This is a genomic window from Arthrobacter globiformis (assembly GCF_003261175.1).
Lineage (GTDB): Bacteria > Actinomycetota > Actinomycetes > Actinomycetales > Micrococcaceae > Arthrobacter > Arthrobacter globiformis_A.
In genome coordinates this window covers 112373-168965 of record NZ_QLNP01000062.1, presented here as the reverse complement: position 1 = coordinate 168965, position 56593 = coordinate 112373, and the positions used below count along the sequence as shown (strand labels likewise).

The window sequence follows — 56593 nt, the reverse complement described above, 5'->3', positions numbered from 1 at the left end:
ACGGCGGTCCACGCCGCCGTCGCCAGCATGCCGGAGTAGAGGGCAGCGTGCCAGGGCGTGAAGAACGTCTCGAGGCTGGGCAGGTTAATGTGCGCCCAGCCGTCAAGAAAGACGGCCAGCAGCAGCCACAGGCCGAGGAGTTCGGTGACCAGGTCGCGGCGGCTGTCAGTTCTGGTGTTGCGCGCAGTCTCGAGCATCGTTGCCCACCTCCACGGAATCTATCCTGGCATCGAGCCCGGAACCGGTGGAGCAGAACTTGCCGGACCGGGTGCGGCCACCATCGCCACCGTTATGCCGCTGGCGATGCTGCCGGCCTTCAACGTGATCACCTCGGGCGGGCCGCCCGGCACCTCGCTGTACCACTGGTCCGACGTGCCGCTGGTGCCGCCGAGGAACTTGACGGTGTAGCTGCCCGGCGGCAGCCCGGTCAGTTCGTAACTTCCCTCCACCCGGACACGGGTCTCGCGGACCAGGGCGTGGTGTGCGTCGTACGCCTGCACCCCAATGTGGCTGTACGGGGTGCCGGACGGGGTAAAGATGCCTCCGATGATGGATGCCGGACCCCGGCCGGGGTTAAGGCCGAGGGGTGGAACGTAGACGGGCTTGTCACGGCAGTAGTTGTCCTCGGTTTCGTCGAGTTCGGTCATGAGCGCTTCGAACTCGGCCGGGTCTACGCTGAGGTTCCACCGGGCTTTCACCCAGACCCATTCTGCGGCGTAGTTGCAGCGGTAGCCGTCGATGGTCGGCCACCAATGGGCCGGGTCCGACGATCCCCGCTCCGCGTTCGTGCTCTCCGTCAGCACCCTCAGCGAGTAGCTGTTGGTCAGGTCGTTGGCGAAGTCGCGGCGCTGTTTGGCTGTCCACGCCCAAGCCCCGGAGTACCAGGCTTCCTCCAGTGGGACCATGTGCGCGACGTCCACATCAGCGGGATCGACCAGGACGTTCGCGTCCCAGACGGACACCCACTGCGGGTAGAGCACGGTGCAGGGTGAGGCGAGCGTATGCTCGCTGGCGCCGTCGATGATTACCCTTTCGCGGGTGGTGCAGCCGTCGGGCCCGACTATGGGGTATTCAAAGGCGGACTTATGGAATTCGGGACCTCGTGGCGCTTGGAGGACCAGGGTGTTCAGCAGCGCCTTGCCTATGGTCTGGCTTTCGAAGGGGTACCTGTTGGGAGCCGCCACGCTTTGATTGCCGGCGCCAGCCGCGAACTGCTCGGCCGGATTGGCGGCCCCGTTCCCGCAGAGTGCCAGAAGACTGGCCGCTACCAAAGTTGTGCAGTGCTTCACAGCTCGCTTCATCGCAATGCCCTGCCCTTTGCACGTCATGGTTGTGGCCGGATCCTACTCCGCCACAGCCAGCTGCAATAGACCTAAATTATGAATCCATGGCACGGGTTCCATGGAGCTCGCCGGGCCGCCAACCCGAGCCGCCCGCGGACTTTCCGGAGGACCGTTGTCAGTGCACGGAAGTGGGCCTACGCTGTGCGCACGGCCCCATTCGGGGACTGTTCCAGGACCTGCCGGCGAGGGTGCCAGCATGCCCGCGGGTGCCTGTGTCCTGGATATCGCGGAAGAGGAAAGACCATGACCAAGTATTTGTTTGAGGCCAATTACGTGGGTGAAGGAATCAAGGGGCTCATGCGCGAAGGCGGGACGGCGAGGCGTGCCGCGCTGACCGACGCCCTCAAGTCTGTTGGCGGTTCACTCGAGAGTTTCTACTACGCCTTCGGGGACACTGACGTCCTGGGCGTCTTCGATGTCCCCGATCCGGCTGGCGCGGCAGCCCTGTCGCTGATGATTAATTCGTCCGGCAACGTGAACGTCAGGCTGAAGCCGCTCTTGACGCCGGAGGAGATCGACGAGGCGGCAAAAAAGACCCCGTCCTACCGGGCCCCCGGTCAGTAGGGGCAGGTCAGTAGGGCGGGCTGTAGGGAAGCAACCTGCCCGCCTTGGTTTTGATGAAATGCCCGACGGCGCGAGCCGGCGGCGGGGGCCAGCCTCGGTCCCTGTCAGCGGCTGAGGATCTGCTCGCGCAGGATGTCCGCGTGCCCGCAGTGCTGGGCGAGTTCGCGCAGCATGTGCAGGTACACCCAGCGCAGCGGGAGCGGGCCGCGGCGGTTGCCGCTGACCATGTCGTCGAGGTCCAACTGCGACGCCGCCTGCCGCGATGCCTCGCAGGCGTTGCGGTGGGCGGCCTGGATTGTGGCGATGGTGTCCTGGTCCGCAAGGATGAACGACTCATCCGGCGTGGCCGGGATGCCGATTTCCACGCGTGAACGGCACGTGATCGCTTCGTCGAACCAGACCTTTTCCACGAAGGTCGCGTGCTTGACCAGGCCCAGCAGCGTTGTCCGGGACGGCACCAGGGACTGGCGTGCCTGCTCTTCGGTCAGCCCGTCGAGGCAGGCATTGAGCATGGCGCGGTGCTCATCAAGGAACGCGTCATACTGTGCACGCGCGGGCTGATTGGTGACGTCCTCGGCGAAGGTGGCGGGAAGGAAAGGCATGCAGGCAGTATGCCAAGAGCACGGTGCAGGAGCAATGACGGAACCTGCGGTCCCGTCCGTGAAATACAGCCGGTTCCCAGCTACTTCCACTCGAACAGGCGGCCCTCGGACTTGCCGTCGGCCACCTGGTACTCGAACAGGACTGCGATCCCGTTGAGGCGGCTCAACTCGTCGGACGTGGTTTCGCAGAACAACGCACCCCGCCCGGTGAGTTGCCCCGAACCGAAACTGGTTACGCCGTGGCCGGTTAGGGTGGCAGTCTGCCGGCCTGCGGTGGCGACAAAACCGTCATCGTTGCCGGCGACTGTGCCGCTGGGACGAATCGTGCCGACGTAGGTGACAGTGACGTCAACCTGGGCGCCGCAGAGCGTGCCGACCTGATGGTCGGTCACTTCGGTGCGCGGACCGCGGCCAGTGTCTTCCAGAACCCGCGTGCTGATGGTTTAGCCGGTGAGTTCACCGATTTGTTCTCCCAGCATCATGATCTCCTTTGATCGGCGGCTGGACCCAAAGCGATCCTGGTCAGGATCGCGCGTCTGATGATGACGAAGGCCGCCCCAGAGCGGTTTTCCTGCTCGGGGGCGGCCAGGACGGCCGGCAACGGACCGCCGTTGCTACGGGGCGGTGACGGCCTCGAACGTATCCACCCGGCCATGCGCCCAGTAGGTGCCCGTGCCAGCAACATCTTCGGCGCTGGATTCCACCTTTGCGCGGACTGATGTGTTCGTGGCGCCCGGGTGTGAGCTCCAGGCAAGAGCGGCAGTTGCAGCCACGATGGGTGCGGACATGGAGGTGCCGTTGCCCACGTCGTAACCGAAGGAGCGGTTGTTCTGCGTCCCGATCACGAACTTGTGGTTCGGGAACGTCGAGTAGACGTTGACCCCGGGTGCCGCGATGTCCACCCAGCTGGCCCCGTAGGTTGAGAAGGATGCTTTGACGTCCCTGTTGTCGGTAGCGGCAACGGCGATGACGTTGGGGTATGCGCCCGGGTAGATCTTGGTCTGGTTGCCGCCGTTGCCTGCTGCGGCAACCAGCACCACACCCTTGCTCCAGGCGTTGTTGACGGCGGTTTCGAGGGTGCGTGACGCCCGCACTCCGATGCTCATGTTGATCACCTTGGCGCCATTGTTGACGGCCCAGTTGATCCCGTTCGCAAGGCCCGAGCTGGAGCCAACCCCGCTGTCGTTGAGCACCTTGCCGGCCAGGATGGTGCATCCCGGGCAGACGCCGGCCACACCCTCGTTGTTGTGAGTGGCGGCGACAATGCCGGCAACATGGGTCCCGTGGCCGTAATTGTCTTCATTGCTTGTTGCACCGCTGAAGTTGGCCCGGAGGACAACCTTCGGGTTGATGTCCGGGTTGTCGGTTGCGACTCCCGAATCGAGAACGGCCACTTTAATGCCGTTGCCCGTCGTGACATCCCACGCTTCGACGGCGTCCACGTCGGCGTCCGGCGTGCCCGCCGGTACTGTCAGCGTGCCGGCGGTGTTGGTAAACGACTGGCCGGTGTTCTGCAGGGCGTACTGGCGCGGGAAATACGTGTCCGCTGTAGTGGCAGTAACCGACTCGTCCGGCTCGGCGTACTCAACTGCGGGGTTGCGGTTCAGGGCGTCGATCAGCTGGGATTCCTTACCGGCCGGAACCCTGACGACGCGGGCTCCGGTGCTCACGACGCCGGATCCCTCGCCGAGGCCCTGCCGGCGCAGGAGGCTGGCCGCGGCGCCGTTGTCGCGGAACTTGACGATGATTTGTCCGGTACCCGGCGAAGGCTCGGGGGCCGCCGCGGTGCCTGTGGCTGCCAGGCTGGTGGTGCCGAACCCGAGAACTGCAGCGGTGACACTGGCCATGATGAGTTTTTTCATGGGGTTATATTGCGCCAGCCTGCACCGGCTGGATAGACCTGTCCCCTATAAGACGGGGGCCTCACGTGTCTGTGAGCGCTGCCCTTACGCCGCCACCCAGGCCCGGACCGCCGCCTCTTCCTCCGGTACGTTGGGCCTGGCACGCCAAAAGGCAGGGCGGCTGAGCCGCCCTGCCTGTGGTGCGTACGGGTTCATTCCTGCGCCCGGCTTTCGGGCTACCTGTTGCGATGGAGTGCAGGGCCGTTCCGTCCGCTTGCCGGATGTGTATCCGGCAGTCCTGCCGGCCGGTGGTCACCGGCCGGCAGAAACCTGGTGAGTTCCATCCGGGAGGGGATCACATGATGCCGGTGGGTACCAGCAGGGCCCAGGCCAGGGCCGGCGCCGCGAGGACCACGCCGCCGGCGTACATCATGAGCTGCTTGTAGACGCGCTGGCGGTCGTTGTCGCGGGCGTTGGCGACGACGAGGGCGCCGTCGGTGGAGAAGGGGGAGACGTCCACCACGGTGGCCGCGATGGCGAGTGCTGCGACGGTTCCGGAGGCGCTCAGTGAGCTGGTTGCCAGCAGCGGGCCGGCCATGGGGATGAATGCGGTCAGCAGTGCCGTGGAGGAGGCGAACGCGGAGCCGACGCCGATGACGTAGCAAAGGACGAGGGCGATCAGGAGCGGTGCTCCCAGGGCGAGGGCCATCTCGGCGAGGGTGTCGATGACGCCGACGTGCTGGAGCAGTGAGACGTAGGTGATCATGCCGGCCACGAGCAGGACGGTGGACCAGGAAACGCCGCCGATAACGGTCTTGTGTTCCTTGATGTTGACGAAGGCCAGCAGGAGCCCGGCGGAGAGGGCAACGAATCCGATGGGCATGTGGAAGCCCAGGGTGCACACGAGGATCGCAGCGATCAGTGCGAGCGTGAAGATCTGCTGGCCCTGGGGACGTCCGGCGCGGGGCGTGTCCAGGCCGGCGTACTCGTTGGCGTGCTTGTCGCGCAGCTTGCCGAGGAGGGCGAACACCACGATGGTCAGGGCCGAAAGGATGAAGTTGAGGGCGAAGCTTGCCGTGAACAGCGCGCCCTGCTCGATGGGGAATCCGTTTTTCACGGAGATGTCATGCACCAGCACGCCGGCGACGGACAGCGGGGAGAAGCCGCCGGCGTGGGCTCCGTTGATGACGAAGGCGCCCATGAGGACCGGGTGGATGCGTGATTCGTAGGCAAGTCCCAGTGCTGCCGGGGCCAGGAGTGCGACGGCGGCCGGGGAGAAGGTGCCCAGCGCCGTCAGTGCGGCGGCCATGAGGAAGAACACCCACGGCAGGAGCATTGTCTTGCCCCTGACCAGGCGGACGCAGGTCTGGACGATGATGTCGATGGACCCGTTTCGCTGGGCCATGCTGAAGAAGTAGGTGACGCCGATGATCGTCAGGACGATGCTGGCCGGGAAGTCCTCAAGGATCTGCTTGTCGCTCATTCCGAGCATGAAGTAGCCGACGCCGAAGGAGGCAACCAGCCCCATCACGCCGATGTTCAGCGGCCATTTGGTGGCGACGACGAACATCACGACGAGAATGACGAGCGGGATGATCTGGGTGGCTGTCATGGTCGGCTCCGATTCCGAGGCGGCCGCGGGGCTGAACAAGACACCCCCGAACAGGAGGGCGGCCAGACCCAGAATAGCGGTGGCGACTACCGTCATCAGCAGGATACGGCGGCGACGGTTGGGCCGCGGGGAGCGGTCGTCGAGGGTGTCGGTGTCCAGGAGTGCTGGTTGTTCTTGAGTCTTAGTCATGATGCTGTCTCCTCGTTGAGTGGCGCTGGTCAGTTGGTGGCGCTGGCGAAAGAGGCGTCGACGGCGCTGCCGAGGGCCTCGGGGAGGTGGATGGTGGTGGTGGCGATGGTGCGGGCGGTCCGGTCGACGCCGACGAGCAGCGATCCGTCCCGTTCCTCGCTCCAGGTTTCGATCACGCCGGCCGGTGTCTGCAGCCGCAGGGTAGGGCGAACGGTGCTGCCGGTGATGTTGTTAAGCACAGTGCCCGGGGTACGGGCGGCGAGGGTCAGTGCGATGCTTCCGGTAATGGCAAGCGCCGGGTGGGGCTTGCCCATCGAGAGCATCATGACGCTGACGTCGCTTTCGTCGTCGGCCTTGGCGGGTGACGCTGCGATCGCGACCTTGGGCACGGCTCGGGCCGCTTCGGCCGTGGTGGCGGCGAGGCCCATCCGCACTGCTGCCTGGCGGCGGATGTGCTCCAGTGTCTCCAGTTGCAGCTCTACCCCGGCGGACCAGCTGTCGTACCGCTCCGGGTCAAGGCCCAGGTCCTCAGCCCGGAGAATGACTACTGGTGCTCCGGCGTCGACCATGGAGACGGTCCAGCGGGTTCCGCCGGCCGTGATGGTGTCTGAGGCAGAACCTGTTGGAAGCAGCTGTCCGGTGGTTTTGCCGGCAGGGTCCTGGAAGCCGAGGCCAACCCGGTATCCGGGGAACGGCACGCCCGGCATCTGTGCTTCCGGGACGATCGGCAGGGCGCCGGACGGTGTGGATACCCGCTGGATGATGATCTGGCCCGTGTTGGTGTTGCGGGTAATGATGCGCGTGACGTCGCCGGTGGGCACCACCCAGCCCTTTTCGATGGCGTACAGGCCGACCACCGCGGAGCAGTTGCCGCAATTGCTGCCCCAATCCACAGCGGCCTCTTCGATGCCCACCTGAGCGAAGGTGAACTCGACATCAACGTCATCGTCTGCGGGGCGGTGAAGGATCATCGCTTTGCTGGTGGTGGAGGTTGCACCGCCGACGCCGTCGATCTGCCGATGGTCCGGGCTGCCGAACAGGCGGGGAAGCAGCACATCCGGGCTGGTTCCCGTCTCGTCCAGCTGTCCGGTTTCGAAGACCCAGCACTTGCTGGTGCCTCCGCGCATCCACTCTGCTTCGATCTTCATGATCCGTTCCTTGCTTCTCGACTGACCGGACCGTTCCGGACTTCCTGTTTCGAGAATGAGCCAGATCACAAATGAAGACAATGTTGGATTTCTGTCCTCCTATGTAGTGTTGCTTCATTCACTGCTGTTGCACGGATACTGATGGTGCGTCGCAGAGAAAACCCACCCCCAATGGCCCCCGAACTCCTGCCTTTTAAGAGCGGCCTGCATAGAATGAACCAATTGCGGAGAAGGGTAAACAAGTGCTTAACGATGAAGCCCAAGATTTATTCGATATTCGGCGGCTGGCGTTGCTGGTGGAGGTCGTCGAGCAAGGATCGATCACTGCTGCGGCCGAACTGATGCTGTACACGCCCTCGGCAGTCTCCCAGCAGCTGCGAAAGCTCGAACAGGAAGTCGGGCAGCCTCTCCTCACCCGGCGCTCGCGCGGGGTGGTCCCCACGGAGGCGGGTCAGGTGCTTGCCGGCCATGCCCGCAAAATCGTCGGGCAGATGCGGGCCGCCCAGTCCGACCTCGACCAAATCGCGGGCCTGAAACGCGGTTCCCTGACGGTAGGGACGTTTCCGACTCTCGCCGGGTCATTCATGCCCGTTGTCATCCGGGCCTTCAAGAAGAGGTACCCGGCGATTGGGCTCTCGCTGCGAAGTGCACGCTTCGAGGAGCTTGTTGATGACCTGCAGTCGGGAGTCACCGGGCTGTGCCTGCTCTGGGACTACCCTTGGAACCGCTTTCATGACGATTCCATCCGGACCACCGAAGTGTTCCAGGAAAGCACCGTCCTCCTGCTCTCCCGCGGGCACCCTCTCGCCGACCGGCAAGAGATCCGCATGGAGGAGCTACGGAAGGAATCGTGGATAGTGCGGGCCGAGGCGCACCCCGTGGTGGAAGTACTGCAGCGCTCGGCCCATGAGGCGGGGTTCGAACCAACGATTGGCTTCCTGGCCAATGATTATCAGGAAGCCCAGGCGATGGTGAGCGTCGGGATGGGCGTGGCGATGGTGCCCAAGACTGCTGTGGCCCTGCAGCACCCGGACGTCAGGGTCATCAGCCTCGGCTCCGCGGCACCCCTGCGGCGGGTATTGCTGGCCCAGCGCCAGGACAAGGTCTACGCTCCGGCGGAGGTTGCTTTCCACTCCACCCTGCTGGAAGTCGCCCGCGAACATGCCGAAGACTATCTGTAGCGGCCGGGGGGATCTTTGAACATGACGACAGCCGTCCCCCTAGACCAGATTGCCCGCTCAGGGGACGGCCGTCGTCGTTGGTTGATTCAGGACCGCGGGTCCGCGCTAGGGCGTGGCGGTTCCCCTCGTCCGGTCCATGGCATCCCTGCCGAGCCAGAGGCCCAAACCGACCATGGCGAGGCCGAGGATCAGATGGAGCCAGTTATCGGCAGTGTTGAACGGTACGAAGTTGGCGCTCCCGTCCATGTCAATGACCAGGCCGTAGATCCACAGAACGATGTACACGATGCCGCCGCCAAGCAGGAACCAGCGGGCCGTCGAGGCGGTCCGGGCCATTGCGATGCCGGCCGCGCCGAACAGTAAATGGACGATGTTGTGCAGCACGGACACCTGGAACACTCCGAGCAGCATTGCCCCGGAGTCATACCCGGCAAAGCTCATGGCGCCGTAGTTGCTGGTGATTCCCGGGATGAACCCGAGGACGCCGACCAGCAGGAAAACCGCACCAAGACCCATGGCGGTGTTGTGAAGGGACAACCCCATGGCGTGGTGGTGGGTGGGGTGTGAAGCGGTAGTCATTAGTCTCCCTTTCACGGTGACTGCCAGCTCTTCAAATGGAGAACCGGCCTCGCGGCAAGGAGTCGCAGGAATCCTGCCGACGTCCACAGCCTACTCCTGAAAACCGCGCGAGGGCAGGTGCCTCGTGGCAAGGCAAAGGCAGGGCGGCTGCGCAACGGGGCGCCTACGCCCCCATTTTTGGGGTGCCCCACCCTCGGCGGATGACGTATTCGGCCACTGCCAGGTTGATGACCCAGGCTGCTCCCATGAGGACGGCCCGGCTTGTCACATCGGGCGGACCCGTCAGCAGCTCGGGGATGATGAGGATGAGGGCCTGTGTTCCTGCCGCAATTCCGATGGCGTACGCGCGGGTCATCCAGGCGCCGTGTTTGGCGAAGTCCCGGCGGGTGATGGCCAGGACTCCGAGGATCAGGCTCACCAGCATGGCGCTGCCGAAGACCAGCCGGAGGATGAGCAGGAGGAGCCCGTCGCTGGGTGGCAGCGCGTAGAACAGGGCCATCCACAGTCCGGACAGGGCCGCCAGGAAGCCGGCGGGTATCAGGATACGTCCCGCCGTGCGGTGCCAGCTGCGCCTGCCCCGGTGCAGGGACGGGGTGAATTGGAAAGCCCCCAGGAGGGAGTAGACGGTGACGCTGATGATGTGCGTGACCACCGGGACGGGGGAGGCGAAGAACCTCTCGTTCCTCGGGGTGATGGTGGCGCCGCCGGTCAGTTCGGTTAGGCGTGCCGCTCCGGCGATTATGGGGATGAGCGTGAGGAAGATCAGGCCTGCAGGCACCAGCCAGTGATGCCGGGGCCGTCGTCGGGAACCGGGCCTGTGGTTGACGGTAGGACCTGGAGCCTGGGCGGCGGTGTTTTCGGTGGCGTTCACGGGAGCCTCCTATTCGCCGGCGATGCGGAGGATGGCGTTTCCCTTTTTGCGTCCGGCATCGACAAAGCGGTGCGCCTGGACGATCTGGGAAAGGGTGTAGGTCCGGTCGATGACGGGCCGGTACCGGCCCGCTTCCGCGAGGCGGACGAGGTCGGCGAGGTCGTCGGCGGTGTAGCTGAGCTTCAGGTCGCCGGCAGTGACGAGTTTTCCGCTTCTGCGGGTGTTGGCTGACGCCTGGAGAATCCCCTTCAGGTCGGCGACGACGAGAAGCAGTTTTCCGCCCGGGTTCAGGCTGCCGGATACCCGGCTGAAGGGGGCGTTGCCGACGCAGTCGACGATCACGTCGTAGGTGTGGTCCCCGGCGGCGAAGTCCTGGGCGCTGTAGTCGATCACCCGGTCCGCACCCAGAGAGGTCACCAGATCGCGGTTTCCGTTGCTGCAGACTGCAGTGACATGGGCTCCCATGTTCTTGGCGAGCTGCACCGCGGCTGTCCCCACGGCGCCGGAGGCTCCGTTGATGAGGACGGTGTCGCCGGGTTTGACGTCGGCGCGGGCCAGGAAGCCGCGGGCCGTGAGGCCGCCGAAAACGATCGTGACTGCCTCCTCGAAACCCATGGTCCGCGGTTTGGCCGTGATGGCTGCGTCCTGCACGACCGTCACGTATTCGGCGTGGCCGCCGAACTTTGCCCCGAGCATGGCGACCACCTCGTCACCCACCCCGAACCTGCTTACTGCGGATCCCGTGGCTTCGACCACGCCCGCGACGTCCATTCCCAAAACCCTGTGCCGTGGACGGAAGGCGCCGAGTCCGAGCGCCGTCGGGATTCCCAGGCCCGCGGGGACGGTGCGGCTGCGGGCGCGGTGGTCGGCGGCGCTGACCGTGCTGGCGTGGACTTTGATGAGGACCTCGTCCGGACGCGGTGACGGCTTGGGGATTTCCTCGACGTGGACCACTTCGGGTGCGCCGAACCGGCGGTAGGTAGCCGCCCTCATCGTGCTGCCGGGGCGGCCGCTGCCGCCTGCGTCAGCCGGACGGTGGCCGACATCCGTGCCTGCTTGCTTGGTATTCATGGGGAACTCCTCGTACCCGTTGGTGTACGACGTACACCTTTATGGAAGGAGGATAAAGTGTACGCAGTACACCTGTCAATGGCGTAAGTTTGGATCAGGGAAAGGAAGGTTCGTGACCCAGCAGATTGACGGGCAGCGCCGGGTGCGGCTGAACCGAAACCGGGTGCTGCAGGCTGCCGTTTCGCTGGCGGACGAGGCCGGACTCGACGAGCTCAGCATGCGCCGGCTCGGGCAGGAACTGGGCGTTGTGCCGATGGCGCTCTACAAGCACGTCGCCAACAAGGAGGAGCTCCTCGACGGCATGGTCGAGGCAATCATCTCCGAGATCGACCCTGCGGTAGGCGGCGCCGATTGGAAGAACGCTGTCAGGCTGCGGGTGCTGTCGGCCAGGGCGGTGCTCCAGCGGCACCGGTGGGCCCGGCAGGTCCTGGAATCACGAACCAACCAGACCCCCGCCGTCCTCGGCTACATGGACTCCTTCATCGCCATGTTCCTGGCCGCTGGCTTCTCAGTGGACCTCACCCATCACGTCATGCACGCCATGGGCAGCCGCATCTGGGGATTCACCCAAGAGCTGTTTGATGACTCCGCCGGCCGGGGTGGGGGAGACGCTGTTGAGGTGGCACCCGAGGTGCAGGCTGCAATGTTCGAGCAGATCGCGGCACGCTATCCGAACATCCTTCAGGTGGCCACCGCAGCGAGGCATGATGAAGGCTCTGTTGTGGGCCGTGGCTGCGACGACCAGTTTGAGTTTGAATTTGCCCTCGACCTGCTCCTGGACGGCTTTGAACGGCTCCATCGGCAGGGATGGACATCACGGCAGGCCAAAAAGCAGCAGCGGAACGAAGGCTGAGGACGGCGTCAGCCACGTTGATCAGTTACGATTTAACCCATCAAGGGGAGTACTCCCGTCTGTGAGTGGCCCGTCAGTACGGATGCAGCGATGCATCCCGGGCCACCGGCTCCGGCTCAGCCGGGCGGAGGAGACCTTGGCGTACATGTCAACGCCTACCCCTTTGGAGTACCCACCATGCAGGTAACCCCTCTGGTCTGGATCATCACCATCGCCGTGACCATCCTGTTCTTTGTCTACGAGTTCTTCGCCCACGTCCGCAAACCCCACGAACCGTCAATCGCCGAATCGGCGCGCTGGTCGGCGTTTTACATCGGACTGGCGCTGCTGTTCGGCGTCGGGATTGGCATGGTATCGGGCTGGACGTTCGGCGGAGAGTACTTCGCCGGCTACCTCACCGAAAAAGCCCTGTCCGTCGACAACCTGTTCGTCTTCCTCATCGTGATGGCAGGGTTCGCCGTCCCCAGGAAGTACCAACAGAAGGTGCTGATGGTGGGCATCATCATCGCCCTCATCCTGCGCGGCGGCTTCATCGCCATCGGGGCCACGCTGATTGAGAACTTCTCCTGGGTGTTCTACATCTTCGGCGCCCTGCTGCTCTTCCTCGCGTACCGGCAAGCCTTCGGCGGCCATGACAGCAACCCAGCCGACGGCAGGTTCATGAAATTCGTGCGCCGCGTCCTGCCGGTCACCCCGGACTACCACCGGGACAGGCTCACTGTGAACCTGGGCGGCAAGCGGTTCGTGACGCCGATGCTGCTCACCATCATTGCCATCGGCTTCGTGGACCTGATCTTCGCGGTCGACTCGATTCCCGCAATCTACGGCCTGACGAGCGAGGCGTATATCGTCTTCACCGCCAACGCCTTCGCCCTGATGGGCCTGCGGCAGCTGTTCTTCCTCATCGGAGGACTGCTGGAACGCCTGGTGTACCTCGCGCAGGGCCTGGCCGTCATCCTGGCGTTCATCGGTGTAAAGCTGGTCTTCCACGCCCTGCACGTCAACGAGGTGTCCTTCATCAACGGTGGCCAGCCGCTCCTGTGGGTGCCTGAGATCCCCATCTGGTTCTCACTGCTCTTCATCGCTGCCGCCATCCTGGTGGCCACGGGGGCCAGCCTGGCCAAGACCCGCAGAGGCGGGGTTGGCGACGGTGTCCTCGGTGACGGAGTGTCCCATGACCGCACCTCCGCGGCATACCAGGATGCGGACGCTGGCGTGGATGAGGACACGGACAGCACGGCCCGCAGCAGGCGGTAGCCTCCGGCCGGCTACCCCTGCAGGACGCACGACGGCGGCACCAAGTGTTAGGTGCCGCCGTCGTGCGTCCGGTGGGACGGGGCCTTAGGCGACCAACTGCGGGATCAGGAATCCTGGTCCACGGCAACGATGATCTTGCCGCGGGTATGTCCCTCCATGTTGGACCGGAAGGCATCCGCGGCCTGTTCCAGCGGGAAGACTTCGGCAACTTCAACATGGATGTTCCGGCTGTCCACCAAGTCGGCCAGTTCCTGCAGGTCGGCACCTACGGGGCTGACCCACATCCAGGTACCGCCATGCTTCTCCGCTTCACTGTCGGCGATCGAAGCATGCCGGCCTCCTTCGGCCAACACCGCCAGCGTTGCTTCGAGGTTTCCACCCACGAAATCGGCAACGACATCCACGCCGTCAGGGCGCAGCGCACGCACGCGGTCTGCAAGTCCATCCCCGTAGGCAACCGGCTCGGCACCCAGGGAGCGGAGGAATTCGTGGTTCTTCTCCGAGGCGGTGGCAATGACACTGGCGCCCCTGGCTACGGCGATCTGGATGCCAAGCGACCCCACGCCCCCGGAACCACCGTGGATCAGAACAGTTTCGCCCGCCTTCAGGCCCAGCCGGTTGAGGACCTGATAGGCGGTCAGCCCGGCCAGGGGCAGGCCAGCCGATTCGTTCCACCCCAGCGAGGCAGGCTTCCGCGCCAACACCCGCTCCGGCAGCGCGATGTACTCGGCAAAACTTCCGCCGTGGACGTAGTCCTTGCGGCCATAGGCGATGACCTCGTCGCCGGGCTTGAACTGCCGGGCATCGATGCCCACAGACTCCACCACCCCCGTCACGTCCCAGCCTGGGATCGCGGGGAACTCCAGGTCCATTACTGCGTCCAGGTAGCCGGCCATGATCTTCCAGTCCACAGGGTTCACTGCGGCTGCCCTGACCTTGACCAAGACCATTCCCGGCCCGACTTTAGGCATCGGCTGATCGCCGTATTCGAGGACGTCCGGGTTTCCGTAGGTGCTGTAGGTGATTGCCTTCATGTTTGCCACAACCGCGTGGCCGGACTTCCCTATTCCGGATCCGGACACGAAGTGTTGTGCCGCACTGGGCGGCAGGCCGGGCGGCGGACTGGTTCAGGCGTGCGCAGGTTGGGATCCACCCGGGGCCAGTCCCATGAACATGGTCCGGTGCAGGATGTCCACGTGCTTGCGGGAGATCTCGACTGCGGTATCTCCGTCGTGTGCCCGCAGCGCTGCCACCAGCTCGATGTGGTCGCAGTTGGACTTGTGCAGCAGCTCGATGGGGTAGGGGATGAAGTAGGCATAGAGCTCGGCCAGGGTCTCGTGGTAAACCCCGACGGCGGTCCCCAGGCAGGACGCGGTGCCCACCAGCTGGTGGAACTGCTCGTCAGCCTGGTGGTAGCCGGACCAGTCCGTCGACGCCGCCATCTCGCGGGTCAGCCGCTCCAGCTCGTCCAGCTGTTCGGCGGTGGCGTTGACGGCCGCGTAATGGGTCACCGCGCATTCGAAGAGCAGCCGCCGGTCCACCAGCCGGTTCACCGCCTGGGACTCGGCGGGTGATGCCGTCAGTTCGGCCAGTACGTCCCGCGGCGGCTCGTCCGCCACGAAGGTTCCGCCGGCCCGGCCGCGGCGCCGCACCACCACGCCCTGGTCCGCCAGGCTCGCCAGGGCCCGACGGGCCGTGATCGGGCTGACCGACAGGCCGAGCGCCACGTCCTCCTGGTCGGGCAGGCGCTCGCCGGGTTTCAGCAGTCCGAGCGAAATGGCCATGCCGATGCGCAGTCGGACGGCATCGATCGCGCTGCGGCGGTCCATGCCGGCCAGCGCCCTGGATCCAATTCTCGAAGCATCAGTGCGCGAGGCGCCGCCCGAAGCGGCGTCGCCGGCGGAAGCGGGGGAGGCGCCCGCGGCGTCCTCCAACTGACGGGTCATATCCGCTACTTTACGGCCCATCCGCAGCCCCTTCCCATAATTGGATCATTCTGATCTAATATAACTCAGATCACACCCCAGCTCGGAGAAAAACCCATGCAACGAATCCTTCCCCTCATTGCTGCCCAGGCCCGGCCCAGGCTCATCGGTGAACCCGTCTCGGCCTTCGCCGAAGAGGTCAAAGTAGCCCTGGAAACCAAGCCGGACAGCAAACTCGTGGTCTTCCCGGAGCTGCACCTCTTCGGCGACGGGAACCCGGACCGGCAGCGCACCGAAGCGCTGCAGGACGCGGCCGAACCGCTGGACGGGCCGCGCGTCAAGGAACTGAAGGAGCTGGCCGCGGACCTGGGCATCTGGCTCGTCCCGGGCAGCGTCTGCGAGCGCGGCCCGGAAGGCCAGCTGTTCAACACCCAGCTGGTCCTCTCCCCGGAGGGGGAGCTGGCCGGCTATTACCGGAAGATCTTCCCCTGGCGCCCGTTCGAGCCCTACGATCCCGGCGACCGGTTCACCACCGTGGACCTGGCCGGCATCGGCAGGCTGGGCCTGAACATCTGCTACGACGCCTGGTATCCGGAGGTGTCCCGCCAGCTCGCCTGGATGGGCGCCGAGGTGATCCTCAACGTCGTCAAGACCACCACCCCGGATCGGCGGCAGGAGCTGGTGCTGGCCAAGGCGAACGCCATCGTGAACCAGGTGTTTGTGGTCAGCGTCAACTGCGCCGGCCCCACCGGCCAGGGCAAGAGCATCATCGTCGACCCCGAGGGCAACACCATCGCCGAATCCGGGGACGACGCCCGGGTGCTGCTCACGGCGGACCTGGACCTGGCCGCCGTCGGGCACGTCCGCACCCACGGGACGGAGAACCTCAACCGTCCCTGGTCCCAGTTCCGGGACGGCGAGGCCGCCGTCGAACTTCCCGTCTACCAGGGGCGGATCAATCCGCTGACCTGGACGCCCCCCACTTTCAATGCTTAAGGACAACCACGTGACCACTCCAACCCTGACCCGCACGCTGAAGCTGCCGTCGCTGGTGCTGTTCGGCCTGGCGTACCTGACCCCGCTGATCGTCCTGGCCATCTTCGGCCTGATCGCCGAGACCACGGGCGGGGCGGCGCCGTCGGCCTACCTCGTGGCGATGGTGGCCATGCTGTTCACGGCGCACAGCTACGGCCGGATGGCGGTGGCCTACCCGGTGGCCGGCTCCGCGTACACGTACGTGCGCCGGTCCATCGATCCCCGGGTGGGGTTCCTGGTGGGCTGGGCGATCCTGCTGGACTACCTGTTCCTGCCCATGGTGATCTGGCTGATCGGCAGTTCGTACCTGAACGCGCAGTTCCCGGGCGTGCCCATGTGGCTGTGGATTGTTGCCTTCATCCTCGTCACCACGGTGCTGAACATCCTGGGCATCAAGGTGGCGGACAAGGCCAACTACGTGCTGATGGCGTTCCAGCTGCTGGTGATCGTGATTTTCGTGGCGCTGGCCATCGGCAACGTGGTGTCCACCTCCGGCGCGGGCGGCCTGGCCAGCACGGAGCCGTTCTTCAACGGCACGTCCAGCTTCGCCACCGTCTCCGCCGGCGCGGCCATCGCGGCATACTCGTTCCTCGGGTTCGACGCCGTCACCACCCTCACCGAGGAAACGGTGGACCCGCGCCGGAACGTGCCCCGGGCCATCATGCTCATCGCGCTGATCGGCGGCGGCATTTTCGTGGCCGTCTCCTACATTACGCAGCTGGTGCACCCGGGCGGCGTGTTCGAGGACTCGGCCTCCGCGGCCAGCGCGATCGCGCTGCAGATCGGCGGGCAGCTCTTCGGCGCGGTGTTCCTCGCCGGGCTGGTGGTGGCGCAGTTCGCCTCCGGCCTGGCCGCGCAGGCCAGCGCCTCCCGCCTGGTCTACGCCATGGGCCGCGACTCGGTGCTGCCCAAGGCGGTGTTCGGCCGGCTGAACGCGAAGTTCCACACCCCCGTGGTGAACCTGGTGGTCACCGGAATCGTGGGCCTGATCGCGATTTTCCTGGACGTGGCGACGTCGACGTCGTTCATCAACTTCGGCGCGTTCACCGCCTTCACGCTGGTGAATGTGTCCGTGGTGTTCCACTACGTGCGCCGGCGCCGTGCCGGGGAGCAGCTGAACTTTGCATCGTACGTGGTGGTCCCGGCGGTGGGCGCCCTCGTCTGCGCCTACCTGCTCTCCCAGCTGGACAGCAACGCCATTACGCTGGGACTGTCCTGGCTGGCGCTGGGCATCGTGGTGCTGGCGCTGATCACGCGCGGCTTCCGCGCGGCGCCGCCGGAAATGACGACGACGGAGAAGGCCACCGTGGAGGCCGCCGCCTAGGTTTTTGTTGGATTACGGGACGGAAGGGACTGGCGTGAGGATAGCGCTCGGGCAGCTGGAGTCCGGCACGGACATTGCCGCCAACCTGGCCGCGATCGACCGGTTCGCCGCGTCCGCCGCCGCGGATGGCGCCATGCTGGTGGCCTTCCCGGAGTACGCCACGTACGAGAAGAAGGTGGTGGACGCCTCGTTCCCGGCGATGGCGGAGCCGCTGGACGGGCCGGTTTGCCGGGAACTTGCGGCCACCGCCGCCCGCCACGGGATCACGCTGGTGGCGGGGGTGGTGGAAACCTCCGGCGAGGAGGGCCGGGCGTACAACACGCTGGTGGCTTTCGGGCCTTCCGGCGAGCGGCTGGCCGTCTACCGGAAGATCCACCTGTTCGACGCGCAGGGCTTCGGGGAGTCGACGTACATCAAGCCGGGGCCGTCGACCGAGCCGGTGGTGTTCGAGGCCGGGGGAGCGCGGTTCGGGCTGATGACCTGCTACGACCTGCGGTTCCCGGAGCTGGCCCGGTCCCTGGCCGACGCCGGCGCCCAGGTTTTGCTGGTCTGCTCGTCGTGGGTGCCGGGAACGCACAAGACGGAGCAGTGGCTGGCTTTAAACGCGGCGCGGGGGATTGAGAACGGCGTCTACGTGGCTGGTGTGTGCCAGGCCCCGCCGGTGTCCGTAGGACGGAGTCTGCTGGTGGATCCGATGGGGTATGTCGAGGCGGACCTCGGGCTTGCGCCGGGGGTGCGGGCGGTGGAGGTTTCGCTCGCTACCGTGGCCCGCGTGCGGGAGCAGTTTCCTATGTTCCGGCAGCGGCGGCTGGGGTAGGGGCGCGGTTTGCTTGGTGCACAATGAGAAACGGGCCCGCCGCAGTAGCGGCGGACCCGTTTCTCATTCGCGTTAGTTATTCGCAGCCGATGCCGTCGCCGTCACGGTCGAGGTGGGCGGCGTATCCAGGGCTACCTGCGTATACAGGTGCAGCTCCTGCGGCCCTAGCGGCGGTGCAGTTTTTGTAGTAGACGGAGGCAGGCGCCGGTGCGGCGGGGACAACCACCTGCTGGGCGGCCTGCTCTGCGGCCGCCTGGGCCGCCGCCTGGTCCGCTGCCGCTTGCGCAGCCGCCGCCTGATCTGCCGCCGACTTTTCCGCTGCCTTTCGTGCCGCTGCCTCTTGAGCGGCTGCTTTTTCGGCGGCGAGCTTGTCCGCGGCTGCCTTGGCTGCTGCCTTTTCCGCGGCAAGTTTGTCCGCCGCCGCCTTTGCAGCGGCCTTTTGAGCGGCAACCTTGTCAGCTGCAATCTTCGCTGCCAAGACTTTGGCCTTAGCCTCGCGCGCTTCGACTACTTTTCGGGACTGAGCTTCCGAGAGCCATACGAGCTGCGCGTCGTCACCCTGCGTGCAGATGAAGGTTTCGCCATTATAGGTCTGGGACTCGTCGACGGTCAGGCAGGTAGTCTCAGCCGGATTCGTCTCAGTCGGCGTGGCCGAGGCCGCGGGCGTTGTCTCCTGCGCGGCCACGAGGGCCGCCTGGCTGCCATCAGTGCTCGGCGCAGCTCCCGCTGCCGCGATGCCGCCCAGCATAAACACGAGGACCCCAGAGAGGGTGACTGCCAACGCGCTCTTGCGGTGCGGAATGCCCACCCATGTACGCCGTTTGAGTAGCAAGGCGTAGAGTCCCGTGAGAACCGCAATTATTCCCAGAAATACCAAAACGGCAGCAAAGCCACCCGCAATGGCGGCAACCGAGAGAATAAACAGGACGATCGCCGTGACGATCCAGAAAAGCAGACCAGGACGCCAGCCGGTTCTCGGGCGCGCGGGTATAGCGGAATTATCGTTCATGGTTTTTCCCCAAAGAAAGTTGTTGTGCGAGCGAGCGTAATCACGCTAGGACCGGGGAATCAAGGGAGCCGCAAGAAATTCGCAGGTTTCGCGAAGGCCCTATTGTGAGTGGCTTCGGCCGCTCGTCAGGCGTCTGCAACAGGAAGAAGAAAAGGCGGTGGTTTGGCGCGAGCAGCAATGCACCGCCTGTTGCGGTCGGTTACGAGCGGGAACGGCAGAACCTGCGACTCCTTACTGGAGATGAAGTCGTGGCTCTTACAGGTCTAGCCTGTCGTGGTGGCCGGCACCAGCGCTATATGTAGCCTTTAGCCGGTCCCAAGATGACCAGAGCCATAGCAGGATGTGTCGTGGCCTAAGGCAACGATGACGCTCCGTAGGCCAAACTGGAACGTGTGAGCAACTCTTCCCGCACCGGCCTTGCCGTAGCCGGCCTCAGCCTGGGCACGGCGCTGAACCCGCTGAATTCGTCGATGATCGCCGTCGCTCTGGTGGTGTTGCGCCAGGACTTCCGGCTCGACGTCGCCACCGTCACGTGGGTGATCACCGCCTTCTACATCACCTCCGCCGCTGGCCAGCCGCTGATGGGGAGGCTCGCTGACAGGTTCGGTCCGCGGAAACTCTTCATGCTCGGCATGGGCCTGGTGCTCGTGTCCTGCGCGCTGGCGCCCTTCTCGCCGAACTTCGTGTTCGTCTGCATCGCCCGCGCGCTGATGGCGCTGGGAACGGCGACGGCCTACCCGAGCGCCGTCGTCATGGTCGGCACCCTGGCACGGCTGGCGGACACCACCTCGACCAGGCCGCTGGGCCGGATCCAGATGGCCAACACGTCCGGGGCGGCGGTGGGCCCGGTGGTCGGCGGGCTGCTGGTGAGCCTGGTCGGCTGGCAGGCGCTGTTCCTGGTCAATGTGCCGCTGGCCCTCGCCGCCCTGCTCATCGTGCGGAAGGCCGCACCTCCGGACGAGCGGCGGGAGCAGGGCAGCATCGCCACCCTGCTGCGCGACTCGGACATCCCTGGCATCCTCGCGTTCACGGGCGGCATGGTGCTGCTGCTCATGGGCCTGCTGAACGCGCTGCCCGGCTACCGCTGGTGGCTCCTCGGCGGCGCCATGGTCCTCGCGGTGCTGTTCGCCTGGCGCGAGCTGCGCTTCGACCGGCCGTTCCTGGACCTGCGGCTGCTCGGCAGGAACCGGCCTCTGCTGCTGGTGTACCTGGGCTTTACGGTGTTCAGCGGAGTCTACTACTTCGCGTTCTTTGGCCTGCCGCAGCTGCTGCAGGAGGCCGGCGGCTACAACCCCGGCCTGGTGGGCGTGCTGATGCTGCCGCTGGCGGCCATGTCAGTGGTCGTCACCCCGCTTGCCGTGCGTGCGATCGACCGGTTCGGCGCGCGGCGGGTGCTGATCGCCGGCGTCGTACTTTTGACCTTGGCGGCAGCGGCACTCTGGCTGCTGACAGCGTCGTTCGCCGTCCTGCTCGTGCTGCTGCTGACCGCCCTGATGGGCGTCCCGTACGGGTCGGCCAGCATCGCTTACAACCAGGGGCTGTACCTCTCCGCGGCACCGGAGGAAAGGGGAATGGCCGCCGGGATCTTTCAGACCTGCCGGTACGTCGGCGCTATCAGCGCGACGGTGATGATCGGCATCTTCTACGGCACCGGCGTCAACCAGGAGAACTGGGGCCGCGTGGTGCTGGTCATGTTGGCGCTCAGCGCGGTGACGTTCGTGGTGTCGCTGCTGTGGCGGGAGCGGAAGGCGGCGTAGACGAACGACGGCGGCACCGCCACCGCTATTGGCCTGAGCGCCGGTTGCGGGCCTGACCCACCAGCCAGCTGAAGGCAAAGATGAAGATGGTCTCAATCAGGACCATCAGTCCGAGCAGCAGCCACCGGCCCTGGCTGATAAAGACGATGGCGCCGGTGAGAACGAGCACGGTTCCAAGGACCAGCGCGTACACGGCGAAGCCGAAGGCCACCCTCGCGCTGCGCACGCCTGTGCGGAAGCCAAAGCCCCATGGCTCTCCGCCGGGCAATCCCTGGACGCGGTCGGGCCCTGCGGCCGGGAGCCTGTCAAACTCCTGCCACAGGTCCTCGTCGTGATCCCGATCCGTCATGCTTCCATTATCCCGCGTGCTTGGGCGGCCGGCTCCGTACCCTCGCCGTTACTGGGGAGCACGGCATCTCGTCACGGACGAACTCGTACGACTCCCACCGGGCTAAGGAATTGCCGGTGCCGCGGTCGTTCAGACGTTAGACGTCTCAATTGCTGCGGGAAGTGGTGCGTGCGGCACTGTTGCGCACAATGAGGCTCGGCGCTATCGGCGTGCGGTCCACTTCGCGCCCCTCCATGGCACCGATAAGCACTTCGGTGCTCATGAGTGCCAGTGCGGTGAAGTCCTGGCGAACCGTGGTTAGCGGAGGCAGGAAAAAGTCTGACCCTTCAATGTCGTCGAATCCAACGACGCTCACATCATCGGGAACGCGGACGCCGTTCTCGGCGAAGGCGCGGATTAGCCCAAGGGCGGTGTGGTCACTGGCTGCGAAGACCGCTTGGGGAATCCTCCCATCGCGGACGAGTTGGAGCCCGGCTTCGTAGGCCCATCGCGGGCTCCAGTCCCCTTCGATGCACAGGCCTGGTTCGAGGCCAGCCTCGCGGAGGGCGGCCTCCCAGCCGCGTTTTCGCACCCGCCCATCGAACCAGTCCATTGAGCCGGCGAAGTGGGCGATGTCGGTGTGGCCCAGCTCTATGAGGTGTTGGGTTGCGAGCCTCGCTCCGAGCTCCTGATTTTCTGAGTACGTGAAGACATTTGGCGTCGATGATGCTCCGGCTGCGATCATCTCCAGTGGCACACGGCATGTGGCGTTCCAGACCGCAGCCGCCATGTCGACGAGGGGAGCGATGACGATGATCCCCCCAACCCCGGTGTCGTCGAGGCTGTCGAGGGCGGCCTGCACGGAATCTTCGTAGGGTTTGTCGACACTGATGACGGTTGTGGCGTAGCCCTTCTTCCGCGCAACATTCTCCAGTGCCATGAGTGTCCCTACCGGGCCGAACCGCGGGGAGCCGTCGGACAGTATGCCTATGGAAGTCGACCGGCTGGTGACCAGTGCTGTGGCTGCCCGGTTGCGGCGGTAGCCGATGTCCTTGATGATCTGGAGTACTCGTTCGCGGGTCGCCGGACTGACGTCCGGTGCGTTGTTGAGGACCCTCGAGACCGTCCCGAACGAGACGCCGGCAATTTGAGCAACATCGTTGATGGTCGGCTTCCGGCGCAAAGGAGCGTCCGCAACCCGGTCGTTCGCGTCGCGGGGGATGGCCATGCCTGTCATGCTCCTGTCTTGCGTTCTGCGGTCCGAGCCGACGGCGGTGCTGTACGTCCACCATCTTACGTCGCCGCGCTGTCCCCGGATCCAGGGCGATACTCCGTGTGACGCTTGACACCCAAATCCGTAAACGTTTACGATCGCTAGCGTAAACGTTTACGGAGCTTCGTAAACGATCACGGAGATGGCACTTCAATGGAGAGGCAGCGCGGATGAGCGACACCAACGCCAACGCACTTTTACGTGATCCGAGCGTTGGGCATCGGAACATCGACCAGGCCCAGTGGGCAAATCTGGAACTGCTCCTGGCGGACGTAGCACGTGATGATCTCGCAGTCGCTGTCCGCACCTTCCTTTCCGCCGGCTCCTCGGGTGTCGTCGGCGTCTTCGATGACAACCTCCTGTGGGCGAGCCTGATCGTCTCGGTCGACCAATCGGGCGCACCCGAGTCGCTGTCGACCATTGACGGCCCTGCCGCTGCGGCGGCCGGTGAAATGGCAAAGGCGGCAGGGGAGGCGGTGAGGTGGGTCCAGGCCCATCACGGACCGTGCTCTCTTGGACTCTTCGTCGACAAAAAACATGCGGAGGCCCTTTTAAGGGCTTCAGACAAGGCTGCTGCTGTCCGTACCGCCTCCGCCGCCGGTGGACTCGTCCTGTCGCCGGTACCTCCTGCACTCGCCATAGCCCTGGCCTGACCACCCCCCCATCCATCGACCCACCTATCCCTCTCACAAGCACTGGAGAACAATGATGATCCGCAGGCTTCCCCTTGTGGCCTTGGCCGCAGCAATGTCAATTTCCGTCGCTTCCTGCAGCAGTTCGACCTCGGCCAGCTCCAACGCTCCTGATACCGGCGTGTCCGAGAAAGCCCAGCAGGCCCTTGACAAGATCAAGGGACAGGTCCTGAGCAAGGGCCCCAATGGCGAGACGCCGTCACCGGCATCGGCAGCGGATCTCACGCCCGAAGAGGTTGCGAAGATCAAGGCGCTCAATGCCAAGGCTGCAATCGTGATGCACTACGGCGGCAACGACTGGGCCACCGCGCAGACCAACGGCCTCAAGAGCGAATTCGACAAGCTCGGCATCAAAGTCATCGCGACAACGGACGCAAACTTTAAGCCGGACAAGCAGGTGTCGGACATCGAGACTGTGATGACGCAGAACCCGAACATCATTGTTTCCATCCCCACTGACCCCGTGGCCACGGCCTCGGCCTACAAGAAGGCAGCTGCCGCCGGAGCGAAGCTCGTCTTCATGGACAACATTCCTCAGGGGCTGACTGCAGGCAAGGACTACGTTTCCGTCGTTTCCGCCGACAACTACGGCAACGGTGTCGTCGCCGCGCACCAGATGGCCAAGGCCATCGGCGGCAAGGGCAAGATTGGCCTTGTCTTCCACCAGGCTGATTTCTTCGTGACCAAGCAGCGCTACCAGGGCTTCAAGGAAACGATCACCAAGGACTACCCGAATGTCCAGATCGTGGAGGAAAAGGGCATCGCAGGCCCCGATTTCGCCGGAGACGCCCAGGCAGCTGCCAACGCCATGCTGAGCAAATACGCCGACCTCAGCGGAATCTGGGCAGTGTGGGACGTCCCTGCAGAAGGTGTCATGGCCGCAGCGCGCGCCGCAGGCCGCCAGGACCTGAAGATCGCCACCGAGGACCTCGGTAAGAACGTTGCCATTGCCCTGGCCAAAGACCAGCTCGTCGTTGGACTCGGCGCCCAGGTTCCTTTCGACCAGGGAGTCACGGAGGCCCGGCTGGCCGCGGGCGCACTGATCGGCAAGAAGGCCCCGGCTTATGTGGCCTTGAGCGCCGTCCCAGTCGACCACTCCAACGTCCTGGAAGCCTGGAAGCAGGTCTACCACGAGGACGCTCCGAAGGACATTCAAGAGTCCTACAAGAAGTAGCCAGAGCCGACGGTGCGGGTACCCAAACCCGCACCGTCCCGAAAGGGCAACAATGAACACCGCAGACAATGTCGTCGAGATGCGCTCGATTTCCAAGGGCTTCAACGGCGTTCCAGTTCTGAAGGATGTCAGCTTCGACGTCCGGAAGGGCGAGGTCCACGCCCTCGCAGGAGGCAACGGGGCAGGAAAGTCCACGCTGATGAAGATCCTGCAGGGTGTGTATCAGGCCGACGCCGGCGAGATCGTCATTGGCGGCAAGCCGGCGACCATCAACTCGATTCAGGACGCGAAGGCTGCCGGCATCGGGATGGTCTTCCAAGAATTCAGCCTCGTACCGAGCCTGAATGTCGCTCAAAACATCTTTCTTGCCGCTGAGCCGCTCGGTGCGGGCGGGTTGATCGACGACCGCGCCTCGGTGCGGCGGGCCAGGGAAATCTTCGCCGAGATGGAGGTGGACGTCGACCCCCAGGCCGAGGTCTCCCGGCTCGGCACGGCCTACTGGCAGTTGACCGAGATCGCTAAAGCGCTCTCGCAGAACGCCCAGGTGCTGATCATGGACGAGCCCACAGCAAGCCTTGCCCGTCACGAATCGGAAGCGCTCTTCGAACTGATTGACCGGCTCAAGCAGCGTGGGATCTCGATCATCTACATCTCTCACCGCATGGATGAGGTCTACCGGCTTGCCGACCGGATCACGATCCTCCGGGATGGCCGCGGACTCCTCACCGAGCCGCTTAGTGCTGTGACACCGGAACAGATCGTGGAGGGCATTGTCGGCAAGAAGATCGAGGGCCAGCTTGCCTACCGCGAGCGGGACCATATCGCCCGCGAGGGAGCGCCCCTGCTGGAGGTGCGCGGGCTGAACGCCGGGCCACGGGTAAGGGACGTCTCCTTCTCGCTCCACCCAGGGGAGATCCTGGGCCTGGCGGGTCTCATGGGCAGCGGCCGCACCGAACTCGCCCGGGCACTGTTCGGAATCGACCGTCGGGACAGCGGAGACATCCTCATCCGCGGGGAGAAAGCCAATCTGAACTCCCCCCAGCAGGCCATTGACGCCGGCGTCGCCCTCATTCCCGAGGACCGGCGGGCTCAAGGCCTGGTCCTGGACCACTCTGTCCGCGACAACCTGCTGTTGCCCCTGCTTGGCCAGATTAAGCGGGGACCACTGCTTGATTCCATGAAGGGCAAGGATCTGTCCTCCTCCCTCATCAAGAAGTTCGCTGTCAAGGTCGCCCACCCCAACCGCCCGGTGCGGCTGCTTTCGGGCGGAAACCAGCAGAAGGTGGTGATCGCCAAGTGGCTAGGCACCGACCCGGACATCTTGATCCTGGACGAACCCACAGCCGGCGTCGACATCGGCACCAAGAGCGAGATCCTGGACATGATTCGCGAACTCGCCAGCGCCGGCAAGGCCGTCATCGTCATCTCCTCCGAATACCCCGAACTACTCGCGGTCAGCGACCGCGTCCTCGTCCTCAAGGACGGCTCCGTCATCCGTGACATCCCCCGCAGCGAGATCGCTGACGAGGAATATCTCCAACTTGCAGTCCAGGGAGTCTGAACAGTGAGCAAGGCAAACACCATCCCCGCCCGCGACACCGCGGCACCCCGCAGTTTCGGAACGGTCCTGAAAGAGCTCGACTGGCGCCGCTACGTCATCTACATCGGCTTCCTCGTCGTCTTCCTCTTCTTCGCCGTCCTGCTGCGGGACCAAGGCTTCATGTCCCCGCAAAACCTGCTGAACATTTTCCGGCAGACCGCTACTATCACTGTCATCGCGGTGGGCATGACTTACGTTATCTCCTGCGCCGAAATCGACCTGAGCGTCGGATCCGTAGCCGGGCTGTCCAGCGTCTGCACGGCCATGGCCTTGTCGCAGTGGGGTCTGATCCCCGGAGTCCTCGCCGGGCTTGCCGTTGGACTCGTGGTCGGCTCCATCAACGGCGCACTGGTCAGTCTCCTCGGCATCCCTTCCTTCCTCGTGACGCTGGGAATGTTGGGTATCGCTGTAGGCGTTGCCCAGTGGATCACCGCCTCGGCCCCGCAGCCCATCCTTAACGACACATTCAACATGTTGTTCGGGTCCGGCGACTTCGGCCCCGTTCCCGGGTTGGTCATCTGGAGCGCCATCTTCGTGGCCATTGGCGCCGTCGTGCTGAACCGCACCAAGTTCGGCCGCCAGGTACTGGCCACCGGCGGCAACCGCAACGCTGCCGAGTTCACCGGCATCAACACCAAGCGCATCAAGTTCCAGGTGCTCCTCATCTCGGGCATGGTCGCAAGCGTGGCTGGCATGCTGTACGCGGGACGTCTCCAATCCGGCCGGTTCCAGTGGGGATCGGGCGACGAGCTCTCCGCCATCGCAGCCGTCATCCTCGGCGGAACAAGCCTCTTCGGCGGATTCGGCTCCATCATGGGCACTCTTTTCGGTGCCCTCCTGATTGGCCTGATCAACAACGGCCTGATTCTGGCCGGCCTGGACAGCAGCCAGCAACAGGTCGTCCGCGGCGCCATCATCATCCTGGCCGTCGCCCTGGCCCGAAAGAAGTAGACCGCGTGACCCTCAAACTACGGTCCGGAATCATCGGGACAGGATTCATGGGCTCAGTCCATGCCCAGGCGGTTCGCGCAGCAGGCGGCGAAGTCAGTGCAATCGCCGGAAGCAGCCCGGCTTCCGCCGAAGCGGCAGCCGCCGCGCTCGGCGCCCATACCGCAGCCGAATCCGCCGAGGCGCTGATCGCACGGGACGATGTGGATGTCATCCATATCTGCACCCCGAACGCCACCCACGCCGACCTCGCACGCAGGGCCATCGCAGCAGGGAAACCGGTTGTCTGTGAGAAGCCGCTCGCCACCAGCGTTGAGGACGCCGGGGAACTCACAGACCTCGCCGAACGGGAAGGCGTCGTCACGGGTGTGCCCTTCGTCTACAGGTTTTATCCAGCCGTCCGCGAGGCCCGCGATCGTATCCGGCGCGGCGACGCCGGCCACCTCTGGCTCCTGCACGGCTCCTACCTGCAGGACTGGCTGGTGGGCGCGGAAGCCACAAACTGGCGGGTCGATTCAAAACTCGGAGGCGCCTCCAGGGCATTCGGTGACATCGGCGTGCACTGGTGTGACCTGATGGAGTTCACCACCGGCCACAGAATCACGAGGCTGGTGGCCAAAACCAGCCGGGCCTACGACCAACGCGAAACTGGCGGCCAGTTGTCCTCCGTTGCTACCGAGGACGGGGCCACGCTCCTGTTCGAGACCGACAAGGGGGCCACGGGCTCACTCGTCGTCAGCCAGGTCAGCCCGGGCCGCAAAAACCGGCTGTGGTTCTCCTTCGACGGAACTGAAGCGTCATTCAGCTTCAACCAGGAACGACCGGACACCCTGCACGTGGGAAGTACAGCGTCCAGTTCCGAAATCGCCGTCGGCCCGCAGACCCTCAGCACGCCCGGCGGCCGACGGTACGCGAAACTCCCACCCGGACATCCGCAGGGATACCAGGACAGCTTCAACTCCTTCGTAGCCGACATATACGCAGCCGTTCAGGGGCAGACACCCGAAGGCCTGCCCACGTTCCGGGACGGCCTGCGCGCAGCTCTCCTGACGGATGCAGTCGTCACCTCCGCCGCACAACAGTCCTGGGTGGACGTTCCCGGCACTGACACCCCATTCGATCTACTCAAGTCTTCCTCCGCAGTTGAAAGGCAGAAGCAATGAAACTTGGTTACTGTTCCATCACTTGGGGCGGCGTCGTTGGCCACCCGCAAGGCGTGACGAGCGTCAAGGACCTCTTTTACATGACCCACGGCTCCATGAGGGACGCCGTCAAGGACATCGCATCTGTTGGCTATCAGGGCGTTGAGATGTTCGACGGCAACCTTGCGGAGTACGCAGAAAAGCCCGAGGAACTCAAAGAGATCCTGAGCAGTTCAGGCGTCGCACTGACAAGTGTCTATACCGGGGCAAACTTCATCTACGCCGACATCCTTCCGGACGAAATGCACCGCATTCACCGCGCCGCCGAATTGGCAGCGAGCTTCGGGGCGGAACGGCTCGTCGTGGGTGGCGGAGCACGGCGCGCGGCCGGAACCACTGACGAGGACTACCAGCGCCTCGGTGAGGCGCTGGACAGCGTAGCGGACATCGCAGAAAGCTTCGGCCTGTCGGCAAGCTACCACCCGCACCTGAGCACCATCGTCGAGAGCCCGGAGGAGCTGGACCGGCTCATGCCGCTCACCCGAATCGGCTTCTGCCCGGACACCGCACACCTTGCAGCGGGCGGCGCAGACCCGGCCGCGGTCATCCGGAAATACCCCGACAGGATCCAGCACGTCCACCTCAAGGACTTCCAGAAGGAGCCCTTCAATTTCCTGCCCCTGGGACAGGGAGAACTTGACTTCCCGGACATCATCGCCGCGATCCGCGAAAGCGGATACGACAGCTGGCTCATGGTCGAACTCGACAACTACGACGGTGACCCGCGAGCCGCAGCGGAACTGAGCAAGAAATACCTCGAAAAGCTCCTTTAACTATTTTTCAACCCGCGAGGGACAGCCGCAGCCAGCGTGTCCCGAACTTTCCGGAAGGAACAGGATTCACATGCAAAACCTCAACGTCGGCCTCATCGGAGGCGGCTTCATGGGCAAGGCCCACTCCCTGGCCTACGCCGCCATGCCCATGTTCTTTTGGCCGGCACCGGCCCTCCCGGTCCGCAAAGTCATCGCTGAAGCCAACCCCGATCTCGCCGCGGAAGCGGCCCGCCGCTTCGGGTTCGAGAACTCCACCGCTGACTGGCGCAGCATCATTGACGACCCGGACATCCACGTCGTAGACATCGCCACACCCAACCATCTCCACGCCGAAATTGCCATCGCCGCGGCCGAAGCAGGCAAGCACATCATCTGCGAAAAGCCACTGGCCCGCACCGGCGAAGAATCCAAGGCGATGTACGACGCTGTCAAAGACAAGGACATCGTCCACATGGTGGCCTTCAACTACCGGCGCACCCCCGCAGTCGCGCTGGCAAAGAAATACATCGAGGAAGGGGCAATCGGACAGATCCTCAACTTCCGCGGCACCTATCTGCAGGACTGGAGCGCCGACCCGAACTCCCCGCTGTCCTGGCGCTTCCAGAAATCCGTTGCAGGTTCCGGTGCCCTTGGTGACATCGCCACGCATGTCTTTGACATGGCAAGGTACCTCGTCGGCGAGTTCAGCGCCGTCAATGCAGTCCTGTCAACCTGGATCCCGGAACGACCGCTTCAGGCTGGCGGGGCGGACGCCCTTGGCACCGTACGGGGCGGGGAAGGCCCGCGCGGCCAGGTTGATGTCGATGATGAAGTCATGACCATGATCCGCTTCGCCAACGGGGCCGTCGGATCCGTCGAAGCGACACGCAACGCCCATGGAAGGAACAACTACATCACCTTCGAAATCCACGGAACCGAGGGAAGCATCGTCTTCAACTACGAACGACGCGACGAACTGCAGGTAGCCTTCGCCTCCGACAAGGCCGACCGCCGCGGATTCCGCACGGTCTACACCGGGCCGGCCCACCCGTACGGAGACGGTCTTTGGCCCATTCCGGCGCTCGGCATCGGCTACGGCGAAACGAAGATCATCGAAGCACATGACTTCTTCAAAGCCATCGCAGAAGGCGGCAGCGTAAGCCCCAACTTCGCGGACGGCTACCAGGTCGCCCTGATCGACGACGCCATCGTCGAGTCGGCTGCAAAAGAATCCTGGGTCGAGGTCCCGCAGATCGACAGTTGATCTGACCAACTCGCGAGGGACGGCCCTGGGCCGTCCCTCGCGCCCACCCCCAGGAACCATCCAAGGACGGAAAATGCCCAACACCCTCCCAGCCCCACAGGACACTGCCGAAGTCTGGCTGATGCCGGTCTTCATTGCCAAAGCGGGGCATGAAACCGATCTTCAGGATGTGCTCCGTGCTCTGCAGGCGGAAAGCCGAAAAGATCCAGGATGTCTCGAGTACACCGTTTTCTCCGATGATCAGAGGCCCGGTACGTTCGTCCTTATCGAGGGCTGGGCTAGTCGGGAAGACCTCCAAGCCCATAACGAGGAAGCCCACGTCAAGGACTTCGTGAAGGAGGTGGAGCCCCTCTTGGCCGTACCGTTCTCCGTAACTCCCTGCACACCCCTGGTCTGATCTTCGACACCGCTCAAAAGGACGCCAAATGCCCCGCCCGTACACCCTGTTCACCGGCCAGTGGGCCGACCTGCCCTTCGAGGAAGTCGCCCGGCTCGCCTCCGGCTGGGGCTACGACGGCCTGGAAATCGCCGTCTCCGGCGACCACCTGGACGCCTGGCGCTGGGACGAACCCGGCTACGTCGAGTCCAAACTCGCAGTCCTGGAAAAGTACAACCTCAAGGTCTGGGCGATCTCCAACCACCTCAAGGGCCAGGCCGTGTGCGATGACCCGATCGACTTCCGCCACGAAGCCATCGTCGGGTCCAAGGTCTGGGGCGACGGCGACCCCGAAGGCGTCCGGCAGCGTGCCGCCGAGGAAATGAAACACACCGCCCGCCTCGCCCGCGCTTTGGGCGTGGACACCGTCGTCGGGTTCACCGGTTCCTCCATCTGGCAGTACGTCGCCATGTTCCCGCCCGTCCCCGAAAAGGTCATCGACGCCGGCTACCAGGACTTCGCCGACCGCTGGAACCCCATCCTGGACGTCTTCGATGAAAACGGCGTCCGTTTCGCCCACGAAGTCCACCCCTCCGAGATCGCCTACGACTACTGGACCACCGTCCGCACCCTCGAAGCAATCGGTCACCGCGAAGCGTTCGGCCTGAACTGGGACCCCTCCCACTTCATGTGGCAGGGCATCGACCCCGTCTCCTTCATCTGGGACTTCAAGGACCGGATCTACCACGTCGACTGCAAAGACACCAAGCTCCGGTTCACCGGCCGGAACACCGTGATGGGCTCGCACCTGCCCTGGGGCGACCCCCGCCGCGGCTGGGACTTCGTTTCCGCAGGACGCGGCGACGTCCCCTGGGAATCCTCCTTCCGCGCCCTCACCGCGATCGGCTACACCGGCCCCATCAGCATCGAATGGGAAGACGCCGGCATGGACCGCCTCCACGGCGCCCCCGAAGCCCTCAACGCCCTCAAAAAATTCGACTTCCCCGCCTCCCAAACCAGCTTCGACGCCGCCTTCAGCACCAAGGACTGATTTCCAGGGGCGTGGTGTGGCCAATTGGCCCTCTGTGCGGCCCGGCCGGTGATTTCCGGGCCCCGTGCCGGTCTGTACAACGAATACCGGCTCACGGGAGACTGACGCCATGCGCAAGCTGACCTTCGGCATGAACGTGAGCGTGGACGGCTATATCGCCGCGCCCGGCGACGACCTCGGTGGAGCGTACCGAGCGACGAGCTGTTCCAATGGTGGTCCGACCGGGTGGGGGCGACGGGCCTGGCGCTGTACGGGCGCAAACTGTGGGAGACGATGAGCTCCCACTGGCCGACCGCCGACCAGCAGCCTGGCGCCATACCTGCGCAGATCGAGTTTGCCCGCCGCTGGCGGGACATGCCGAAAGTGGTGTTCTCCTCGACGATCACCACGGTCGACTGGAATACCCGCCTGGTCACCGGGGACGCGGTCACCGAGATCACCCGGCTCAAGGCCGACGACGGCGGCTCCATGGACATCGCCGGTGCAACTCTCGCCGCGGCGGCCATGCGGGCCGGGCTGATCGACGAGTACGTTCTCGCCACGCATCCGGTCCTGGTGGGCGGCGGCACGCCGTTCTTCACAGCCCTGGACCACTGGGTGAACCTGAACCTGGTGGAGACCGGGACGTTTAGCGACGGTGTGGTCCTGACCAGGTACGAGACCAGGCGCTGAATTCCCGCGTCGGTTCACCGCGGGCTTCGCGGGTCAGCCCATTTACCGGCAAGTAGTCCCTCGTGGATTCCCGCGCCCATCGTCAGGGCACACTCCCACGGTGAGAAGGTACCCGTCAAGAATCTTCCGGGCGCCGCCATATTTGGCGGCTTCAGGGTCGGACTCGGGTCGCCATACTGCGAAGATCTGGGGTTGCTCTAAGACACCGCCCGATACGAATGCTGCCACTCCTTGCTCGAAGGGCACCAGGAGCGCCGGGTGGCAGTCCCATTTCTCGATGCAAAGTGGCGCGCTGCGATCCTCAATTCCTGTGCACGGCGAGAGTTCCGCCCTTGCGCAGTACTGTTCGGCCCAGGCTGTGATCGACGCTTTCGACGGGTCCGTCGACTGCGAAACGGGAGCGAGTCCAAATTCGTCGGCAGCCACTGTGACGAGTTCTAACCCATCCGGTCCGCCTGTCGGATGGGAAAGAGTAGCTTCCGGGATGGAAATCGCAGATGTCGATCCATCGGAGGATGGCGGGGGAGAGGTACATCCCGCCAGAAGCAAGATGGCCGCAATGAAAGTCGCGGCCCGCGGCGCGCCGGCCATGGGATCACGTTAGCCCTCGGCAGTTATGCCCGCAAGAAGTCATCGCGGTGCCCACGGAACCTCCGCATCGGCAAATGTCGCCGTGCTCAGAACCTCCCCAAAGCCCGGCGCGTCAGAGCCTGGCATGAGGCAGAGCAAGCCGCATGGCAGTTCCCTCCGGCCCAGTGCGAACCACCTCCACTGTGCCGCCGGCCGTGCTGGCAATATCGCGGACCAGGGCCAAGCCAATCCCGAAGCTGCGCTTGCCGGAAGATCCATCCAGTCCAGGGGCGCGGACAAACCGGTCGAAAATCCGCTCCGGGTCCACTCCGGTGATCCCGGTACCTGTATCGGTCACCAAAACCACCACGCGGGAACCCTCAATGGAGGTGCCGACGGTGATGCTGCCGCCGGCTGGGGTGTGGGCCAGCGCATTGTCCGCCAGGGCAAGCACTGCGCGCCGCAACGAGCCCGGGTCCATGCGTACCAGAGTTGGGCCGCCATCGGAAAAGGCGAGTCTGACGCCCTGCCGGCCGGCGAGGTCCTGCAGGCTCTCGGTAACGGACCCGGCAATCCCGGCCACGTCCACAGGCCCCGCGTCACCCCTGAGTGGCCCCGTTGCGGTAAGAAGAAGTTCGTTGACGATTCCCGTCAGAGTGGCGGTGTCTTCGCGGATCCGGGCCAAGGCTTGTGCCGGATCGGACGCCGGGTCCACTTGGCGCTGCGCGAGCTGGATACGGGCATCAAGAATGGCAAGGGGGGTGCGGAGCTCGTGACTGGCATCCTGGACAAAGCGGCGTTGCCGGGCCAGGGCCTCTCCCAGCGGCCGGATGGCGCTGCGTGCACTGACCCACCCCACCCCGCCAGCCAGCAGAATGCCTGCCAGGCCGGCGAGGATCATCCCTTCGATCAGGTCCTTCGAATCCAGGTAGGTGTAGGCCTCACCCGCGGTGGCCCCGGGCGGAACCGGATGTGCCAGCTTGTTCATCAGGAAAACGGTGGCGGCGGCCATCAGGACCAGGACCAGCACGGCCACCCCGGCGCTGATGCGCAGCGCCACCTTGAGCGAGGCGCGGCGGAGGGTGTCCCGGTCAGGGTCGCCGGAGCTGGGGGTTGGGGTCATGATGCGTCGCCGATCTGGTAGCCCACGCCGTGGACGGTGCGGATGACGTTCCGAGAGATTTTCCGGCGCAGGTGGTGGACGTAGGTGTCGATGACGCCGGGCTGGTCTGTGGAGTGGAAGTGGGCGGCCAGCAGTTCATCGCGGGTGAAAACCCTGCCGGGCTCGGCGGCCAGCGCTGCCAGGAGTTCGGCTTCCTTCGCGGTCAGCGTCACCAGGTTGCCGTACACGGAACGGACAGAGCGCGACGCCGGGTCGAGCTCCCAGGTGCCGATGCTCACCGGGCCCGCGGGCTGGGCGAACGTCCGTGTCAGTGCGCGCAGGCGCGCTGCCAGCTCGCCGGCGTCGAACGGCTTGGTCATGTAGTCGTTGGCGCCGGCATCCAGCCCGCGGACCTTTTCGTCCGTCTCACCCAGCGCCGTGAGTATCAATATGGGTGTCGCGATGCCCCTGGCCCTCAATGCCGCGATGACCGCCAGTCCGTCCACGACGGGAAGGCCGCGATCAATCACCATCACGTCCCACGGCTGCGTTAGCCCCAGGTGCAGGGCTTCCTGGCCGGTGGCCGCCAGCCGGATCCTGTAGTCCGCCTCCAGGAGTTCTGCGATCAGCGGACCCAGGGCGGGGTCATCCTCGGCGAGCAGCAGGGTGGGCCGGGCGGGGGTGGTCATGCCGTCTATTCTTCCGTGACCGCGTCTCCCCGGGCTCTGCCGGCCACCGTGCCGAGCTCCCTGGGGTCGCCGGCAGAAGCGTTGTCGTCCTTTTGGGAACGTTCGTCGGCGGCGCCGCGGGTTTTGCGGCGGCGCCTGAGGTATTCCACGGCCCAGGGCACCACGGAGGCCAGGACCATCAGCACGGCGATGACGTCAATGTTTTTGGCGATGATTTCGTAGTGTCCCAGCCAGGTGCCCAGCAGCGTCACTGACGTCGCCCAGGCCACAGCGCCCACAATGTTCCAGAGCGTGAAGGCTTTGTACCCGTAGCGGGCGGTGCCGGCGGTGAGCGGCGCGAAGGTCCGGATAATTGGCACAAAGCGTGCCAGGATCACCGCTGCACCCCCGTGCCGGCGGAAGAAGTCTTCGGTGGCGGCCAGGTGGGCGGTTTTCAGTACTTTGGCGTCGTCCTTGAACCACCTCCGGCCGAAGCGGCGGCCCAGCATGTACCCCACCTGGTCCCCGGCCACGGCGGCTACGGTGATTACCCCGATGAGGACGGGCAGTGCCAGGTTCAGCTGCTGGTGCAGCAGCCCGGCAGTGAAAAGCAGGGAATCTCCCGGCAGGAACGGGAACAGTACGCCGGATTCGATGAAGACCATCGCGGCGATGACGCCCAGGGCGGCCGGCCCGAGTCCGCCCAGCAGGCTGGCCGGGTCCAGCAGGGAGGGCGTTCCGCTTGCACTGGCCAGGGCGGAGACCACTTCAGGGGCAAGGATGGGGTGCATGGTGTGGTCCTTAGTGTCGGCTGGGATGGGAGGAAAGCGTTGCGGGCAGGCGGTCCAGGAGCCGGGGAGCAAAGCGGTTCCAGAGCCCGGCGAGCAGGACCACCGCGGCGGTTGCCGCCAGGAAGGAGGCGACGACGTCGGTGGGGTAGTGCACCCCTATGTACACCCTGGACCAGGCTACGATCACGGCCATGGCTGCCCCTGCTGCGGCCACCGGCCTGGACCAGCGGGTGCCGCGGCTCAGGAAGTACAGGGCGTAGGTCAGGGCCACGGCAAACGAGACGTGACCGCTGGGGAAGCTGTTTGATCCGGTTTCCGGGGCAAGCGGGTCGAAGAGCAGCGCCGGGTTGGGCCGCTGCCGGCCGATGATGAGCTTGAAGACTTCGCTGGCCAACCAGCCCGAACACGCCACCAGGCAGAAGGCAGCGGCCCGGGCCAGGTCGCGGCGCACCAGCCAGAGGGTCATGGTGATGGCGGCAACCAGGCCCAGGCCTGCAACGGGGCCGAACAGGACATTGATTAGCATCGCGACGGCGGTCAGCACGGCAACGTGGTAGTGGCTGAGGTCCTGGTCCACTTGCAGTTCGGCCGTGGTCTCGCCGGGCAGCAGCTGTACGGCGAGACCCAGCGCGACGACGGCGGCGCAGAGCACCGTACCCAGCAGCAGCCAGCGCCGGGGCTGGGGGAGTGCCGGAAACATCGCGCTGGCAGCGGCGGGCGTGCGGGGCGGTTCGAGTGCCGTTGGCTGATTGGCCGGGATTGGTCCGTTCACGTAATCCTCCGAGGTGGCAGTGGTTCTGCGCTGGACAGTGCTCTGCCGCGCGGTTTCTCTCGTTCGATCGTTCCCCACCGTTGCTAAGAAAGTCTTAAGAATCGTGACTGGAAGGATGCATGTGAGGGTGGACCCGCATGCTCCTGACACTCCTTTAGCGCCGCGATAGCCTTGAAGGGTAGTCCGCGTGTGGCTGTCTTTGACCAGCCGGAACCCGCATTGGAAACATTCGAAACCCAACCAAGCAGGATCACCCGTGGTGAACAGAACCAGGGGCTGGGCGCCCGTTCGCTTCTTGGCTGCAGCGTCGCTGGCAGCAGCGGCATTCGCCGGCTGCACCTCCAATCACGGGCCCGGTGCTTCCCCGGAAAAGGTCCCGGATTCTGAGCACATCACCGTCTGGATTTCGGACGTCCTTCCGGACCGGGTCGTGAGAATGCAGGCGCTCGCCGCCGATTTCACGGCCGCCACTGGCCTAAGGGCGCAACTCGTCAGCGTGCCTGAGCACACGTTCAACCAGACCCTGAACTCTTCAGCGGCTGCCGGCAACCTGCCCGACGTCATTGGCGGCATTTCACTGGGGGATGTGCGCGCCCTCGCGGTCGGCAAACACGTCAGCGCCGAAGCCAACGCCGGCGTGGTCAGAACCCTGGGGGAACGGACGTGGTCACGGCGTTCACTGGAGCTGACCCGCGACGGCGGAAGGCAGTTGGCAGTGCCCGCCGCGTCCTGGCAGCAGGTCCTGTACTACCGCAAAGACCTGTTCGCGAAGGCCGGCTTGGCAGCACCGACCACCTACGCCCGCATCAGGGCCGCCGCAGAAAAGCTGCACAGGCCCGGGCTGGCAGGTTTCGTTGCGGCCAACACGGTAGGGCAAGCCTTTACCCGGCAGTCATTTGAGCACATCGCCCAAGGCAACGGCTGTGAACTGGTCGATGCACGGCGGGTCATCACCTTTGACAGCCCCGAGTGCGCGGGGGCACTCGGCTTCTACAGCGACATGCTCAGGAACTACTCCGTTCCCGGCATCCAGGACCCCGGCACAGTCCGCAATGCGTACTTTTCGGGCTCGGTCGCAATGGCTGTCTGGCCCACCTTGTTGCTGGATGAACTGGCGGGAATGAGGGCCGACGCCAGGCCCAGCTGCCCCGGCTGCAATCTGGACCCTGGATTCCTGGCTAGGACCACAGGCGTGGTGGCTGGCATCCAGGGAAGCGGCGGCCATCGGCCAGCACTCTTTGGCGACATCAGCTCCTGGGCCATCACCAACGATTCCGACACTGACCGGGCGAAGAAGTTCGTGGAGTACGTCCTGAGTGAGGGCTACACGGACTGGCTGTCGGTTGCCCCGGAGGAACGTCTTCCGGTTCGCGCCGGAACCGCTGCAAACCCCTCGGAATATGCTGACGCCTGGCGGGCGATGCCGGTGGGCGTCGGCCGGAGGGATACGCTGGGAAGGTTCTACTCCGCCGAGGTTCTCTCCGTCCTGCTCCAAGGTGTTAATGACCTCAGGCACTGGGGCATCCTCGAAGGCCAAGGTGATCTTGCGGGCGCTGCGATGGCTGACGCGGCAATTGCCCAGGCCGTGGCGGACGTCAGCGCCGGTACGGCGGACCCCCGCGCGGCTGCGGCCAAGGCCGCCCGATCCCTTCGCATCACCCTGCGCACGATGAATGACTAGAGGGCGGCCGGCAACACCAGGCCAGGATCGCGCCTCTGATAATGGCGTAGGCCGCCCCCCCCGGGGCAGGTTTCCTGCCCGGGGGACGGCCGCCGTCGTCGGTTTTCCACGAACCGGGGGTGGCGCTATGGGGCGTTTCCCCTTCTGGTCTCCATTGCGTCCCTGCCGAGCCAGAGGCCCAGGCCGATCATGGCGAGGCCGAGGATCAGGTGCAGCCAGTTGTCGGCGGTGTTGAACGGGACAAAGTTGGCGCCGGTGTTCATGTCGATGACCAGGCCGTAGAGCCACAGGACGATGTACACGATGCCGCCGCCGAGCAGGAACAGGCGGGCTGTCCGGTCGGTGCGGGCCATGGCGATGCCGGCGGCGCCGAACAGCATGTGGACGATGTTGTGCAGCACGGACACTTGGAAGACCCCGAGCAGCATTGCTCCGGAGTCGTGTCCGGCGAAGGTCATGGCGCCGTAATTGGTGGTGATTCCCGGGATGAACCCGAGGACGCCTACCAGCAGGAAAACCACACCCAGGCCCATGGCGGTGTTGTGCAGGGACAACCCCATTGCGTGGTGGTGGGCGGGATGTGAAGCGGTGGTCATTTGTCTCCCTTTCACGCTGGGTACCCGCTCTTCAGATGGAGAGCTGGCCTCGCGGCAGGAGTCGCAGGACTCCCTGCCGACGCCCAAATCCTACTCCTGAAAACCGCGCCTGGGCAGGGGAAACGGTGCTTTCCGGAGCGTTCCGGGCTGTAGGCGCGGAATGTTGTGCGGCGGCTTCGGCGGTGCCGGAAACGGACGACGGCGGAGCCCTCGTTATGCGCGCAACTGCGGGTTTTCATTGTTGTGCCGGGTGGGCGGTGGGAAGATGGACGGAGAGTTGGGCTTCCACCGAACCGGGGATGCCGGAAAACTTTCGGCACGTGCCCAGCCTGTAACCAGGCGGTGACCGAGCCATGACAGAGCACCATCTGCAGCAGCGGCGATTGCGCGTGTCCGACGTCAACGTCGTCAACCACCGGACCCTGCGGAAGGCGCTGGGCGGGACCATCGTGGGCAACACCATGGAATGGTACGACGTCGGTGTGTTCGGCTACCTGATCACCACGATGGGTCCGGTGTTCCTGCCCGAAGCGGACAAGGCCGTACAGAACCTGTTCCTGCTGGGAACGTTCGGCGCCACGTTCATCGCCCGGCCCCTGGGCGGCATCTTCTTCGGCTGGCTGGGCGACAAGATCGGCCGCCAGAAGGTCCTGGCCATGACCCTGCTGATGATGGCCGGGGCGACGTTCGTCGTCGGCCTGCTTCCCGGGTACTCGGTGCTGGGCATCTGGGCCGCCGTGCTGCTGGTGGTCACCAAGCTGATCCAGGGCTTCTCCACCGGCGGCGAGTACTCGGGTGCCACCACGTTCGTGTCCGAACACGCGCCGGACCACCGCCGGGGGTTCTTCGTCAGCTTCCTGGACATGGGCAGCTACCTGGGCTTCGCGCTCGGGGCCGCGCTGGTGTCAGCCCTCCAGCTGATCCTGGGCCAGGAGCAGATGGAGGCGTGGGGCTGGCGCATCCCGTTCCTCATTGCCGGGCCGCTAGGCGCCGTCGCGATCTACTTCCGCCTGAAGATCGAGGAATCGCCCGCCTTCAAGGCCACCCAGGAGGCCGAAGCCGTGGCCGCCGCCCACCACGAGACCGGAGACGAGCTCCGCCCGGTGGGCCCGGTGGCGATCTTCAAGGACCACTGGCGCCGCATCATTCTGGCCATGATCCTCGTGGCGGCGGGCAACACTGTGGGCTACGCGCTCACGTCCTACATGCCGACCTACCTGACCACCAACAAAGGCTACGACGAGGTGCACGGAACTCTGCTGACCGTCCCCGTCCTCGTGGTCATGTCGCTGTGCATCCCGCTGACAGGACGCCTCTCGGACAGGATTGGGCGGCGGCCGGTGCTCGGGATCGGGGCCATCAGCACGGTGGTGTTTTCGCTTCCCGCGTTTCTTCTGATCTCGGTCGGAACCGTGCCGGCCACGCTCGCCGGGCTGGCCCTGGTCGCGTTTCCGGTGGCGTTTTTCGTTGCCATTCTCGCGTCTGCGCTGCCGGCACTGTTCCCCACAGCGCACCGCTACTCTGCCATGGGCATCGCCTACAACTTCGCGGTGGCAATCTTCGGCGGCACCACGCCGTTCATCATTGCCGCGCTCATCCAGGCGACCGGCAACGACCTGATGCCGGCGTACTACCTCATGGCGACGTCGGCCATCGCCGCGGTGGCCATCTACTTCCTGCCGGAATCCGCCCAGCGGCACCTGCCCGGTTCCATGCCCAGCGTGGACTCGGAAGCAGCCGCCCGCGAGCTGGTGGCCACGCAGGACCACAACCCCCTGCTGGAGATGGAAACCTTGCCGTTCGACAGCAGCTACGAGGAGGCGCAGGCGGCGCATGGGGACCGCCCGGACAGGCCGACCGTGATGTGAGCGGGCGGGGCCCCGTCCCGATTCGGCCTTAGCAACTGAGCGTTGACTACGGCCCGCACAGGCCTACGATGAGGCGCATCAGGACATTTCAAGGAGGAGATGTGTGATGTCACGCGCTGAAGTAGAGCAGCTCGACGACCGCGGAATTGCGGCCTGGGACCAGCATGACACGGCGGCGTTCGCCGGCCTGCTGGCCGATGATTTCACCTTTGAGGATGTGATGGCGCCTGCACCCTTCCGCACGCGGGAGGAGGTCAAGGCCTACATGGACGCCTGGTTCGAGGCGTTCCCCGACATGCACGCCAGAACCACCAGAAGGGTGGTCAGCCACGACGAGGTGGCGGCGGAAATCGAGTTCACCGGCACCAACACCGGGCCGATCCACATGGGGGACAAGGAGATTCCGCCCACGGGCAAGTCGGTGGTCGGATCCGGGACGTACTTTGCGTCCGTCAGGGACGGAAAGATCGTCTCCTTCCGCGCCCACCCGGACGTCGCCTCCATGATGGGCCAGCTGGGGCTGATGCCCGGGATGTGAGCCCTTCTCGCACGAGATCCTCGGCCGCGCGGCAGTCCTGGTGTCGCCGCTGTCGGCGCAATGCATGTTCGACTGGGCCCCATGGAGAGCTGAGGGAAGCGCGGGCGAGGATTCAACTATGCCGTTTGCCGGTGCACGATCCAGCCGGGGTACTCCAGGTGCTCCGATGGACTCCGGTTCTCTAGGGCGGCCAGCGCGTTTTCTGCCCAGAAGAATGCAACCTTGTCGAAGTCGAAGCCGACGGTTGTGAGGCCGAGCCGGGCGATGGGACGGTCTCCCGTGCCGATCAGCGCATTAGCACCGGGAGTGAAATCGGCGGAGGAGGCGGTCCACACGAAAGCCGCGAGCTCATCGGTGTGGGCGATGACCCCGGTAACGGGGTCTTTGCTCTCAAACCACTCTTCCTGCAGTTGCTGCACGGACTTTAGTCCGTAGTCCAGCGTGAATTGCCGTGGCGACGCCAGACCATACTCCGCACAGAACTCGTTCACTCCCGCGCGCCGGAATTCGAGGATGTCGCGCGGAACATAGTGGGACGGCTGCAGGTAACCCAGGGTCCGGTGGCCCGACCGCCAGAGATGTTCGGACTGTAGCCGGCTGATTCCGCTGAGGTACTCGAACATGCGCGCGTCGGTGTACTTGATCCCTGCGGTCCGCAGGGCCTTCGAATGCTCGTCTTTCAGGCTGCCGAAGACCATGACGATCGCCGGGCGGACTTCTGACCACAGGGCGGTGAGTGGCCGGACAGTATCTGAATGGCTGTGGATCACCAGGATGTATCCGCGGTCCGCGAGCAGCCGGTTGAGCGCTTCCATTCCCGCCGAGAAGGTGGGTCCCATATCCCAGTCAGGAACGAGGGCCAGGACCAGCTGGTTCCGGCCGGCCCGAAGTGCCCGTGCGGCGGCATGGGGCGTATAACCAAGCTGCTCCGCGGCAGCAAGAACCCGGTCCCGGGTGGCCGTGCTGATATGCCGGCCGGGAACGTTGTTCAGGATGTAGCTGACCGTCGTCCGGGAGACATTGGAAAGCTTCGCGACGTCCGCGCTGGTGGCCGGCTTGTCTACAGCTGCCAAAAAGCAGCACCTCCTTGAATAGCGGCCCTCCGGCCGCTGACGCAGGCCGGAAACGCAGGACCTTGCGTCGTCGTCGACTCGATTGTACTCTAGTGACACGTGCCACTACGTGACACGTGTCACTAGAACTCTAGAGCAGCGAACAGCGCCGAGTTCATCCGTTTCGGAAAGGTCAACGATGTCCTCCCCAGCAACTAATCCGCCTTCTCGGCAGGCCACCCGCATGCCTGCCGGGGCCAAGAAGGCAATCATCGCCTCTTCTGTCGGCACCCTCATCGAGTGGTACGACTACGCCCTGTATGGCGCGGCCGCCGGCCTGGTCATCGGCCCGCTGTTCTTTCCCGGTGGAAACTCGACCACCGCCACCCTCGCCGCCTTTGCCACGTTCGCCGTCGGCTTCGTGGTGCGGCCACTGGGCGGCATCTTCATCGCCCATCTTGGCGATACGATCGGCCGCAAGCCGGCCATGATTCTGACCATCATGCTCATGGGCATCGCCACGGTTGCGGTGGGCCTCCTGCCGCCGGCGTCGGCCATCGGCATCTGGGCGCCCATTCTGCTGGTCCTGTTCCGGGCGCTCCAGGGCTTCGGTGCCGGCGCGGAACTCTCCGGTGCCCTGACCGTGGTGTCCGAGTTTGTGTCTCCGCGCCGCCGCGGACTCGTCACCGGCCTGGTCAACGGCACGGCCGGCGGCGGTGTTCTGCTGTCCACCATTGCGTTCAGCATTGTCATAGGTCTGCCCAAGGACGATCTGATGTCCTGGGGCTGGCGCATTCCATTCCTGCTTTCCGCGGTGCTCTTCTTCCTGGCCCTGTATATCCGCAAGAGCCTTGACGAAACGCCCGAATACCGGGAGGTCATGGAAAAGAACGGAATCGAGGGCAAGAAGCGCGTTCCGTTCCTGGAAGTGTTCCGGCTGTACCCCCGCAACACCATCGGCGCCATCCTGCTCTGGACCGGCCACAACTGCAACAACTACCTGGCCAACGCCTTCGCCCTGAGCTACCTGACCGGAACGGTTGGAATGGACCGGCCGTCCGCCCTCACGGCCGTGATCATCGCTGCCTTGAGCACAGTCATCATGACGCCGCTCATGGGCATGCTCGGTGACCGGATCGGCTACCGCAAGGTCTACCTGGGCTCGATGATCTTCTGCGTCTTCTGGGCCGTGCCGTTCTTCCTCATGCTCTCCTCGGGGAACCTCGCACTGGCCATCATAGCCCTCGTGATCGGTTACGGAGGCGTCACCGGAGCGACGAACGGCGTCGGAGGTGCCCTCAACGCCAACATGTTCCCCGCCAAGTACCGCTACACGGGCATTGCGGTGGGCAAGGAAATCAATGCCGCGCTCATCGCCGGGCCCACACCCTTCATCGCCACCGCCCTCATCGCCGCCAACGGCGGCGGCATCTGGCTGGTGTCCCTGTTCAGCATCGCCTGCAGCCTGGTCACCGTCATAGCTGTGATCGCCGTCGGCAAGTCAGTCGGCGACGCCCCCGTTCAGGAGCAGGAGCAGGACGCGGCCAGCGTCAAGGCCAATCCAGCCCGCGTCTGAAGATTTCGAAAGTACAGAGGATAAGAAATGGTGTCACTCAAGCGTCAGGTCCCCAAGGTCAAGGACTTCGCCCCGCTGCTCAAATTCAAAATGCCCGAGGCGAATGCCACCGCCCGCAGGTTGTCCAACGCGCACACGATCGCCGACCTCCGGCGCATTGCCAAGCGGCGCACCCCTGCCGGACCGTTTGACTACACCGACGGCGCCGCCGATCACGAAATCAGCATCGAGCGGTCGCGGCAGGCTTTCCTGGACGTCGAATTCCAGCCCGGCATTTTGCGCGATGTCACCGACGTTAACATGACGACGACGGTACTTGGGAAAGAATCCGCCCTTCCGTTCGGCATGGCGCCCACCGGGTTCACCAGGATGATGCACTCGGCAGGGGAGCGGGCCGTCGCTTCCGCAGCCGCCAGGGCCGGGATCCCCTATTCCCTTTCAACCGTGGGAACGACGTCGATTGAGGAGGTGGCAGCGACGGCGCCGAACGGCAGGCGATGGTTCCAGCTCTACCTTTGGAAGAACCGCGACCTGTCCCTGGAGTTGATTGAGAACGCCGCAAAGTCGGGGTACGACACCCTGATCATTACCGTGGACGTCCCGACGACGGGCAACCGGGTCCGCGACCTGCGCAACGGCATGAGCATCCCGCCGCAGCTGACTCTCAAGACACTGCTGGACGCGTCATATCGGCCGGAATGGTGGATCAACTTCCTCACCACCGAGCCCTACACCTTCGCTTTCGACCGGGAGGGCAGCGGATCGCTCGGTGACCTGGTGTCCACCCTTTACGACTCGAGCGTGACCTTTGAGGATCTTCGCTGGATGCGGGAAGTGTGGAAGGGCCACCTGATCGTGAAAGGCATCCAAACCGTCGACGACGCGGAACGCGCCTTCGAGCACGGGGCCGATGGCATCGTGGTCTCCAACCACGGCGGCCGACAGTTGGACCGTGCGCCGGTACCCTTCCACCTGCTCCCGCGGATCGTGGACCGGGTGGGGGACCGCGGAACCGTCATGCTTGATACCGGAATCACCAGCGGGGCCGACATTGTGGCGGCCATCGCCCTCGGTGCGGACTTCACCCTCATCGGACGGGCGTACCTCTACGGCCTGATGGCCGGCGGGGAAGCCGGCGTCACCCGCTGCATCGATATCCTGTCCTCCGAGATCGAGCGCACCATGGCGCTGCTCGGGGTCACTTCCGTTAGCGAACTCAACCGCGACCACGTGCGTGCGCTTACCCGCTCCGTGCCGGTCGCGATCGCCTGATGCGCGGAGTGCTGCGGGCGGCGCCGCTGGTCGGCACGTTCGTCAACATGCCGCACCCGGCCTCGGTTGAGATTCTCGGCCGGGCCGGGTTCAAGGCGGTGTGCCTTGACGCCGAGCATTCCATTTATGACCTGAAAGACATCTCCGAGGGAATCCGGGCCGCCGAAGGGGCGGGCAGCGTTCCGCTGGTCCGGGTTCCCGGATCTGGGCCGCTCATCAGCCAGGTCCTGGATGCCGGGGCAGCAGGCGTCATCATTCCGCGGGTCTCCTCCGCCGATGAGGCCAGGTCCGCCGTCTCGTTTGCGCTTTATCCTCCCCTGGGAGGGCGGGGCGTTGGACTAAGCCGGACCAGCCGCTACGGCGCCGAGGCCGGGTACGCTCCGGACCCCGACGACCACAGCTACGTTATCGTGCAGATCGAGACGGCGGCCGGGCTGGCCAACCTAGACGCCATCTGCATGGTGGAAGGCGTGGACATGATCATGGTGGGGCCCTACGATCTCGCAGCCTCCATGGGCGAAGAAATCTGGTCCGAAACGCACACTGCAACAGTCAGGGAGATCCTTTCCCGGACGAAGGCGCATGGGCTGGCCACAGCCCTCTTCGTCACGTCGCCGGAACAGATGGCGGAGTTCTCGGGGCTGAACGTCGGGCTTTTCCTGCTCAGCGCCGACGTCCTCATGCTCGCCCAAGGCGCCGGGGTCCTGGCCGAGGCCGCCGCAACACACCTACCCAATTACCGCAAAACAACCGGAGGCAAGTAATGCTCATTGGAACCGTCGACAACCGCGCACACCTGATCCAAGCGTCGGACGCCCAGATCCGCGGGCTCGACATCGCAGAAGCCAGCCAGGGGCGGTTCAGCTCCTCCGTCTCGGAACTTTTCACCGACTGGGAAGCCCTGCGGGGCTGGGCTGAATTCGCCGACTTCGAGCAGGGCGGCGCACGGACGATCAGCGCCGATGAACTCCAGGCTCCTGTTTCTTCACCCCGGCAGGTGTTCGCCATCGGCATGAACTACAAGGACCACGCCGCGGAGGTCAACCTGTCGCTGCCCACCACGCCGGCCGTCTTCACCAAGTACGTGTCCTCGCTAATCGGGGCCGCCGACACCGTCGAGCTGCCGAGCACCTCCGTGGACTGGGAGGTCGAACTGGTGGCAGTCATCGGCACCGGCGGCCGCGACATTCCCGAGGAGTCCGCGCTGGAGCACGTGGCCGGCTACATGGTGGGCCAGGACCTGTCGGACCGCGAACTGCAGTTCGCCGGCGGCGGAGCACCGCAGTTCTCCATCGCCAAGTCCTACAAAGGATTTGCGCCGACCGGTCCCTGGATCACCTCAAGCGACGAAGTGGCCGACTCCGGGAATCTTTCGATGACCTGCTCGCGTGGCGACGAGGTGCTTCAGCAGGGCACCACCCGGAACCTCGTGTTCAACCTGCCGTACCTGATCCACCACCTGTCTTCCATCGTCGAGCTCTACCCGGGGGACCTCATCTTCACCGGAACACCGGACGGCGTCGGGTTCGGCCGGTCCCCCCAGCAGTACCTGGTACCCGGCGATGAGCTTGTCAGCTCCATCGAAGGCCTGGGCGAGATCCGCCAGCGCTTCGTGGCACGCGGCGAGTCCGATGAGGTCGCAGGCATTCTTGAGACCGTTGGAGGGCGCGCGTAAATCAGCCGGGGAGATGGGGAGCCGACGTCGGCGTTCGACGTCGGCCCGCCTCTTTTGCTGCTAGTACTGGCTGACTGGCGCCCTGAGTTTCGGCTCAGACCAGCCGCGCTCCTTGGGTCCAGCCGGGTAGGCGTGCCGTTTACCGGCGAGTGTAATGACAAGGGCGACGGCGGCCGGCAGCGCCGCCGCGACGGGAACCATGAGCGGGCCGGCCAGCACCAGGGCGGCCGAGCCGTAGAGGGCGCCGACGGTGATGCCGATCTGGATGGTCAGGACGGTGAGGCCGTTGGCGGCATCCCGGTACTCGCTCATGCTCCTGGCCAAGTACGGCTCGAAGGGTTAGGAACTCCTCCCCGTCATCATCCTTAGCGTGTCGGTGTTGGCCGCACATCAGTGACGTCGTCCTCTGCAGGGAGTGCCGTGCCGACGGAATTCATTGACGGGATCTGCGCCTTGATCTCCTCAAGCTCAACTTTGAGCCGGTCGACGGTGGCCCGGTATTTTTCAAAGTCTGCCGTTCGGCGCCTATCCATGATGTAACTGACAACCGAGGCAAGAATGCCAAGCGGGAACGACGCCAGCAGGGCCCAGCCGGACGTACCAAGGAAGTCCAGCGCCACGGGCAGTGCCTGCTTGAATGCCAGGAACGCGTTCACTCCGCTGACCACTCCGTTTAGAGCGGAGTCTAGGGGGCCGAGAAACTGCCCCACCATGGGCGTCCCGGAAAACGACGGAGCCGTCAGCGGCGGTTCCCCTGCAGACCAGCGCGGATCACCGACATGGTTGAGTACGTAGATCCCGGCACCGGCATTGAGGGCCGCGAAGAGCAGAACCGAGCCAAGCACAGTCCAATGCAGCTTGCGGGGACGCCAAACACCGACTGCAAGCGCGAAGACGGCGGCCGCAACCCAAGAAAAGATGCCGAGTTCGTCACGGCTCATGCCGCTCAATGGATCCAAAGAATTTTCCCGTCCCTTACGGTTGGTGTCGATACCGGTTCCGGCCGCAAGCGAGCATATCCCAGCCATTGCCGGTCACCCCCGCGCGGCAGTTTCTGGCGACGATTCCCGCAGAGTTTCCCATCACGCCGCCGGGACCATCCAGAATCCGGCGACGGCAGGGAGGCCCGGCTCGGTGGTCATGCGGGTGATGTGGACGGACACGGGTCCTGCCCCAAGATCCAGTTTCGTGCGCGCTGTGGTTCCGCAGTTGAGGGACACTTCATGCGTCGTTCCTCCTCGTCGGTCGGACTGGAAGACACTCAGCGATGCTTTGAGCACTCCCACACATTCAGCGGTAATTGTGTAGCTTCCCTTTGGTATTCCATGGGCCGACGACCGGAATCCGTCATTGCCCAGTCCGCCTGATCCACCCATGACAAGACCGTCGGGCGCGAGGCCGAGGCGCCTATCCAGTTGCGCCCCGTTTCTCGCCTGGACGTGGGCGATGGTGGGGTCGACCTTTGGCAGGGGAGGGGGCGCTGGTGAGGAGATTACGGTGGACGGGCCGGCCTGTGGCGCCGGCGGGGAGACTGTGCCCAACGCGTTAGACGGAGACGGGCCGGCGTCCTGGTACTCGCAGGCACTAAGGGCGATTCCGGAACTGGCCAATACCAGCAACAGGGCGATACCCCGCGACCAGCAATTTCCCCCATGTGCTGTCATGCCCCAACACTATCGGCATGTAGGCAGGCGGCAACCCGCTGACCACCGACGACACGGCCGGGCAGACTGCTATTGGCGGCCGAGCAGCTGCAGGGCGTTCTGGTACTTGTCGGCAAGCCGCTCCCGGTCTTTGGGTTCCAATGCCGGCCTTTCACCTCATGGCGACATCAGCCATCGCGGCGGTCGCCATCTACTTCCTGCCGGAATCCGCCCAGCGGCACCTGCCCCGTTCCATGCCGAGCGTGGACTCGGAAGAAGCGGCCCGCGAGCTGGTGGCGACGTAGGACCACAACCCCTTGCTGGAGATCGACAGCCTCCCGTTCGACAGCAGCAGCTACGAGGAGGCGCAGGCTGCTCACGGGGGACCGTCCCAATAGGCCCCACGGTGATGTGACCTAGCTGCATGCCCCGCCGTCTCGCGTCATACAAGCGGCCCAGTGACGGCCCTATTTTGCCCCGGTACTGTCAGCGCTTTCCCGGCACGTTGGCGCGAACATCAGCTGCTTGGGTTTCATCTAGCACCCACCGCTGGTACTTCGGGTGATCTGGGTACTTTTTCCGCAGATAATTCCGGACGACCAATCCCGGTCGCTGCTCATCGGTATAGCCCAGTTCGCGTGCGAGCTCGGCAGGTTCATATGTAGACACGACCATGAGTGTAGGCCAACGTCCGATGGCGTAACTGGGCCCAGGTGAATCGAGGACTGCTTGACGGACGCTCACGTCGTTAGTGCTGCAGTACCGGCTCCGCGGCTTTTGGCTCCGACCAGCCCCGCTCTTTGGGGCCGGCGGGGTAGGCGTGCCGCTTGCCCGCCAGCGTGATGGCAAGGGCGACGGCGACCGGCAACGCCGCGGCGACGGGAACCATGAGCGGGCCGGCGAGGACCAGGGCGGCGGAGCCGTAGAGGGCGCCGATGGTGATGCCGAGCTGGATGGTCAGACCGGTGAGGCCGTTGGCGGCGTCGCGGTATTCGCCGCCGGCGCGGAGGATGGCCGCCTGGTTGAAGATGCCGATCGCGCCGAGGCCGGCGCCCCAGACGGTCATGAGCACCATGGCGATCGGGAAGATTCCGCCGCCGAGCGGGAGGAGGAGCATCGCCACGGCGATCGCCGCCGTCGTGATCAGCAGCGAACGGCGGGGGCGGGTGTCCACGGTGATGCCGGCGATCCAGATGCCGATCAGGCCGGAGGCGCCGAGGACGGTGAGGGAGAGGCTGATGGCGTAGTCGGGCAGGCCGGCCTCGCGGATGAACGGCGCGATGTAGGTGAACAGCGCGAAGTGGGCCAGGACCAGCAGCGGCCAGGCGATGGCAATGGATTTTACGCCCGGCTGGGCCATGGCCTTGCGCATCGAGGGGCGAACGGAATCGGGGACCCGGCGAACCTGCGGCAGCAGCCAGGCGGCGAGGCCCGTGAGGAGCAGGCCGAAGCCGGCCAAGAAGAGGAAGGACGCGCCAGCCGAGGAGCGTGCCGAGCGCGGAGCCCACGGGTGCACCGATGGCCATGCCGAGGCTGTTGCCGCTGAAGACGATGGCCAGGGCTTTGCCCACTTTATCGGCCGGGACCACCCGCGAGACGAACGGCGCCACGGTGGTCCAGAGCAGGCCGTGCGCGAGGCCGCCGACAAGCCGCGCGCCCATGGCCGCTGCGAAGCTGGGTGCCAGCCCGACCAGGACGTTGCTGAGCGCGAAGGTGAGGACGAGGGAGATGAGCAGGGTCTTCCGAGGAACCTTGGCCAGCAGTCAGGCGGCCGGAATCACGGTGATCACGATGACTGCGGCGTAGGCTGCGGCGAGGTAGCCGGCCACCGGCTCGGAGACTTTCAGGCCTTCGCTGATCTGCGGCAGCAGGCGGGACGGCATGAGTTCGGTGGTGATGGCCGTGAACGTGATGGTGGCAAGGACCAGCATCGCGGCGAGCGGGAAGCGTTTGGGCGCAGGCAAGGGCAGGGCGGAAGACATTGGGGGAGCGAATCCATTCAAGACGTGGGGCGGATAGGGACGTCACTGACCCGGAAGTTCCAACCACAAAGTTACCGGATTTATTCTGCGCGAGGCAGGGTCTGCCAGTGCCTGTTTAGAAGCCCCCCGCTGAGGGCAAGGCGGACATGGCCGCCGTTGAACTCCGGGAAGGGATCGCCCGGCACTTCGGAGTCGAGAATACGGCTGACACAACGACAAGTACGAAAGACGTGCGACGACGCCGCCCGGTTGAATGCGAACGTCGCCAGGCTCCAGGGATGACGGGTAGATGGAGTGCCAAGTAGCGCTTAGGAAAAAGTCAATACGACTCTCGAACATGACATTTCCCGCAGGATCACCTCAAGATTGGCGCAGATTCACTGCCCGCCGGACGGACGGCGGATACGGTCATTCGGGGGAAATCTACGACGCTGTGTTGCGCCAGAGGTGTTACTCCGACAGTTCCATTAAACGTACTAAGGAGAATTATGAAATACCGCAGCATCGCAGCGCCCCTACTTCTGCCCCTCGTCACGTTCGGAATCTACTCTTTGGTTTGGAGTGTGAAAACGAAGAACGAAATGAATAAGTATGGCACGCGCGTACCCACTGCTTGGTTGCTCATCGTGCCAATTGCCAACATCGTTTGGCTGTGGAAATACTCCGTGGGTGTCGAGGTATTCACGCACCGAGGCATGGGACGTCACGCAGCTTTTTGGCTGATGCTCCTTCTTGGAACCATCGGATCAGCTATTGTCCAGCACGAGTTTAACCGGAAGGTTGCCTCGCCTCGGTAAATGTTCCTGTCTCCGCCTGATCGTGGATGCTCTCGTCGACGCGTTCGTGCGCGATGTCAGGCAAATCCCTAAAGAGCGGTTGGAACTTACCGAAACGGCTGGGAAGGGCAAATCGGTATGGCCCTACTTGATGCCGTCTATTCCAAGCAAACGCAATATAGGACAAGGGTCTCCTCCAACGGTTGCCGGCCTTCTATGGCAAATATGAGCGGGCACGTTCGGACCTCCGCGACTTACTAAAACTGTCGGAGTCTGAGTTGAAGGACAGTCTGGGCAATAAGGTGACCAATGGAAGGACGAAGGCGTCCGCACTACTGGAGGCAGAGGAACAGCTCGTCCGTGCTGAGGTCTATACCCACGAACAGTACGACCATCTGAGCCCTTCCCACAGAACTGCTTACCTTGAAGCCCACGGATTGGGCCCTTTCACCCCCAATTACTTCGGGATGTAGCTCGGCTATCCCGACACGAAGTCGGATACATGGATCATCCGCGCGGTTCAGCGGGTTGCAGATGCTGAGAACCTAGGAATTGTAGTCAGTCAAAGCTGGCGAGGACTGTTGTCACTGAGGCGCATGTCATAACGAAACTGGGAAAGACTGTCACACATATAGACCACGCCATTTGGCTGACTGAACGCGACCGAAGAGCGTTAGATCAAGAGTGACGCACCGCGCCGGACCTCCTCCAGCGCTCGCAGTGGAGTGACGACAGCAGCGGCCGCCCCGTACAGCGCGGCCACCGAAGGTGTCCGGGACTCTGCCGCACGCGGTGCACTTGGACCGTCTTGCCTTCCGCCCGGTAGCGTTCGACGACGGCGGCCGCCTTGGGGAGATCGAAGTCCGGATGGGCTTCATACGGGCACCACCGTTTTTGTCATGGAATCTGCTTAGCAGTTCTGGGCTCGCCAGGAGTTACTTTGTGGACAAATTTGCCCGACTTCTGCACCGGCAAGGTACATTCAGTGCAGCCGCACGAATCAGGGGAAATTTAACACCATGACTAAACGATTCAACCCGCCGCCGAACTGGCCTGCCCCTCCTGCCGGTTGGACTCCGCCGCCTGGGTGGCTGCCGGATCCCGCGTGGGGACCGCCACCAAAGGGATGGCAGCTTTGGGTGGATGAACCCGCCTTCGAATCTTACGCTGCTTTTGCCTCTGGGAGAGCGTCGGCGCCTGAATTCGCATTTACACGGTCTAAACCCAAGAAAAGGCGGCCTATCTTTTGGCTGGTGCTGCTGGCTATCGTGATTGCACTTTTCGCAGGATGCGCGATCATTGGGTCGAGCCTGAGTTCTTCGTCCCCTGACTCGCAGCTTCAATCGAAGGATCGCTCCCAAGTTTCGCAGGCGCAAATTGATGCAGCGACTGAGCTCAGCGAGCGGGACTTGGCGCTCTTGGTCAAAAGCCCTGACAGCTATTCGGGAAAGACGATGGTTCTCTACGCCAAGATAACGCAGTTTGATGCCGCAACGGGAAAGTGCATCTTCCGCGCCGGTATCGCCCACAAGAAAATGGAAAACTCGTGGGACTATGACGAAAACTCTGTTTTCCGCGGTGGCGATGGAAGTTCAAACTGTCCGTCCCTTGACGGATTCGTGAGCGATGATGAGGTCCGCATTACGGCAACGTCGCTAGGCTCTGTTAGTTATGAAACACAAATACGTGGGAACACTACCGTTCCAGCGTTCAAGGTAGAGACGATAGCTTCAGTGAAATGATCACCCCGTCTAAGCATGCGCACATTGGCTGGGCGAGTCCAGGCTTGCCCAGCCAATGTGCCTTTGCCCAATCGTATGGAGCTCTGGCTCCGAATCGAGGCCAATTCGGCCTGCTGTCCGTTCGCCTTTGTCCCGTCGAGCAATTAGCCTGGCGCAGTGACTAACATTATCGGGGGACGGGCAGCAGAGCAGCTGCCGGAGGGCCTGTATGAGCTACTCAACACGAACGCACTCGGCAATCTATTGAACACAGATTCAGGGCTGCAACCAGTCTTCGCAAATTTCGCTGACGAAGACACTCCGGACGTCCTGTCCCGGCACGTGGGCAACGCTGTCCGCCAGGCCCTCGCCGCAGCCAGGCCTGCAGACCGAGTTGCCCTGGCTAACCGTCTCCTCCAGGAACTGGACACAGCAGACCGGGTCGCCGATGGCCCGACGCAGCTCCACTCCCTCCACCGTGCTACCACGCTCAAACGCCGCCAACTCCGCCGGCCTACGACGCCGCTGTCAGACTCAGCCCTGCTCACCAACAGCAAGGACGACCCGAACCTCGCCGCTGAGCTCCGTACCGAGATCGAATCGGCAGACACCGTCGACCTGCTATGCGCCTTCATTCGTTGGACGGGGCTGAGGCTCCTTGAGCCAGCCCTGGAACAGCTGAAGGACCGCGGCGTCAGGCTCCGCGTCATCACCACCACCTACATGGGCGCCACAGAACGCCGGGCGATCGACCACTTGGTCCAGCGGTACGGCGCGGAGGTGAAGATCAGCTACGAAAGTCACTCAACCCGCCTGCACGCCAAGGCCTGGCTGTTCCGCCGTAACTCAGGCTTCCACACGGCTTACGTTGGCAGCTCCAATTTGAGCAGCGCCGCCCTTCTGGATGGGCTGGAATGGAACGTCCGCCTCAGCTCTGTCGCCACACCAGAGCTGTTGAAGAAGTTCGAGGTCACCTTCGACAGTTACTGGGAACAGCGCGCCTTCCACAGCTATGACCCGGACCGGGACGCCGACAGGCTGGACGCCGCGCTTGCCCGGAACGGCGGCAGACTCACAGCTGCACCGGATGCGGCAACTGGCCTGGAGGTCGAGCCCTTTCTCCACCAGGTTGAGATGCTCGAAGACCTCGAAGCGGAACGCGACAAGGGCCACCACCGCAACCTGCTCGTCGCCGCCACCGGTACCGGCAAGACGGTCATCGCAGCCCTGGACTACAAGCGACTGTGCGAAGCGGCGGGCAGGGAGCTGAACCTGCTCTTCGTGGCACACAGGCAGGAGATCCTCAAACAATCGCTGCGCACCTACCGTGACGTGCTGCAGAAGGGTTCCTTTGGAGAATTGTTCGTCGGCGAGCACAAACCAAAGGACTGGCAGCACGTTTTCGCCAGCGTCCAGTCCCTCGCCGCGATGGGCATCGACAAGATCAAGCCTGAGGACTTTGACGTCGTCGTCATCGATGAGTTCCACCACGCCCAGGCACCCACCTACCGGAGCCTCATAGACCACCTCCAGCCGGAGGAACTTCTCGGCCTGACGGCTACTCCTGAGCGCGGCGACGGCGTCGATGTCGCCAAGCAGTTTTTTGATGGGCGGCGGGCCAGCGAGCTCCGGCTGTGGGATGCTCTCGACGCAGATCTGCTCGTGCCCTTTCACTACTTCGGGGTTTCAGACGACGTCGACCTCAGCCGCCTGGAGTGGAAGCGCGGCAGTTATGACGTCGGCCAGCTCGACGCCCTCTACACCGGCAACGAGGCACGCGCGGGAAAGGTGATCCGGGAGCTGCGGGACAAGGTCACCGGCACGGCCGAGATGCGGGCCATTGGCTTCTGCGTCTCCGTGCAGCACGCCGTCTACATGGCCGAGGTCTTCAATCGGGCGGGGATAGCCTCCGTTGCGGTTTCGGGCAAAACGGACGACGCCGAACGCGCCCTCGCGCTGCAACGGCTGCGGTCCCGCGAGATCAACTGCATCTTCGCCGTGGACCTGTTTAACGAGGGCCTGGACCTGCCCGAGGTGGACACCATACTGCTGCTCCGGCCCACGCAAAGCGCCACGATTTTTCTTCAGCAGTTGGGCCGGGGGCTGCGCAGGGCTTCGAACAAGTCCGTGCTCACGGTGCTGGACTTCATTGGCCAGCAGCGCCGGGAGTTCCGTTTCGACCTGAGGTACCGCGCCCTGACCGGCTATGGCCGCAAGGAGCTGGAGAAAGCAGTGGAGGACGAGTTTCCGTTCCTTCCGTCCGGCTCGCAGATCGTGCTGGACCGGGTGGCGCAGAACGTGGTGCTGGAGAACATCAAAGCACAGCTGAAGGTTAACCGAGCCCAGCTGGTGCAGGACATAGCCTCGTACGGGGAAACGGACCTGGAAGCGTACCTGGAGAAGTCAGGCAGCGAGCTGAAATCCATCTACCGTTCCACGAAGGACTCCTGGACCGGGTACCTTCGTCAGACCGAGCTGATCGAGGGATATTCGCCGCTCGAAACAGTCCTCAGCGGAAAAATCCATGATCTGTCGGATGACGATGAGAAGAGACTGCTCGCCCGGATGGCGGCACTAATTCACGTTGATGACCTGGAACGGGCGGAGGCCTACGCCATGCTCGTCAGCCCGGGCGCACCAGGCTACGGGGAGCTCGGCCGACGAGAGCAGACCTTCGCCCGCATGCTGTTTTACACGCTGTGGGACGACGGTGGTGGTTTTGGGTCGTACGACGCCGGCCTGGACTATCTGCGCGGGTACCAGTTTGTCTGCGGCGAGATCCGCCAGCTCGTCAAGCTCGGAGTGGCAAAGTCCAGACATGCCGCGAAGGGTCTGGGCGCGGGCTTGCAGCACATCCCGGTGCTCACCCACGCCACGTACCGGCGGGAGGAGGTTCTTGCCGCTCTGCAGTACGGATCACTGGAGCTGGGAAAGAACGTTAAGCACCGTGAAGGCGTGGCCTGGTGCCCGGCAACGGCTACAGACGCGTTCTTTGTGACCCTCAACAAGGACGACAAAAACCATTCCGCCAGCACGATGTACAAGGACTATGCCATCAGCCGCGAGCTGTTCCACTGGGAGTCGCAGAATGCAACTTCGCCGAGCAGCCCGACGGGCAAGCGGTACTTGGAAAGGCTGAAGCACGAGTCGCACATCCTGCTATTCACACGGGATACCGCCGAGGACGAGACAGGACTGACTGTTCCCTACACGTGCTTGGGGCAGGTGGACTATGTCCAGCACTCAGGGGAGAAGCCCATTGCTATCACCTGGAAGCTGCACCGGCCAATGCCGGGGGATGTGTTCGCTACTGCGGCTGCGGTGGCACAATAAACCACGAGGGACCCAACGGCTCATAATCGTGAGGTCGGGAGATCGAGCCTCCCCACCGCTACAGAGCGAACCCCCGGAATCGGCGAGATTCCGGGGGTTTTTCTGTCTCGACGGCCAGAGCCTGAATTGCTCCCATCCTTCGGATTCCTCTGAAGACCCCCAGGTTCCTCCGCAGGTGGATGTTTTGTGGATGTTTCTGAGACAATCGCGGCCGTTCCCCGACTGGGGCGTAGGGGCGCTGACGGGCGATACGCCAGCGTTCCGAGGTATGCGTGGGTGTGGAGGCCACCTCGGCCTGACCGAGGGCTTCTGTGAAGAGGGAGGTGGGACAAGCTAACTCGGGTGGCTGTAGCTTCGCGATCTTCCCACCCGCCTTCTATGAAACGCGTAAAGATCAACCGGCCGGCCGCGCCAAACAAACATCTCAAGCAGGGCTCTGGGCCTCAGCGAATTGGACAAGCACGGCCATGTCTGGTTTTGTTACCTCATACGAGGTTCGAAAAACGGACATCAAGAACGAGCGGAGCCCCATGGAACTCTACGCTGCAAGGCAGCCGGAAACTGTAGAAGACAGGTTGCTGCGCACGTTTGACTTGAGTGAATCGGACATCCGAGACCGAGTAGTGTTGCGAGCTCATCATGCCGCACAGGAATTCGACCGCGGGCT

At 64.3% G+C, this 56593-nt stretch carries 53 protein-coding genes and 2 pseudogenes (2 of these 55 cut by a window edge); 30 read left to right on the top strand and 25 right to left on the bottom strand.

Translation table 11 applies throughout. The annotated features are described in order from the left end of the window. Both DBZ45_RS05050 and DBZ45_RS05045 read right to left on the bottom strand, forming a co-directional pair. Positions 1-197, bottom strand: partial view of a hypothetical protein gene (locus DBZ45_RS05050; protein WP_111902843.1) — the beginning only. 922 nt of this gene lie to the left of the window's left edge; the window shows 197 of its 1119 coding nt (coding positions 1-197); it begins with the start codon at positions 195-197; its stop codon lies beyond the left edge, outside the window. 21 nt (positions 198-218) lie between these two features. Continuing rightward, positions 219-1289, bottom strand: a complete 1071-nt coding sequence (locus DBZ45_RS05045; RefSeq protein ID WP_190243016.1) for a GmrSD restriction endonuclease domain-containing protein — start codon at positions 1287-1289, stop codon at positions 219-221. 297 nt (positions 1290-1586) lie between these two features. On the opposite strand from DBZ45_RS05045, the gene DBZ45_RS05040 reads away from it, so the two are divergent. Then, on the top strand, positions 1587-1907 hold the full coding sequence (locus DBZ45_RS05040; RefSeq protein ID WP_111902841.1) for a GYD domain-containing protein: 321 nt from the start codon (positions 1587-1589) through the stop codon (positions 1905-1907). Between the two features lie 104 nt (positions 1908-2011). Here DBZ45_RS05040 and DBZ45_RS05035 read toward each other — a convergent pair whose 3' ends face one another. From DBZ45_RS05035 to DBZ45_RS05015, 5 genes are all read right to left on the bottom strand, one after another. Next, positions 2012-2509 (bottom strand): DinB family protein, encoded by a 498-nt coding sequence (locus DBZ45_RS05035; protein ID WP_111902840.1) that lies wholly within the window; start codon positions 2507-2509, stop codon positions 2012-2014. An 80-nt stretch (positions 2510-2589) separates the two neighbouring features. Continuing rightward, complete coding sequence (locus DBZ45_RS05030; RefSeq protein ID WP_111902839.1) at positions 2590-2901, bottom strand: hypothetical protein; 312 nt, start codon at positions 2899-2901, stop codon at positions 2590-2592. 222 nt (positions 2902-3123) lie between these two features. After that, complete coding sequence (locus tag DBZ45_RS05025; RefSeq protein ID WP_111902838.1) at positions 3124-4371, bottom strand: S8 family serine peptidase; 1248 nt, start codon at positions 4369-4371, stop codon at positions 3124-3126. A 334-nt stretch (positions 4372-4705) separates the two neighbouring features. After that, on the bottom strand, positions 4706-6151 hold the full coding sequence (locus DBZ45_RS05020; RefSeq protein WP_111902837.1) for an SLC13 family permease: 1446 nt from the start codon (positions 6149-6151) through the stop codon (positions 4706-4708). Between the two features lie 29 nt (positions 6152-6180). Continuing rightward, positions 6181-7299 carry a PrpF domain-containing protein gene (locus DBZ45_RS05015; RefSeq protein WP_111902836.1) on the bottom strand — a complete coding sequence of 373 codons (1119 nt, stop codon included), beginning with the start codon at positions 7297-7299 and terminating at the stop codon, positions 6181-6183. Positions 7300-7541: 242 nt separating this feature from the next. On the opposite strand from DBZ45_RS05015, the gene DBZ45_RS05010 reads away from it, so the two are divergent. Then, positions 7542-8480: a LysR family transcriptional regulator gene (locus tag DBZ45_RS05010; RefSeq protein ID WP_111902835.1), complete on the top strand. Its 939-nt coding sequence runs from the start codon at positions 7542-7544 to the stop codon at positions 8478-8480. A 105-nt stretch (positions 8481-8585) separates the two neighbouring features. Here DBZ45_RS05010 and DBZ45_RS05005 read toward each other — a convergent pair whose 3' ends face one another. From DBZ45_RS05005 to DBZ45_RS04995, 3 genes are all read right to left on the bottom strand, one after another. Further along, complete coding sequence (locus tag DBZ45_RS05005; RefSeq protein ID WP_111902834.1) at positions 8586-9059, bottom strand: DUF4383 domain-containing protein; 474 nt, start codon at positions 9057-9059, stop codon at positions 8586-8588. Positions 9060-9222: 163 nt separating this feature from the next. Beyond that, on the bottom strand, positions 9223-9930 hold the full coding sequence (locus tag DBZ45_RS05000; RefSeq protein WP_111902833.1) for a DUF2306 domain-containing protein: 708 nt from the start codon (positions 9928-9930) through the stop codon (positions 9223-9225). 9 nt (positions 9931-9939) lie between these two features. Beyond that, entirely contained in the window at positions 9940-11001 is a 1062-nt protein-coding gene (locus DBZ45_RS04995) for an NAD(P)-dependent alcohol dehydrogenase (protein WP_223256933.1), read from the bottom strand. A gap of 112 nt (positions 11002-11113) precedes the next feature. Between DBZ45_RS04995 and DBZ45_RS04990 the strand changes: the two genes are divergently transcribed. Further along, positions 11114-11854 carry a TetR/AcrR family transcriptional regulator gene (locus tag DBZ45_RS04990; RefSeq protein ID WP_111902832.1) on the top strand — a complete coding sequence of 247 codons (741 nt, stop codon included), beginning with the start codon at positions 11114-11116 and terminating at the stop codon, positions 11852-11854. Between the two features lie 177 nt (positions 11855-12031). Further along, positions 12032-13111: a TerC family protein gene (locus DBZ45_RS04985; protein WP_111902831.1), complete on the top strand. Its 1080-nt coding sequence runs from the start codon at positions 12032-12034 to the stop codon at positions 13109-13111. A gap of 104 nt (positions 13112-13215) precedes the next feature. Here DBZ45_RS04985 and DBZ45_RS04980 read toward each other — a convergent pair whose 3' ends face one another. After that, a complete protein-coding gene (locus DBZ45_RS04980) occupies positions 13216-14145 on the bottom strand; it encodes an NADP-dependent oxidoreductase (RefSeq protein WP_111902830.1) in 930 nt (309 codons plus the stop codon). 93 nt (positions 14146-14238) lie between these two features. Then, positions 14239-15057, bottom strand: a complete 819-nt coding sequence (locus tag DBZ45_RS04975) for a FadR/GntR family transcriptional regulator (RefSeq protein ID WP_111902829.1) — start codon at positions 15055-15057, stop codon at positions 14239-14241. A gap of 96 nt (positions 15058-15153) precedes the next feature. Between DBZ45_RS04975 and DBZ45_RS04970 the strand changes: the two genes are divergently transcribed. From DBZ45_RS04970 to DBZ45_RS04960, 3 genes are read left to right on the top strand one after another with little or no spacing between them, the layout of a single operon-like run. Beyond that, a complete protein-coding gene (locus DBZ45_RS04970; protein WP_190243015.1) occupies positions 15154-16032 on the top strand; it encodes a carbon-nitrogen hydrolase family protein in 879 nt (292 codons plus the stop codon). A 10-nt stretch (positions 16033-16042) separates the two neighbouring features. Then, a complete protein-coding gene (locus tag DBZ45_RS04965) occupies positions 16043-17395 on the top strand; it encodes an APC family permease (RefSeq protein WP_223256932.1) in 1353 nt (450 codons plus the stop codon). Positions 17396-17429: 34 nt separating this feature from the next. Continuing rightward, positions 17430-18212, top strand: a complete 783-nt coding sequence (locus DBZ45_RS04960) for a carbon-nitrogen hydrolase family protein (RefSeq protein ID WP_111902827.1) — start codon at positions 17430-17432, stop codon at positions 18210-18212. A 76-nt stretch (positions 18213-18288) separates the two neighbouring features. Here DBZ45_RS04960 and DBZ45_RS04955 read toward each other — a convergent pair whose 3' ends face one another. After that, positions 18289-19221: an excalibur calcium-binding domain-containing protein gene (locus DBZ45_RS04955; RefSeq protein WP_223256931.1), complete on the bottom strand. Its 933-nt coding sequence runs from the start codon at positions 19219-19221 to the stop codon at positions 18289-18291. A 392-nt stretch (positions 19222-19613) separates the two neighbouring features. Here DBZ45_RS04955 and DBZ45_RS04950 point away from each other — a divergent pair, with 392 nt between their 5' ends. Then, complete coding sequence (locus DBZ45_RS04950) at positions 19614-20978, top strand: MFS transporter (protein ID WP_111902826.1); 1365 nt, start codon at positions 19614-19616, stop codon at positions 20976-20978. A gap of 25 nt (positions 20979-21003) precedes the next feature. On the opposite strand, the gene DBZ45_RS04945 is transcribed toward DBZ45_RS04950, so the two are convergent. Both DBZ45_RS04945 and DBZ45_RS04940 read right to left on the bottom strand, forming a co-directional pair. Beyond that, positions 21004-21327: a hypothetical protein gene (locus DBZ45_RS04945; RefSeq protein WP_111902825.1), complete on the bottom strand. Its 324-nt coding sequence runs from the start codon at positions 21325-21327 to the stop codon at positions 21004-21006. Positions 21328-21472: 145 nt separating this feature from the next. Further along, the gene (locus DBZ45_RS04940; protein ID WP_111902824.1) at positions 21473-22543 is read right to left on the bottom strand and encodes a LacI family DNA-binding transcriptional regulator; all 1071 of its coding nucleotides are present in this window, start codon (positions 22541-22543) and stop codon (positions 21473-21475) included. Positions 22544-22749: 206 nt separating this feature from the next. On the opposite strand from DBZ45_RS04940, the gene DBZ45_RS04935 reads away from it, so the two are divergent. The 10 genes and pseudogenes from DBZ45_RS04935 to DBZ45_RS04890 all read left to right on the top strand — a co-directional run bounded on the left by DBZ45_RS04935 (position 22750) and on the right by DBZ45_RS04890 (position 32310). Further along, complete coding sequence (locus DBZ45_RS04935) at positions 22750-23232, top strand: hypothetical protein (protein ID WP_111902823.1); 483 nt, start codon at positions 22750-22752, stop codon at positions 23230-23232. 160 nt (positions 23233-23392) lie between these two features. Further along, complete coding sequence (locus tag DBZ45_RS04930; protein ID WP_223256930.1) at positions 23393-24445, top strand: substrate-binding domain-containing protein; 1053 nt, start codon at positions 23393-23395, stop codon at positions 24443-24445. 52 nt (positions 24446-24497) lie between these two features. Beyond that, on the top strand, positions 24498-26006 hold the full coding sequence (locus DBZ45_RS04925) for a sugar ABC transporter ATP-binding protein (RefSeq protein ID WP_111902821.1): 1509 nt from the start codon (positions 24498-24500) through the stop codon (positions 26004-26006). Between the two features lie 3 nt (positions 26007-26009). Further along, positions 26010-26996 carry an ABC transporter permease gene (locus DBZ45_RS04920; protein WP_111902820.1) on the top strand — a complete coding sequence of 329 codons (987 nt, stop codon included), beginning with the start codon at positions 26010-26012 and terminating at the stop codon, positions 26994-26996. A gap of 5 nt (positions 26997-27001) precedes the next feature. Then, positions 27002-28156, top strand: a complete 1155-nt coding sequence (locus DBZ45_RS04915) for a Gfo/Idh/MocA family protein (protein WP_111902819.1) — start codon at positions 27002-27004, stop codon at positions 28154-28156. After that, positions 28153-28968: a sugar phosphate isomerase/epimerase family protein gene (locus DBZ45_RS04910; RefSeq protein ID WP_111902818.1), complete on the top strand. Its 816-nt coding sequence runs from the start codon at positions 28153-28155 to the stop codon at positions 28966-28968. Before DBZ45_RS04915 ends, DBZ45_RS04910 begins: the two co-directional genes overlap by 4 nt. 70 nt (positions 28969-29038) lie before the next feature. Next, positions 29039-30211: a Gfo/Idh/MocA family protein gene (locus DBZ45_RS04905; RefSeq protein WP_111902817.1), complete on the top strand. Its 1173-nt coding sequence runs from the start codon at positions 29039-29041 to the stop codon at positions 30209-30211. A 73-nt stretch (positions 30212-30284) separates the two neighbouring features. After that, positions 30285-30608 carry a putative quinol monooxygenase gene (locus DBZ45_RS04900; protein ID WP_223256929.1) on the top strand — a complete coding sequence of 108 codons (324 nt, stop codon included), beginning with the start codon at positions 30285-30287 and terminating at the stop codon, positions 30606-30608. Positions 30609-30636: 28 nt separating this feature from the next. Next, on the top strand, positions 30637-31638 hold the full coding sequence (locus DBZ45_RS04895; protein ID WP_111902816.1) for a sugar phosphate isomerase/epimerase family protein: 1002 nt from the start codon (positions 30637-30639) through the stop codon (positions 31636-31638). Between the two features lie 109 nt (positions 31639-31747). Beyond that, positions 31748-32310 (top strand): annotated as a pseudogene (locus DBZ45_RS04890) (dihydrofolate reductase family protein). A gap of 703 nt (positions 32311-33013) precedes the next feature. Here the strand turns inward: DBZ45_RS04890 and DBZ45_RS04885 are convergent. From DBZ45_RS04885 to DBZ45_RS04870, 4 genes are read right to left on the bottom strand one after another with little or no spacing between them, the layout of a single operon-like run. Next, positions 33014-34003 (bottom strand): sensor histidine kinase, encoded by a 990-nt coding sequence (locus DBZ45_RS04885; protein WP_111902815.1) that lies wholly within the window; start codon positions 34001-34003, stop codon positions 33014-33016. After that, positions 34000-34671, bottom strand: a complete 672-nt coding sequence (locus DBZ45_RS04880) for a response regulator transcription factor (RefSeq protein WP_111902814.1) — start codon at positions 34669-34671, stop codon at positions 34000-34002. Before DBZ45_RS04880 ends, DBZ45_RS04885 begins: the two co-directional genes overlap by 4 nt. A gap of 5 nt (positions 34672-34676) precedes the next feature. Then, positions 34677-35441 (bottom strand): DedA family protein, encoded by a 765-nt coding sequence (locus DBZ45_RS04875; RefSeq protein ID WP_111902813.1) that lies wholly within the window; start codon positions 35439-35441, stop codon positions 34677-34679. Between the two features lie 10 nt (positions 35442-35451). Beyond that, positions 35452-36213, bottom strand: a complete 762-nt coding sequence (locus DBZ45_RS04870) for a phosphatase PAP2 family protein (protein WP_223256928.1) — start codon at positions 36211-36213, stop codon at positions 35452-35454. A 259-nt stretch (positions 36214-36472) separates the two neighbouring features. On the opposite strand from DBZ45_RS04870, the gene DBZ45_RS04865 reads away from it, so the two are divergent. Next, the gene (locus tag DBZ45_RS04865) at positions 36473-37894 is read left to right on the top strand and encodes an ABC transporter substrate-binding protein (protein WP_223256927.1); all 1422 of its coding nucleotides are present in this window, start codon (positions 36473-36475) and stop codon (positions 37892-37894) included. 125 nt (positions 37895-38019) lie between these two features. Here the strand turns inward: DBZ45_RS04865 and DBZ45_RS04860 are convergent, their stop codons facing one another. Beyond that, a complete protein-coding gene (locus DBZ45_RS04860) occupies positions 38020-38490 on the bottom strand; it encodes a DUF4383 domain-containing protein (protein WP_111902812.1) in 471 nt (156 codons plus the stop codon). A gap of 353 nt (positions 38491-38843) precedes the next feature. Here DBZ45_RS04860 and DBZ45_RS04855 point away from each other — a divergent pair, with 353 nt between their 5' ends. Then, complete coding sequence (locus tag DBZ45_RS04855) at positions 38844-40358, top strand: MFS transporter (RefSeq protein WP_111902811.1); 1515 nt, start codon at positions 38844-38846, stop codon at positions 40356-40358. A 106-nt stretch (positions 40359-40464) separates the two neighbouring features. Continuing rightward, positions 40465-40896: an ester cyclase gene (locus DBZ45_RS04850; protein WP_111902810.1), complete on the top strand. Its 432-nt coding sequence runs from the start codon at positions 40465-40467 to the stop codon at positions 40894-40896. A 116-nt stretch (positions 40897-41012) separates the two neighbouring features. Here DBZ45_RS04850 and DBZ45_RS04845 read toward each other — a convergent pair whose 3' ends face one another. Continuing rightward, positions 41013-41969 carry a LacI family DNA-binding transcriptional regulator gene (locus tag DBZ45_RS04845; RefSeq protein WP_190243014.1) on the bottom strand — a complete coding sequence of 319 codons (957 nt, stop codon included), beginning with the start codon at positions 41967-41969 and terminating at the stop codon, positions 41013-41015. Between the two features lie 223 nt (positions 41970-42192). On the opposite strand from DBZ45_RS04845, the gene DBZ45_RS04840 reads away from it, so the two are divergent. The 4 genes from DBZ45_RS04840 to DBZ45_RS04825 are packed head-to-tail and all read left to right on the top strand — an operon-like array spanning position 42193 to position 46471. Continuing rightward, a complete protein-coding gene (locus tag DBZ45_RS04840) occupies positions 42193-43524 on the top strand; it encodes an MFS transporter (protein ID WP_223256926.1) in 1332 nt (443 codons plus the stop codon). A gap of 27 nt (positions 43525-43551) precedes the next feature. Then, a complete protein-coding gene (locus DBZ45_RS04835) occupies positions 43552-44796 on the top strand; it encodes an alpha-hydroxy acid oxidase (protein WP_111902807.1) in 1245 nt (414 codons plus the stop codon). Then, positions 44796-45560 carry an HpcH/HpaI aldolase family protein gene (locus DBZ45_RS04830; RefSeq protein WP_111902806.1) on the top strand — a complete coding sequence of 255 codons (765 nt, stop codon included), beginning with the start codon at positions 44796-44798 and terminating at the stop codon, positions 45558-45560. Before DBZ45_RS04835 ends, DBZ45_RS04830 begins: the two co-directional genes overlap by 1 nt. After that, positions 45560-46471, top strand: a complete 912-nt coding sequence (locus tag DBZ45_RS04825; RefSeq protein WP_111902805.1) for a fumarylacetoacetate hydrolase family protein — start codon at positions 45560-45562, stop codon at positions 46469-46471. The genes DBZ45_RS04830 and DBZ45_RS04825 overlap by 1 nt, the downstream gene beginning before the upstream one ends. Before the next feature lie 60 nt (positions 46472-46531). Here DBZ45_RS04825 and DBZ45_RS04820 read toward each other — a convergent pair whose 3' ends face one another. The 3 genes from DBZ45_RS04820 to DBZ45_RS22890 all read right to left on the bottom strand — a co-directional run bounded on the left by DBZ45_RS04820 (position 46532) and on the right by DBZ45_RS22890 (position 47691). After that, positions 46532-46783 carry a hypothetical protein gene (locus tag DBZ45_RS04820; RefSeq protein WP_317616944.1) on the bottom strand — a complete coding sequence of 84 codons (252 nt, stop codon included), beginning with the start codon at positions 46781-46783 and terminating at the stop codon, positions 46532-46534. Between the two features lie 53 nt (positions 46784-46836). Beyond that, positions 46837-47412, bottom strand: a complete 576-nt coding sequence (locus DBZ45_RS04815) for a hypothetical protein (protein WP_111902804.1) — start codon at positions 47410-47412, stop codon at positions 46837-46839. A 141-nt stretch (positions 47413-47553) separates the two neighbouring features. Beyond that, a complete protein-coding gene (locus DBZ45_RS22890) occupies positions 47554-47691 on the bottom strand; it encodes a hypothetical protein (protein ID WP_190243013.1) in 138 nt (45 codons plus the stop codon). A 602-nt stretch (positions 47692-48293) separates the two neighbouring features. Here DBZ45_RS22890 and DBZ45_RS23445 point away from each other — a divergent pair. Continuing rightward, positions 48294-48419 (top strand): hypothetical protein, encoded by a 126-nt coding sequence (locus DBZ45_RS23445; RefSeq protein WP_317616946.1) that lies wholly within the window; start codon positions 48294-48296, stop codon positions 48417-48419. 443 nt (positions 48420-48862) lie between these two features. On the opposite strand, the pseudogene DBZ45_RS04810 reads toward DBZ45_RS23445, so the two are convergent. Then, positions 48863-50096, bottom strand: a pseudogene (locus DBZ45_RS04810) (MFS transporter). 488 nt (positions 50097-50584) lie between these two features. Between DBZ45_RS04810 and DBZ45_RS04805 the strand changes: the two are divergent. The 4 genes from DBZ45_RS04805 to DBZ45_RS22615 all read left to right on the top strand — a co-directional run. Continuing rightward, positions 50585-50893: a DUF4234 domain-containing protein gene (locus tag DBZ45_RS04805; protein WP_111902803.1), complete on the top strand. Its 309-nt coding sequence runs from the start codon at positions 50585-50587 to the stop codon at positions 50891-50893. Positions 50894-52125: 1232 nt separating this feature from the next. Then, entirely contained in the window at positions 52126-52614 is a 489-nt protein-coding gene (locus DBZ45_RS04795; RefSeq protein ID WP_190243012.1) for a hypothetical protein, read from the top strand. 192 nt (positions 52615-52806) lie between these two features. Next, the gene (locus tag DBZ45_RS04790) at positions 52807-55926 is read left to right on the top strand and encodes a DUF3427 domain-containing protein (RefSeq protein WP_440130502.1); all 3120 of its coding nucleotides are present in this window, start codon (positions 52807-52809) and stop codon (positions 55924-55926) included. Between the two features lie 467 nt (positions 55927-56393). Next, positions 56394-56593, top strand: the 5' portion of a protein-coding gene (locus DBZ45_RS22615) for a hypothetical protein (RefSeq protein ID WP_190243011.1). Its footprint extends 538 nt past the window's final position; 200 of the gene's 738 nt are visible here — the first part of the coding sequence; the start codon lies at positions 56394-56396; the stop codon falls past the right edge of the window.

What these genes read in the sequence shown, in the direction of transcription:
- DBZ45_RS04860 (WP_111902812.1), bottom strand. Translation starts at nt 38,490, where the DNA reads ATGACCACCGCTTCACATCCCGCCCACCACCACGCAATGGGGTTGTCC.
- DBZ45_RS04875 (WP_111902813.1), bottom strand. Translation starts at nt 35,441, where the DNA reads ATGCACCCCATCCTTGCCCCTGAAGTGGTCTCCGCCCTGGCCAGTGCA.
- DBZ45_RS05020 (WP_111902837.1), bottom strand. Translation starts at nt 6,151, where the DNA reads ATGACTAAGACTCAAGAACAACCAGCACTCCTGGACACCGACACCCTC.
- DBZ45_RS04855 (WP_111902811.1), top strand. Translation starts at nt 38,844, where the DNA reads ATGACAGAGCACCATCTGCAGCAGCGGCGATTGCGCGTGTCCGACGTC.
- DBZ45_RS04815 (WP_111902804.1), bottom strand. Translation starts at nt 47,412, where the DNA reads ATGAGCCGTGACGAACTCGGCATCTTTTCTTGGGTTGCGGCCGCCGTC.
- DBZ45_RS04980 (WP_111902830.1), bottom strand. Translation starts at nt 14,145, where the DNA reads ATGAAGGCAATCACCTACAGCACCTACGGAAACCCGGACGTCCTCGAA.
- DBZ45_RS04835 (WP_111902807.1), top strand. Translation starts at nt 43,552, where the DNA reads ATGGTGTCACTCAAGCGTCAGGTCCCCAAGGTCAAGGACTTCGCCCCG.
- DBZ45_RS04935 (WP_111902823.1), top strand. Translation starts at nt 22,750, where the DNA reads ATGAGCGACACCAACGCCAACGCACTTTTACGTGATCCGAGCGTTGGG.
- DBZ45_RS04945 (WP_111902825.1), bottom strand. Translation starts at nt 21,327, where the DNA reads ATGACGGATCGGGATCACGACGAGGACCTGTGGCAGGAGTTTGACAGG.
- DBZ45_RS04995 (WP_223256933.1), bottom strand. Translation starts at nt 11,001, where the DNA reads ATGAATACCAAGCAAGCAGGCACGGATGTCGGCCACCGTCCGGCTGAC.
- DBZ45_RS05040 (WP_111902841.1), top strand. Translation starts at nt 1,587, where the DNA reads ATGACCAAGTATTTGTTTGAGGCCAATTACGTGGGTGAAGGAATCAAG.
- DBZ45_RS23445 (WP_317616946.1), top strand. Translation starts at nt 48,294, where the DNA reads ATGGCGACATCAGCCATCGCGGCGGTCGCCATCTACTTCCTGCCGGAA.
- DBZ45_RS05005 (WP_111902834.1), bottom strand. Translation starts at nt 9,059, where the DNA reads ATGACTACCGCTTCACACCCCACCCACCACCACGCCATGGGGTTGTCC.
- DBZ45_RS04820 (WP_317616944.1), bottom strand. Translation starts at nt 46,783, where the DNA reads ATGAGCGAGTACCGGGATGCCGCCAACGGCCTCACCGTCCTGACCATC.
- DBZ45_RS04940 (WP_111902824.1), bottom strand. Translation starts at nt 22,543, where the DNA reads ATGACAGGCATGGCCATCCCCCGCGACGCGAACGACCGGGTTGCGGAC.
- DBZ45_RS05025 (WP_111902838.1), bottom strand. Translation starts at nt 4,371, where the DNA reads ATGAAAAAACTCATCATGGCCAGTGTCACCGCTGCAGTTCTCGGGTTC.
- DBZ45_RS04955 (WP_223256931.1), bottom strand. Translation starts at nt 19,221, where the DNA reads ATGAACGATAATTCCGCTATACCCGCGCGCCCGAGAACCGGCTGGCGT.
- DBZ45_RS04825 (WP_111902805.1), top strand. Translation starts at nt 45,560, where the DNA reads ATGCTCATTGGAACCGTCGACAACCGCGCACACCTGATCCAAGCGTCG.
- DBZ45_RS04975 (WP_111902829.1), bottom strand. Translation starts at nt 15,057, where the DNA reads ATGACCCGTCAGTTGGAGGACGCCGCGGGCGCCTCCCCCGCTTCCGCC.
- DBZ45_RS04895 (WP_111902816.1), top strand. Translation starts at nt 30,637, where the DNA reads ATGCCCCGCCCGTACACCCTGTTCACCGGCCAGTGGGCCGACCTGCCC.
- DBZ45_RS04880 (WP_111902814.1), bottom strand. Translation starts at nt 34,671, where the DNA reads ATGACCACCCCCGCCCGGCCCACCCTGCTGCTCGCCGAGGATGACCCC.
- DBZ45_RS04970 (WP_190243015.1), top strand. Translation starts at nt 15,154, where the DNA reads ATGCAACGAATCCTTCCCCTCATTGCTGCCCAGGCCCGGCCCAGGCTC.
- DBZ45_RS04885 (WP_111902815.1), bottom strand. Translation starts at nt 34,003, where the DNA reads ATGACCCCAACCCCCAGCTCCGGCGACCCTGACCGGGACACCCTCCGC.
- DBZ45_RS04910 (WP_111902818.1), top strand. Translation starts at nt 28,153, where the DNA reads ATGAAACTTGGTTACTGTTCCATCACTTGGGGCGGCGTCGTTGGCCAC.
- DBZ45_RS04905 (WP_111902817.1), top strand. Translation starts at nt 29,039, where the DNA reads ATGCAAAACCTCAACGTCGGCCTCATCGGAGGCGGCTTCATGGGCAAG.
- DBZ45_RS05015 (WP_111902836.1), bottom strand. Translation starts at nt 7,299, where the DNA reads ATGAAGATCGAAGCAGAGTGGATGCGCGGAGGCACCAGCAAGTGCTGG.
- DBZ45_RS04925 (WP_111902821.1), top strand. Translation starts at nt 24,498, where the DNA reads ATGAACACCGCAGACAATGTCGTCGAGATGCGCTCGATTTCCAAGGGC.
- DBZ45_RS04900 (WP_223256929.1), top strand. Translation starts at nt 30,285, where the DNA reads ATGCCCAACACCCTCCCAGCCCCACAGGACACTGCCGAAGTCTGGCTG.
- DBZ45_RS04850 (WP_111902810.1), top strand. Translation starts at nt 40,465, where the DNA reads ATGTCACGCGCTGAAGTAGAGCAGCTCGACGACCGCGGAATTGCGGCC.
- DBZ45_RS04805 (WP_111902803.1), top strand. Translation starts at nt 50,585, where the DNA reads ATGAAATACCGCAGCATCGCAGCGCCCCTACTTCTGCCCCTCGTCACG.
- DBZ45_RS04985 (WP_111902831.1), top strand. Translation starts at nt 12,032, where the DNA reads ATGCAGGTAACCCCTCTGGTCTGGATCATCACCATCGCCGTGACCATC.
- DBZ45_RS04840 (WP_223256926.1), top strand. Translation starts at nt 42,193, where the DNA reads ATGCCTGCCGGGGCCAAGAAGGCAATCATCGCCTCTTCTGTCGGCACC.
- DBZ45_RS05035 (WP_111902840.1), bottom strand. Translation starts at nt 2,509, where the DNA reads ATGCCTTTCCTTCCCGCCACCTTCGCCGAGGACGTCACCAATCAGCCC.
- DBZ45_RS04830 (WP_111902806.1), top strand. Translation starts at nt 44,796, where the DNA reads ATGCGCGGAGTGCTGCGGGCGGCGCCGCTGGTCGGCACGTTCGTCAAC.